The following is a 56093-nucleotide window of genomic DNA, read 5'->3' on the forward strand; positions in this document are numbered from 1 at the left end:
CGCTTACACCTTGCGAACCTTGGTTTTAGAACACCGAACAACCTTGCAACATTTACCGTACGACGCAGCTACCCGATTGCATTACCCTCCCCGCTTTTTTATCGCAGAAGGGACAACCCTATGCCATCCCAGCATCGCTGCCTGCGCGTTGCACTCCTAATCGCTGCCGCAATGCTCTCGCCTTGGGCCATCGCCAACGCCGTGCTGGAAAACCTGCTCTGGCGCGTTGAAATCGACCCCGCGACGCTGGCAATCCAGGTAACACCGACACAGAGCCCGACCATACAAGCCTCCGCCGGGGTCAACGCACACACCGTCAACGACCTCGTTCAAACGCCCAGCCGGATCGACTGGCAATGGGACAACGGCGCCTGGGTGCTGAGCGCCAGCCTCGATCAACGCGATCTGTCGCTATCCATCACCGCCCGCGATCCCGGTGAACTAGGTTTCCTCAATCAACCTGGTAGCGCCATGGGCAAAGGCTTGATCTGGCCATTGGCCGAGGGGCATTACGTGCCGGCGGGGGATGCGTTGTGGCAAGACTTTCTGCTCGATCAAGGTGAACTCAATACCACCCAGGATCTGAGCCTTCCGCTATGGGGCGTTGATCACGGCAGCCTCACCCTGAACTGGCTGCTGACCAACCCGTACAACAATCACCTGACCTTCAGCACCGATGGTAAGGCCCTGGGGTTGGCAGCCCGTCATGAATTCACTTCGCTTGCGCCAGGCACACCGCTGACCTTCAAGTTATCGTTGGGCGATGCTAATCCGCTGGCGGGTGCCAAGCGCTATCGGCAATGGCTGAGAGACAACGGGCAATACGAATCCCTTGAAGATAAATTTCTGAAAACCCCAGAGGCGAAAAAACTGCTGGGAGCCAGTCACGTGTATCTGTGGGGCAGCGACCTACTCGGACCGGATGATGTGCGCAGTTGGCCTGCGCTGTTGAAGCTGTTGCGGGGCAACGGTGCGTTGGTTAGCGAGTTGCGCGGCAGCTTTGATGCTGAAACTCGCAAGCTCCTGACCAAGGAGCAAGCAACGCTGGATCGCTATGAACAAACCACCTTGCTGCGCAACCTAAATAGCGCGCTTAACACCAAGGCGCGGAGCGGTTGGCAGATGGTCGCCGAACCGGACATGCAAAAACTCGCCGAGGGTTATGGCCGATTGCGCACGCAAGTGGCAACAGTCTTCGACAAGGCGCTGACGGCCTCCCCAGAACGCTGGGGCAGCACGTTGACGCCAAAAACGTTCGAGCAGTTGCAAACCGCGGGGTTGTCACGCTTGTGGCTAGGCCTCGGCGAGGGTTGGGAGGGCGGACTCTGGCATCCCGAAGCGGTACGCCAAGGTGTGGCGGCCGGGTATCTGGTGGCGCCTTACGACTCTTACGAAACCGCGTTGAGCGCCACTGAAAACCCGGACTGGAGCACCGCGCACCTCGGCTCACGGGCCAACACTGAGTGTGCGATTATCTTGAACGGCGGCGCGTTCAAAAGTGGTTTCCAGCAGTCCGGGCATTACACCGATCCACGTTGTGTGCGGCCATTACTTGAGGCCCGAATCAAAGCCGTGCAGGCCAAGGCCGGGTTCAATAGCTGGTTTCTCGACGCCTACGCCACAGGCATGGTATTTGACAGCTATCGTCTCAGCGCCTCCATGACCCAAGCCCAAAACGCCGAGGGCAACATCGACGCCTCGCGCTGGCTGAACGAGACGCTGCGGTTGCCTGCTGGATCCGAGGATGGCAATGCCACCACGGCCCGGGGCGTGCTGTTTGCCCATGGCATGCAGACACCGGTGATCGGCTGGGGGGATCCGGACATGAGCCAAAATCCCCAATCGCCCTATTACCTGGGGCGCTGGTTTCCCAACGAAAAACCTCAGGTGTTCTTCAAGACCGTGCCGCTCAAGGAACCCTATCGCACCGTGCACTTTGCCCCACAGACGCGGTTGCCGCTGTATCAGGCGGTGTTCCACGGCTCGGTGATCACCACGCATCACTGGTTGTTCGACAGCCTGAAACTGAGCAACGTGCGAACCGAGAGTGAGCTGACTCAGTTGCTCTATAACGTGCCGCCGCTGTATCACCTGAGCGCCGACACATTGCAACAACGGTTACCGGCGATGGTTCGCCAGGATGGGTTTTTCCGGCCACTGCATGAGCGTCTGGCAACACAGGCAATGACGGATTTTCGGTGGTTGAGCGAAGATCGGCTGCTCCAGCAAACCACGTTTGCCGATGGGACGCGGCTGGTGGCGAATTTTGATTCAGGTGAGCGTGAGGTGGAGGGACGGCGATTAGAAGGACAGAGCATCACGGCACTGGACGTTGGTGGAACTGCAGTGACTTATCAGATAAATACACAGCGCTGAATGCCTGTTTACCAGGCATGGATCAGCGTTTAGAAAGAATGCGCTTTAGCTGCTCTAGGTTAAGCCGTTGACACTCAACTTCATACACTTGATCCTTTGAGGCAGCACCACCCATGATATTAAAACAAATCTATCTCTACCCTGACCTCGTAGAGTTTCACAATCGTGCAAAAGACACTTCCATCATCAGGGATCAAACACGCCACATCTGCAACTATCTTGAACGACAACTCTCCTCATTAAAATTCAACTCTGAAAAATTCAATAAAATCTGCATCATAGGATATAGCAACCCACAAAACGAAATGTATGTAGCATCCACGAACGCTCTTGCTGTGCCGATCGGCTTTGACATAGACCACTGCCGATCAACCCCTAAAGAGCTACTTGCCAGATATTACATAGACCTACTGATTGATGGACTAAAAAAAGCCTCATCAGCGTTTGACATCCCGCTTGACCACCTACTTGAATGGCTTGACGACTTCAAAGCCGGTGGACTGCGCAACGAATGGGTATTTAAAGATAAAAATTTCCGCCACATTGGAATAAGATGCCGACTCGACTGTTCCATGACACTTGACGAATTCAAACTCAAGCTACATGCATCCAAGAAAGAAAGAACTGTATTCGAGCGCGTGATTCTCATCACACCTCCAGACGAAGTGGCCTTCCATTACAGATTTAAAGACATTCTCATTGAAGATGAAAAACTAGTCATCACAACAAGAATCAATACTGGAGGTGAGCGTATTTTATACTCGGCACCGCTATCAGAACTACAATCCATGGCTGATTAATCATCTATTCTTTGTTCCTGCCGAAAGTCTTGACGACAGGGTCACCCTCAGCGAAAAATCAGCGCGAGCGGCACAATGTAACGGTTCCACTACCACAGTTGAACCCGCCTTATCCACGCCCAATCCTGGCAAGGCCTGCGCCTGCTCCAGGAACAACACGTCGACCGTCGCAGCCTCTACATCTACGAACCCGGTAGCTAAGCCCCACAGGCCCGCGTCGAGAACAACCCTGAACACACGAAGCAGGGAGGTTCACCACGCAGGATGCATGAAGTTGATGGGTGAGGATAATCCCTATCGGCATGCGCCGAATGCGCTGGGTTAGATTGGTCGGTGGGGAGAGCTGTAGTTCTGCCTTGCAAGAAGTCTAGGTGGCGCATCAAGAGCTGTGCACAATGCTCAGCCTATTGTCATGTCTAACTCAATTGAATCCAAGACAGGGCCAGCCAAACCCCAAGAACAACGTAATAACGGAAAAACCCGTATTGCCGCGAAGCAAGGAATCGCAATGAAAGATACTTTACAGTCATTATTTGAAGACAACAGAAACAAGTATCCAGAATTTTTAAAACGAACAAAGCAAGAATCAACATCAACCCAATGGGGAACCGGAGTAATGCCAGCCTATGACTTACTCCCTTACAATGCAGAGTTACTTGGCCACAAAGCAGGAAGAATGTTAAAAAAGGAGTCAGAACCGGGGAACAACAAACAGTGTTACCACCTAGAAAAGCATGGGGAAATAATTAGCGAAACAGAATATGCAGAATACAACTCAAGAGAGGGGTACTGGCTGGTCTATCAACGGTTTTTTATTTATCAGCCAGATCACGCAATTGAATTTGCCTTTGGCAGTTCCCGAGACAGCGACACAGAAGCCAACCTGAATTTTGTGAAGTGGGCAAAGCTCGAAAATAGCACAACAACAAATTCATACCTTTTTAACCGCCGCGGCGAATACACAGAACTAGACTACAACTACCAAAACAACAAAATCACCACAATAAACCAAAGATCATGGCTAACAGATGAAATCATTGCACACCGATTCTATCAATTAAACCATGCCAGTAATGGAGTGATTATTACCGAGATCCTGCCGGACGGGAGCATACATAAAATTTTTCCAAAAAAATAACCCTGGATCAGCGCGACCTGGACCACTATTCAATTAATCACTCGTAGGGCGCGCCTCTCGGGCCCACCTATTGACCTGCACTTTTGCCATAGGAACCCTGAGCCGTGAGCAACTTAAATTTGTCGATCGTCAGTAAAATCGAGGTGGGCAACCTGCTAGAGAATCAAGGCAAGCCTCAGGAGGCACTAGAGATATACCTATCGACTTGGAAAGACATGGACGCATTGAAACCCGAAAAACACCAAACAGAAGAAGCACGACGGCTGATTAACTGCATTTACGAAATGCATATTCAATTAGGCGATTATCAAACTGCAAAAAAATGGGCAGAAGATATTTTCAAATGCAACATCCCTGACGCCGGAACCTCAGAACTAATAGATCTAGGAAAAATACACTTTGAGCTTGGCGAAGAAGATAAATCTTTGAATTTTTTCTAAAGGCATATGAAAAAGGCAAGGATAGAGCCTTCAAGGAATACGCCCCTAAGTACCTTGCGTTTTTTGAAGCACATCAAAAATAGCTTGGAAGGCGGTCTCAGCCCCCACAAAGATTACACGCATGAAAAACCCGGCCGGAGCCGGGTCTGTCATTGCCGGGGTCGCGCTTACTTCAGCGAAGCGCTGGCCGCCTGCAGCGCATGCTGGGCACTGCGCTTGTTCTTGATGACATAGCAGACCCACATGAACACCACCCACACCGGGATCGCGTACACCGAGATCTGGATGCCCGGAATCAGCAGCATGATGCCAAGGATGAACACCACGAACGCCAGGCAGATGTAGTTGCCGTAGGGGTACCACAGGGCCTTGAACAGCGAGGTCTGGCCGGTACGGTCCATGTGCTGGCGGAACTTGAAGTGCGAGTAGCTGATCATCGCCCAGTTGATCACCAGGGTTGCCACCACCAGGGACATCAGCAGCTCCAGGGCATGCTGAGGAATCAGGTAGTTGAGCACGACGGCGATAAAAGTCACCACCGCCGAGGCGAGGATCGACATCACCGGTACACCACGCTTGTCGATCTTGGCCAGGGCTTTGGGCGCATCGCCTTGCTCGGCCATGCCCAGCAGCATGCGGCTGTTGCAGTAGGTGCCGCTGTTGTACACCGACAGCGCCGCGGTCAGGACCACGAAGTTGAGAATATGCGCCGCGGTGTTGCTGCCGAGCATCGAGAACACCTGGACGAACGGGCTGCCGCTATAGGCATCGCCGGACGCGTTCAGGGACACCAGCAGGCTGTCCCACGGGGTCAGCGACAGCAGCACCACCAGGGCGCCGATGTAGAAAATCAGGATGCGGTAGATCACCTGATTGATCGCCTTGGGGATCACGGTTTTCGGCTTGTCGGCCTCAGCTGCGGTGAAACCGAGCATTTCCAGGCCACCAAACGAGAACATGATGATCGCCATCGCCATCACCAGGCCACTGACGCCATTAGGGAAAAAGCCGCCATGCTCCCAGAGGTTGCTCACTGAGGCCTGTGGGCCGCCGTTACCGCTGACCAGCAGGTAACTGCCCAGGGCAATCATGCCGACGATCGCCACCACCTTGATGATCGCGAACCAGAACTCGGCTTCGCCGAAGACCTTGACGTTGGCCAGGTTGATCGCATTGATCATCACGAAGAACACTGCAGCCGAAGCCCAGGTCGGTACTTCCGGCCACCAGTAGTGCACGTACTTGCCGACGGCAGTCAGCTCCGACATGCCCACCAGGATGTAGAGGATCCAGCAGTTCCAGCCGGAGAGGAAACCGGCAAAACCACCCCAGTACTTGTGCGCAAAGTGGCTGAAGGAACCGGCCACGGGCTCTTCGACGATCATTTCGCCCAGTTGGCGCATGATCATGAAGGCGATGAAACCGCAGATGGCGTAACCGAGGATCATCGACGGGCCGGCGGATTTGAGCACCCCGGCCGAGCCCAGGAACAAACCGGTTCCAATCGCACCGCCCAGGGCGATCAGTTGAATATGACGATTTTTCAGGCCGCGTTTCAGCTCGCCCGAATGCGAGTTTTGTCCACTCATGAAAAGGTTCTCACGCAAGGTTTGATGATGTATGCAAGACGTTGCCGCCCGGTCAAGGCTTAAGCGGCACGGATCAAATCCCAGCGCAGGCACCAGAAGTTCAGCGTTTCTTTAACGGTCATGCGTCACCTGTTTGTTTTTATCTGTGACGAAATCGAACCCACCACGCTCGTGACGCGGCGGAGTGAACAAGGTGGATAACCTTGAGTTTATTGGCCCGGCAGAGGTGTTTTCAGCAACGCGCAGACAAGCTGAAAACGGCTGCCCGGGCGCAAAATGCGCGGGTACGCAGTTGGGTCACAGTTAAAACGCCGCGCATTGTACACCCCTGACCCCCTGCCGCCAGACACCGCTGTTTCAGCGTGCCGGTAACCGGGATCTCATGGGGCCAGCTCGATGCTCGGCATCGACGGCGGAAAGTTGGACGGGCCGCGTGCGGCCGTCAATGAAGGTGCGATGACCATCGCCCTTCGAAGGGTGTCGGTGAAAGTCGGTTACGGCGTTCATTGCGCCTCCTTCTTGTTATGCACCTGTACGCAGGCAGGTGTGCATCACACCTGCCTTGGCGCCCCGGAACAAGCGGACCAGAGCCTCGCAGGCCGACTTATCCAGCGCGTGTCGGAAGCTTTTCCTTACAGCTCGCCAAGCACTACGCATTCAGTGCCCAGAACGCCCGATTCCGTAATGATTTCTTTACAGTGCGTAACATAAAATTGCCAAAACAGATCCACTCAACGACAGACTACAAATTGACGCCGACCACTCCAATGCGAGCGCAAAGCCTTAGCTTTTTGTTTTCCGGCAATAAATTTTCCAGCATCAAAATAGAAAATAAAGTTCAGTAGAAAATAATCTAATTATTTTTTTGCACTTCAAAATGCCCTGGACTAGGTTTCCAGCCACTTGCCGGATCCAATATCCGGCAAGCCCGAGGAACGGCTGACAGCACTCGCAACCATCCCGTTCGCCGCTGTTGATCTGTTCCGCCAATGGACTGCAATGCGCAATGTCATCTAGGAGAGTCACCATGCAAACACTGGAACAAGACCTGGAAACCGAGCTGCAACTGGACGATTGGTTCGAAGTGACAACCCATGATGCCGCAGTGGAAATGATGCAGGCTGACGCGGTGGTTCCGTTCGGCACGGCGATGTGGCCGATGTAAGGCGCCCGGACCGGAGCAGGCCCTGCGCCTGCCCCGGTCATTTTTGTCCTCCAGGGAGGTTTTATGGACCAGACCCGCGCCATCCGCCATTTCCTGTACTACCTCGAACGTCACCCGGCCCTGAGCAACACCCAGCCGTCGAAGGTAGTGATCGGCCATACCGCCGAGTATCAGGCCATGAGCCGCGCCATCATCGAACAATCCCGCCAGTCCACGCCACTGGCGGTCAGCGCCCTGCGCCTTGATCTGGAGCCTGCCGAGAGCCTGGCCCAGGCAATTATCGACTGTGACCTGTACATCTTTTTCTATGACTCCTCGACCCTGCCTCAGCCGCGCCCAGATGGCCCGGAATTTCTCCGACCGCTGCATGGGCTGATGGCCGAGCACTGGAAAAAATCCCTATTGTTCAAGGATTACGGCGAGTACTTCTACGATACCTTCAGCATCGAGCCGCAGCGGATCGCCGACCTCAATGCGACCCTGATCCGGCGCTTGTCCCAGGCCGGCACCCTGAGTTTCAGCGACCCTCAGGGCTCGTATTTCGAAGCACCACTCAATAGCGTGAAGAAGTGGACCGACATCAACGGCGTGGGCAATTACGACCTGGCGCCAGGTGAAATCGCCACCCACAGCGAGGCGATCAATGGCCATGTGCGATTTCTCGGCACCTTCCTCAGCACCATTCCGTTTGCCCGCAAGTACGGGGTGCTGCAAACGCCACTGGAGCTGTGGATCGAGAATTCGAGCATCCGCCAGGTGGCGACCGAAGTCCCTGGACTGGCCACTGATTTCAACAAGTACCTGGATGCCAACCCGTCGAATCGGCGCATCGAGGAGCTGGGGATCGGCACCAACGAGGGCATCAAGTCCTTGTATGGACGCAACTCCGGTTTTGAAGAGCGTCACTGCGGCCTGCACCTCGGCCTGGGCGGTGGAGCCAAGGGCAGCCATCATCTGGACCTGATCTTCAGCGCCGGGGTACTGGCGGTGGACAACAAGCCAGTGTTCGACGGCCAGTTCGCCTTCTAGCCTCCGCGGCAAGAGCCGGTCGCCGGCGAAAGCAGTCCGCAGTCCTGCTGACTATTCATCGGCAAGCCGGCTCCTACGAACCACCAGGCAAAAAAAACGCCAACCCGTGGGTTGGCGTTCTTGTGCACCGACCGGGATTTACTCCGGCTTGCGGCGACCAAAGCCAGGACGCTGGCCGCTACCGGCTGGAGCGCCGCGACGCTTGCCGGATGGCGCATCCTTGTCCAGCACCAGGCTTGGACGCTTGGACTTCGGCGCCGGCTTGGCCGGGCGCTTGGTGTCCGCCGGACGATCGGCCACTGGCGTGCCACGACCGGTTGCCGGCCGCGGTGCACGGGAACCGCGCTCGCCGTCCTGACGGGCCGCAGGCTTGCGCCCTGGGCGCTCGCCTTCGATCTGCGGCTCACGAGGTGCACGCGATGTAGTTGGGGTGCCGTTGGCCGGACGCAGGGTGCGCACGCGCTCGCTCTTGCCCACTGGACGCGAAGATTTACGCTGCATGCGCTCCAGCTTGTCCTTGGACTTGGCGTTGAGTTGCGGCATCGCCACAGGGGTCAAGCCAACCTCAGCACTGAGGATGTCGACTTCGTACTGGCTCATTTCGCGCCAGCGGCCCATGGGCAGGTCGGAGTTGAGGAATACCGGGCCGAAGCGCACGCGCTTCAGGCGGCTGACCACCAGGCCCTGGGACTCCCACAGGCGACGTACTTCACGGTTACGACCTTCCATCACCACGCAGTGGTACCAGTGGTTGAAACCTTCGCCACCGGGCGCCTGCTTGATGTCGGTGAACTTGGCCGGGCCGTCTTCGAGCATGACGCCAGCCTTGAGGCGCTCAATCATCTCGTCGTCGACTTCACCACGCACGCGCACGGCGTACTCACGGTCCATTTCATAGGACGGGTGCATCAGGCGGTTGGCCAACTCACCGTCGGTGGTGAACATCAGCAAACCGGTGGTGTTGATGTCCAGGCGGCCGATGTTGATCCAGCGGCCTTCTTTCGGGCGCGGCAGCTTGTCGAATACGGTCGGACGGCCTTCCGGGTCGTCACGGGTGCAGATCTCGCCGTCGGGCTTGTTGTACATGATCACGCGGCGTACCGATTCGGCAGCCTCTTCGCGCTTGATCACCTTGCCATCGATGGAAATGGCGTCATGCAGGTCGACGCGCAGGCCCAGGGTGGCCTCTTTGCCGTTGACCTTGATGCGGCCCTGGCTGATCCAGGACTCGACGTCGCGGCGCGAGCCGACGCCGATGCGGGCGAGGACTTTCTGCAGTTTCTCGCCGGCTGGACGGATTTCCTGGTCGTTCTGATCGGTATCGCTCATCTGGGCACCTCCCGGTGTGTCGCTTCAGGCTTGAGTAGCCTGAAGGGTAAAAAACAGAGTCTATGGCGAAGGGATCGCCAAAGGGTCGCGAATCATACGCTCATGGCGGCGGTTGCGCATCACAGACTAGTCGATAAGTCGCGACCCAGGCTTTTTTCCGCCAATCTGTGGCGTCATCCGTGGCGCCAATCCCTGTAGGAGCCGGCTTGCCGGCGAAGGGGGCGAAGGGGGGCTTGAGCCTTGTGGTGAGGCGGCTGGCGCCTTCGCTGGCAAGCCAGCTCCTACACAAGCTGGCCTCTTGCGGGTCAGTCGTCCAGCAGGCGGCGTTCACTCTCGATGGCCTCGGCCAGTGCCAGGGCTTCAGCCTCTTCTTCACTCAACTCGGCGGCTGCCGGCTCCAGCGCAGCCACGGCGGCCAACAACCTGGCCCGGGCCTCGGCCACCCCGAGCACATCGTCCTCAGCTTCCACCGGCGACTCATCCTCAGGCTCGATCGCAGCGTCGGCTACCTCATCCTGATCGTCTTCCGGCCACCGGCTTGCCTCGTACTCGTCCGACAGCGACGGCAAGGATACGGCGACGCCATCATCGACCATTGCCTGGGGCTGCAGCTGCGGCTCGACAGCGAGATCATCCACCGCATCCGGCGCGCCCTCACGGTGCAGGTCGTCGAAGTCGGTCTTGATCCCCTCCTCCATCGAGTCCAGCTCCAGCAGCAAGGTGTGGAAGCTGGTTTCCTCCTTGGGCTCTTCCGGTTCGGCGCTGGCGTCGGCCAGTTGCTGCAGGTGCTCGGGCACCGGAACGTCGTCGAACTCCAGTACCGGCTCGACCTCAATCTCGCGAAGCTCGGCCAGGGGTGGCAGGTCGTCGAGGTTCTTCAGGTTGAAGTGATCGAGAAAAGCCTTGGTGGTGGCGAACATCGCCGGCTTGCCCGGCACGTCGCGATAGCCCACCACACGAATCCACTCGCGTTCCAGCAGGGTCTTGACGATGTGGCTGTTGACCGCCACGCCGCGCACATCCTCGATCTCGCCCCGGGTAATGGGCTGGCGGTAGGCGATCAGGGCCATGGTCTCCAGCATGGCGCGGGAATAACGCTGGGGCCGTTCTTCCCACAAGCGCCCCACCCAAGGGGAGAATTTCTCGCGGATCTGCAGGCGATACCCCGAAGCCACTTCCTTGAGCTCAAAGGCGCGCCCCTCGCAGGACTTGCCGAGCAGGGTCAGGGCCTTCTTGAAAACCGCCGGATCCGGCCGTTCGGCTTCTTCGAAGAGCTCGAACAGGCGTTCCAGGGACTGGGGTTTTCCCGAGGCCAACAGAAAGGCTTCGAGCAGGGACGCCAGCTCGCGGGGTTCATTCAAATTCATGATTTAAGCTCGTTATTCGGCTCGCGCCCGTACATGGATGGCCGCAAAGGGCTCATTCTGCACCAGCTCGACCAGGGATTCCTTGACCAGTTCGAGGATCGCCATGAAAGTCACCACCACACCCAGGCGCCCTTCTTCAGCGGTGAACAACTCGACAAAGGGTACGAAACCGCCCCCCTTGAGCCGCTCCAGTACATCGCTCATGCGCTCGCGAGTGGACAGGGCCTCGCGGCTGACCTGATGGCTTTCGAACATGTCGCCTCGACGCAGAACTTCGGCCATGGACATCAGCAACTCTTCCAGGGCGACATCCGGCAACAGCTTGCGCGCCCGGGCCTCTGGCGCATCAAGCTTGGGCACCACCACGTCACGGCCAACCCGACTCAGGCCGTCGATGCCTTCGGCGGCAGCCTTGAAGCGCTCGTACTCTTGCAGACGGCGGATCAGTTCAGCCCGAGGATCATCCTCTTCCTGCTCGACCTCGGCGGAACGCGGCAAGAGCATCCGCGACTTGATCTCGGCCAGCATCGCCGCCATCACCAGGTACTCGGCGGCCAGCTCCAGGCGCACGGACTGCATCAACTCCACATAGCCCATATACTGGCGAGTGATTTCCGCCACCGGAATGTCGAGGATGTTGATGTTCTGCTTGCGGATCAGGTACAGCAACAGGTCCAGCGGGCCTTCGAAAGCTTCGAGGAAGACTTCCAGGGCATCCGGGGGGATGTACAGGTCCAGGGGCATTTCCATCACCGCCTGGCCGTAGACCATGGCGAATGGCAACTCCTGCTGGGCGCCGGCCTGCTCGTCGACGGTTTCTACTGCGGACATCTAGGCCTCGACCATGAACGGCGCAGGATCGCCGCAACCCGCACGGATCAGCTCAGGTTCACCGTCGGCAAGACTGATCACCGTGGAGGACTCGGTGCTGCCGAAGCCGCCGTCAATGATCAGGTCAACCTGATGCTCCAGCAGTTGGCGCATTTCATAGGGGTCGCTGAGGGCTTCGGTATCGCCAGGCATGATCAGACTGACACTCATCAGCGGCTCGCCGAGCTCGGCCAGCAGCGCCAGGGCGATTGGATTGCTCGGCACCCGCAGGCCGATGGTGCGGCGCTTGGGATGCAGCAGCAAACGCGGCACTTCGCGGGTGGCATTGAGGATGAAGGTGTACGGACCCGGCACATGCGCCTTGAGCAGGCGGAACGTACCGGTATCGATCTTGGCAAACAGGCCCAACTGCGAAAGGTCGCTGCAGATCAACGCGAAGTTGTGCTTGTCGTCCAACTGGCGCAAGCGCCGCACCCTCTCGATCGCACCCTTGTCGCCCATCTGGCAACCGACGGCGTATGAAGAGTCCGTGGGATAGATCACCACGCCACCGCCGCGAATAATCTCGACGGCCTGCTTGATCAGGCGCGGCTGCGGGTTTTCCGGGTGGATCTGGAAAAATTGACTCACTGTCTCTACCTGTTCAGGCGGCAATAATTGGGTCATGTTTGAACCGACACCATAGCGGCGGCAAGTCCTCCGGAACCGGGCGATATTCGCCGATCTCGGACCAGCCTCCTGGACCATGAAAGTCACTGCCGGCGCTGACCAGCAGTCCGAATTCACGAGCAAGGATAGCCAAACTGCCCACTTGCTCTGCAGGTTGGTGGCCATTGACCACTTCTATGGCATGACCACCGGCTTGAATATAGTCGGCAATCAGCCGGCGACGCTTGCTGCGGGTGAAATCGTAATGCCAGGGATGGGCCAGGCTGACCCAGGCACCCGCCTCGCGCAGCGTGGCCACGGTCTCTTCCAGGGTCGGCCAGTGCTGCTTGACGTCCCCCAGCTTGCCGGCGCCCAGCCATTTGCGGAACGCTTCGGCACGGTCCTTCACAAAACCGGCGCGCACCAGGTAGTCGGCAAAGTGCGGCCGCGCCGGTGCATTGCCGCTGTCGCCGAGTTCCTGCTGGATCGCCCGGGCACCTTCCAGCGCTCCCGGCATCCCCTTGAGGGCCAACTTGCGGCTTATTTCCTCGGAGCGCAGCCAGCGTCCGTCGTGCAATTTGGCAATGGCCTGCACCAGCGCCGGGGCCTGAGTGTCGAAACCGTAGCCCAGGACATGGATGGTCGCGCCGCCCCAGGTACAGGACAACTCAACGCCGTTGACCAACTGCATGCCCAGGGCGTTCGCCGCTTGGCGGGCCTCAGCCAGGCCTTCGAGGGTGTCATGATCGGTCAGGGCCAGGACTCGCACGCCTCGCTCAAACGCCCGCGCAACCAGAACCGCGGGCGCCAGGGCGCCGTCGGAAGCCGTGCTATGGCAGTGCAAATCAACATTCACAGGACGATAAAACCTCAAGTCAGCTGGCGCTTTCGCTACCAAGGATGTTTGTTATTATGCCGCCACATCCTGCTTCTGGCTGCCACTGTGAAACAATTCATCGACTTCATCCCGCTGTTCCTGTTTTTCATCGTCTACAAAATCGATCCCCGCGTCGTCGACCTTGCCGGTCACGAAGTCACTGTGGGCGGCATCTACAGTGCCACGGCGGTGCTGATCATCAGCTCCCTGGTGGTCTATGGCGCACTGTTCATTTCCCAGCGCAGGCTGGAAAAAAGCCAGTGGCTGACCCTGATCGCCTGCCTGGTCTTCGGCAGCCTGACCCTGGCCTTCCACAGCGAAACCTTCCTCAAGTGGAAGGCCCCGGTGGTCAACTGGCTATTCGCTCTGGCCTTCATCGGCAGCCATTTCATCGGTGACCGCCTGCTGATCAAGCGCATCATGGGCCACGCCCTGACCCTGCCGGATCCGGTGTGGACCCGCCTGAACATCGCCTGGATCGCCTTCTTCCTGTTTTGCGGTGCCGCCAACCTGTTCGTTGCCTTTACCTTCCAGAGCATCTGGGTCGACTTCAAGGTCTTCGGCAGCCTGGGCATGACCGTACTGTTCCTGGTGGGCCAGGGCATCTACCTGTCGCGCCACCTGCATGACACCGATCCCACTACCCCGAAAGCCGAGGACTGACATGCTTTACGCAATCATTGCCACAGACGTCGCCAACTCCCTGGAAAACCGCCTGGCCGCGCGCCCGGCGCACCTGGAGCGCCTGCAGCAACTCCAGGCCGAGGGGCGCGTGGTATTGGCCGGCCCACACCCGGCCGTGGACAGCAATGATCCTGGCGCAGCCGGTTTCAGTGGCAGCCTGATTGTCGCCCAGTTCGACTCCCTGAGCGCTGCCCAGGCCTGGGCCGACGCCGACCCTTATGTAGCTGCCGGCGTCTACGCCAGCGTGCTGGTCAAACCGTTCAAGCAAGTCCTGCCGTAAATCCTCCGAGACGTGATGAACCTTCACCGGTCATCACGTTCTCAATCGCTCATTATTCTCGTTTGACGGCCGACAACCTGCCCAACACTCGATTGGAATCAGGAGTTTCGATGCGCCAAGGTCCGCTGTGCCTGCTGTTGGTCATGTTGTCGATCGGGGCTCCGGCCCTTGCCGAGGAAACTCAGGAATCCGGTCATTCGACGCCGCTCTCCCTGAGCGCCGGCAGTCAGATCACCGAGTTGCAGCAACGCTTGAAAGAAAGCGAGCGCCTGCGTGATGAATTGAGCAAACAACTGCAAAGTGCCGATGCCGAACGGGAAAGCGCCCAGCTGACCCGCTTGCGCCAAGATAATCAGCGCCTCAAGCTACAACTCAAAGAGACCCAGGCCAACCCGGCGCCACCTCTGATGACCGACCAGCAACAATGGTTCGTGACCGGCGGCGGAGTGGCCCTCATCGCCCTGCTCTGCGGTATCTTTGCCAGTGGCGGACACCGCAAGCGTCGACAATGGCTAAATTGAGTGATTCATGAGCGACCTGTTACTGATTGATGATGACCAGGAGCTGTGCGAGCTCCTGAGCAGTTGGCTGAGCCAGGAAGGCTTTCTGGTGCGGGCCTGTCACGATGGACTGAGCGCACGCCGGGCGCTGGCCGAAACCGCGCCGGCAGCCGTGGTACTGGACGTGATGTTGCCCGACGGCAGTGGCCTGGAACTGCTCAAGCAATTGCGCAACGACCATCCCGACCTGCCGGTGCTGATGCTTTCAGCCCGTGGCGAACCGCTGGACCGCATCCTCGGCCTGGAACTGGGCGCTGACGACTACCTGGCCAAGCCGTGCGACCCTCGCGAGCTCACCGCCCGCTTGCGTGCCGTGCTGCGCCGCAGCCACCCGGTGGCAACCTCCAGCCAGATGGAGCTGGGCGACCTGTGCTTCAGCCCGATTCGTGGCGTAGCCACCATTGATGAGCAGGACATAACCCTGACGGTCTCCGAAAGTCGACTGCTCGAGGCCCTGCTCAAGCAACCGGGCGAACCCCTGGACAAGCAGGAGCTGGCGCAGATTGCCCTGGGCCGCAAGCTGACCCTGTATGACCGCAGCCTGGACATGCACGTCAGTAACCTGCGCAAAAAGATCGGCCCCCATCCTGACGGCCGCCCGCGGATCGTTGCCCTGCGCAGCCGCGGCTACTACTACAGCCTGTAAACAAACCCTGGGGCCTGCCTGCGTTGCCGCGACGGAAATTTGTCAGGTCCAGGGATTCTTGTCTTTACCCAAGCTTTACCCTCCGCTGACCGCCGCTGACCTTGATCTGCGTAACCTGAGCTCATCCGGAACTCACCGGGAACGAGACAAGGAGACACACCATGCGCAAGACCCTGATCGCTTTGATGTTCGCCGCCGCTCTGCCGACCGTGGCCATGGCCATGCCTGAAGGCAACGGCCCGATGGGCCCAATGGACGGCCCTCGGCACAGCGAACACATGCGCGGCAAAGGCCTCTTCAGCCAACTGGACCTGAGCCGCGAGCAGCGCCAGCAGATCGGCAAGCTGATGGGCGAGCAAATGCACGAACGCAAAGCGCTCGTAGAGAAATACCTGGAGAAACTCTCCCCGGCCGACCAGAAAGCCATGAAAGACGAACAGGCCGCCAAGCAGCAGAAAACCCAGGCCGACATCCGCGCCCTGCTCAAGCCTGACCAGCAGAAAGAGTTCGACGCCATGGTAAAGAAACAACAGGAACGTCGCGCCGAGTGGGCGCAGTTCAAAGAGTGGAAGGCGCAACAACCGCAAAAAGCGCAATAATGTTTTAGCTTTCACCCCTAGCCCAGTGGCCTCCCCCCACTGGGCTTTCTGCGTTCGAGGAGTTCCTGTGCGTTCATTGTTCTGGCGCATCCTGGCCAGCTTCTGGCTGGCCATCACCCTGGTTGCAGGGCTATCGATCCTGCTCGGGCACATGCTCAATCAGGACGCCTGGATTCTCAGTCGTCATCCAGGTCTCAACAGTCTTGCCGAAGAGTGGACGCAAACCTACGAGACCCAAGGCGAGGACGCCGCCCAGGACATCCTCCAGCAGCGCAAGCGTCAGTACCACATTGACGTGCAGGTACTCAATGAGAGCGGGGACCCGGTGGTCCGCGGGACTTTCCCACGCCGCGCCGCGGCGTTCGAGGCCCGGCAGAACAATGACGACCGGCACCTGCCCTGGCGCCGCCTGACAGCGGAATACACCAGTCCGAAAACCAGTGACACCTACCTGTTCATCTATCGCATCCCACACCCGGAACTGGATGCCTGGCATCGCGACAGCCTGACCTGGCCCCTCAGTGCCCTGGCCATTGCCCTGGTGGTGCTGACGCTGTTCAGCTTGTTGGTGACGCTGTCCATCACCCGTCCCCTGAGCCGTTTGCGCGGGGCCGTCCACGACCTGGGCCAGGCCATTTATCAGCAGAACAGCCTGGCGCGCCTGGCCAACCGCCGTGATGAATTCGGGGTCCTGGCTCGGGACTTCAATCGCATGGGGTCACGCCTGCAGAGCCTGATCGGTAGCCAACGCCAACTGCTCCGGGATGTTTCCCACGAATTGCGTTCACCCCTGGCACGCCTGCGCATCGCCTTGGCGCTGGCGGAGCGGGCCGCTCCCGAAGAGCGGGAAAAACTCTGGCCTCGGCTGACCCGTGAATGTGACCGCCTGGAAGCCCTGATCAGCGAAATCCTGGTACTGGCCCGCGTCGATGCGGACAATGCCAGTGCCGAAGAAGTCGACCTCAACGCCTTGCTGCTGACCCTGCAAAAAGACGCGCAACTGGCCTGCCCCGAACAGCCGGTGCAGATCGATGCCCAAGCGCAATTGAGCCTGCGCGGCTGGCCGACCATGCTCGAACGGGCCATGGACAACCTGTTGCGCAACGCTCAGCGCTTCAACCCTGCGGGACAACCCATCGAAGTCCTGGCTCAACGCCAGGGCGACAAAATCCTGATCAGCGTGCGTGATCACGGCCCAGGCGTGGATGCCGAACACCTGAACCAGTTGGGAGAACCCTTCTTCCGCGCGCCGGGACAAAACACATCAGGTCATGGACTGGGACTGGCCATCGCCCGCCGCGCAGCAGAACGCCATGGCGGCAGCCTGATACTGGCCAATCACAGTCAGAACGGTTTTATCGCGACCCTGGAACTCCCCCTGGTTCCTGGTGCCCTGGCCCCGGTATGAATGCAACATGGGCAAGCCGCCTCTGCCCCATTGAGCAGAAACGGGCTTGCCCACGGTGCAGCCCAAGACCGGGCCGGAATGATCAGGCCTTGGCGCTCCAGGCGCTGACGAACTCGGTGGTATCGACTTTCGCCGCGACCCTTGGCTCGTTCAACGGCGTCCCCAGATACAGGAAGGCGATGATCTCTTCACCTTCCGCCAACCCCAGCCCCTTGGCCACATGGGCCGAGTAGGACAACTCGCCGGTGCGCCACACCGCGCCGATGCCCTGGGCATAGGCCGCCAGCAGGATGCCATGGGCGGCACAGCCCGCAGCCAGCAACTGCTCGGACTTGGGAACCTTGAAGTGCTCCTGCAAGCGGGCCACCACCACAACCACCAGCGGCGCGCGCAAGGGCATCGCCCGGGCCTTGTCCAACGCGGCCGGAGTCACCTCGCCAGCCTCCTGCTGTACCGCTTCTGCCAGCAACTCGCCCAACTGCTGACGGGCCTCGCCTTCGACCGTCAGAAACCGCCAGGGGCGCAATTGACCATGATCCGGCGCACGCATGGCAGCGCTGAACAACACCTCACGCTGTGCGGCGGTAGGTGCAGGCTCTACCAGACGAGGCACGGAAACACGGTTGAGCAAAGCGTCGAGAGCCTCCATCGGCCACCTCCTGAAAAAAAGTCCGCCCATTCTAACCGGCGGAGTGCCGGTTTACATGCCCTGCACCGCAGGTAGAATGAGCGCCCTTCTTTTATCACCCCGAGCGGACCCCATGGCGTTGCCGACTTTACGGATCATTGGTTTCATCATCGGCATCTTCCTCATCACCCTGGCCATCGCCATGGTCGTGCCCATGGCGACACTGGTGATCTTCGAACGCACCGGTGATCTGCCGTCGTTCCTCTGGGCCAGCATGATCACCTTCATCGCCGGCCTGGCCCTGGTGATTCCCGGGCGCCCCGAACACATTCACTTGCGACCGCGGGACATGTACCTGCTGACAGTCTCAAGCTGGCTGGTGGTATGCATCTTTGCCGCCCTGCCGTTCCTGCTGACCCAGCACATCAGCTACACCGATTCATTCTTTGAAAGCATGTCCGGCATCACCGCCACCGGCGCCACCGTACTCAGCGGCCTGGACAGCATGTCCCCGGGCATCCTGATCTGGCGTTCGATGCTGCACTGGCTGGGGGGGATCGGCTTCATCGGCATGGCGGTGGCGATTCTGCCGCTGCTGCGCATCGGCGGCATGCGCCTGTTCCAGACCGAGTCTTCGGACCGCTCCGAGAAAGTCATGCCTCGCTCACACATGGTGGCGCGACTGATCGTCGCCACCTATGTCGGCATTACCATCTTCGGCAGCCTGGCGTTCTGGTGGGCCGGCATGACGGTATTCGACGCCATCAACCACGCCATGTCGGCAATTTCCACCGGCGGTTTCTCCACCTCCGACGACTCTCTGGCCCACTGGAAACAACCAGCAGTGCACTGGGTGGCGATCGTGGTGATGATCCTCGGCAGCCTGCCTTTCGCCCTGTACGTGGCGACCCTGCGCGGCAACCGCCGTGCGCTGATCAAGGACCAGCAGGTTCAAGGCTTGCTCGGACTGTTGCTAGTGACCTGGCTGGTACTCGGCACCTGGTACTGGTGGACCACCGACCTGCACTGGCTGGATGCCTTGCGCCACGTGGCACTGAACGTGACCTCGGTGGTCACCACCACCGGTTTTGCCCTGGGTGACTACAGCCTGTGGGGCAATTTCTCGCTGATGCTGTTCTTCTACCTGGGGTTCGTCGGTGGCTGTTCGGGATCGACTGCCGGCGGGATCAAGATCTTCCGTTTCCAGGTCGCCTACATCCTGCTCAAGGCCAACCTCAATCAACTGATCCACCCGCGCGCGGTGATCAAGCAGAAGTACAACGGTCATCGCCTGGATGAGGAAATCGTCCGTTCGATCCTGACCTTCTCGTTCTTCTTCGCCATCACCATCTGCATGATTGCCCTGGCCCTGTCGCTGCTGGGCCTGGACTGGATGACCGCCCTGACCGGCGCCGCCAGCACCGTGTCCGGGGTGGGCCCGGGTCTGGGAGAAACCATTGGCCCGGCCGGCAATTTCTCCACCCTGCCGGACGCTGCCAAGTGGATCCTGTCCCTGGGGATGCTGCTGGGCCGACTGGAAATCATCACGGTGTTTGTACTGTGTATTCCGGCGTTCTGGCGTCATTGATCGAGACTGGCATCTCCAGCAGCCGCGCCCGGTACTCACCGGGCGTGACATCGAACCAGCGACGGAATGCACGGAAGAAGTTGCTCGGATCGGCAAACCCCAGCAGATAGGCAATCTCCAGCAAGGTCATGTTCGGCTGCGCCAGGTACTGCTCGGCCAATTCACGGCGCGTATCGTCGAGCAGGGTCTGGAAACTGGTGCCCTCTTCCTGCAGGCGGCGTTGCAGAGTGCGCTGGGACAGGTGCAGGGTCTGCGCCACCCTCTCACGCTTGGGCTCGCCCTGGGGCAGCAAACGGCACAATACCTGCCGCGCCTTGTGAGTCACTCGGCTCTCGGAGAACCGTGCCAGGTATTCGCCGGCAAACCGATCATGCAGCAAGGCCATGGCTTCATTGGCAGTGGGCAGTGGCGCTTCCATGTCGGCGCGCAGAAAAATCAGCGCATCGTAGGGTGCGGCAAACACCAGGGGCGCATGGAACATCTCCTTGTAAGGCTGCACGTCCAATGGTTGCTCCCCTTGCAGCAACACCTTGCGGGGCTGCAATACCCGCCCCGTCAGCCAGCCACACAGGGCCAGGGCACAGGCCAGCGAGGCTTCGGCGCTTTGCCGGGTGGGCGGCAGATGATCGCCATGTACGGTAAGGATCAATGCATAACCCTCAGGTAGAAGGCGAAAGCTCAGATCAGCGCTTTCGGCAATGATCCGCTGATAGCGCACCAGCCGTTGAAAACCCTCTGCCAGCGTACGACTCGACATCAGTGCATAACCGGCCACATGAAAGGACGCGGGGCGCACCACCTTGCCCATGTTCAAACCGATCGCCGGATTGCCGGAAACCTCGACGGCCCGCTGCCAGAGCCGGGTCATCGAGTCCTGGGTAAAGCGCGCGTCCGGATCCTCCAAGGCGCCATAGTCGAGCCCGAGTTGCTTGAACAACGCCCGACAATCAAGGCCATCCATTTCCAGGGTTTTGACGATTCCCAGGGTCCAACTTGCAGAAGTCGTACGTTCGCTCATGAGGGTTACTTACATGATGAGCCGCATGCTACGGCCAATTTCCCAAGGATACTAAAGTGGCGCCTATTGTCACTGGCCAGTACCGCCAAGGACTCTAGACTCAAATAAGCTCCCCGCAGAACATCCCGCTCGCAGAACAACAAGCACAGAGATCGCGGCCATGGAAAACACTCGACAGTTCAACAGCTTCGCCGAGTTCTACCCCTACTACTTGAGCGAACACAGCGACAGCACTTGCCGGCGCCTGCACTTCATCGGCACCAGCCTGGTGATCTTCCTCCTGGCCTTCACCATCGGCAAAGGTGCCTGGCTGTTGCTGCTGGCCTTGCCCCTGGCCGGCTATGGTTTTGCCTGGGCCGGGCATTTCTTCTTCGAGAAAAACCGCCCTGCAACCTTTCAGCATCCGCTGTACAGCCTGCTGGGGGATTTCGTCATGTACCGCGACATGATCCTCGGCAAGGTGCCTTTCTAGGCCCGACTGGACAGCAAGCCGTCCCGCACAGCCACTGCGATGGCCAGGGCCGGGCATACACTCGAGTCCTCCAGCCCAAAACAACAAGAGGATGGCCGATGAGCACTCAAGCACGCTTCACCCATATGCAGGACGGCACCCCCGAGGACTGGGCGATCATCGCCGCGGACTTCAGTGCCTACGCCAAGCAATTACCCACACGCATCCTGCTTCACCTGCAACTGCTGAAAGGCGATTTCGGCGGTTTCCCGGTGGATCGCCTGACCCACTCGCTGCAGACCGCCAGCCGCGCCTGGCATGACGGGCGCGACGAGGAGTACGTGGTCTGCGCCCTCCTCCACGACATCGGCGACACCCTGGGTTCCTACAACCATCCGGACATCGCCGCGGCCATTCTCAAGCCCTTTGTCAGTGCCGAGAACCTGTGGATGGTTGAGAAGCACGGCATATTCCAGGGCTACTACTTCTTTCATCACCTGGGCATGGACCGCCATCTGCGGGAGCAATTCAAGGATCACCCGCTGTACCAGCGTACCGCCGAGTTCTGCGCCAACTACGACGCAGCGGCCTTCGATCCCGCCTATGAAAGCCTGCCCCTGAGCTTCTTCGAGCCAATGCTGCAGCGCCTGTTCGCCCAACCTCGGCAATCGCTGTACAAGGCGGCCATGGAACAATCCAGCCGCGCCTGAGGCGTGATCATCGACACACCGACGCGGTTCAGGCCGGCTCCGCCATCTTCACTTGCTCGGCCTTGAGCTGGGCTTCTCGGGCCTGCGCCTCGGCCAGGCGGTAGAGCTCGATAGTGCCGTCCCAGTGTTCGATCAAGGCTGTGCAGGACTCCACCCAATCACCGCAATTGAGGTAGTCCACCTCGCCGACTTTGCGGATCTCGGCATGGTGAATATGCCCGCACACCACCCCGTGCAACTCGCGCTTGACGCACTCATGGGCGATGGCCTCCTCAAAATCGCTGATAAAGCTCACGGCGGTCTTCACCTTGTGCTTGAGGTAGGCCGACAACGACCAGTAACCGTAGCCGTAGCGCGCCCGCCAGTGGTTGAGCCAGCGATTGAGGGTCAGGGTGAACTCATAGGCCGAGTCGCCGAGGAAGGCCAGCCAGCGATGATAACGGGTGATGACGTCGAACTGATCGCCATGGATCACCAGCAGATGGCGCCCGTCTGCGGTGACGTGCACCGCCTCGTCCACCAACTGGATATTGCCCAGGATCAGCTTGGAATAACGGCGCAGGAACTCATCATGGTTACCGGTGACGTAAATCACCTCGGTACCGCGCTTGCTCATGGTCAGCAAGCGGCGGATCACATTGGTATGGGCTTGAGGCCAGTACATGCCTCCGCGCAGCTTCCAGCCATCGATGATGTCGCCCACCAGGTAAATGCGATCGGCGTGATACCCCTTGAGAAACCGTGCAAGGTGCTCCGCCTGGCAATCCCGGGTGCCCAGGTGCACATCTGAAATCCATAAGGTCCGTACCCGTTGCTTGCGGCTGGGTCTGGCAAGTTCGGCATGAGTCATGGACGCTCTCCGGGATTTTTTGCGAGCTTGCGCCCCAGCGATTAATAGCCCATGACAAAAATGCGGCAGAGCGATGACAGCGCGAATCGCCCGACCGCCGGTGTAGAATGCCGGTCTGCCAAGGAGACCGTGATGGGTTCTATCCTCACCCTGCGCCACTACAGCCACGACCTGATCGCCCACAGCCATGAACACCCGCAATTGGTGTTCGGCCTCTCGGGCCAGCTCGACTTCGAAGTCGAAGGCCAGGGCAGCCAGGTGCAGCAGCAGAGCTTCGTGGTAGTGCCGGCCGGTGCCCGGCATGTCTGCGGCAGCCCCAGGGGCAGTCATTGCCTGGTGCTGGACGTGCCCGGCGAACACTGGCTGAAGCAGTCCCTGGGGGAACATGCCGAAGCCAGTCGACGCCTGCTCGACAGCCCCCTGCGCCGGGCCCTGGAGCCAAGCCAGAGCCGTCTGGTCAACTGGCTGGCAGACAGTCCCGTGGACGACCCATTGATTGCCCAACAAGGGGCCGTACTGCTGTTGGCCAGTCTCAATCATTCGGCGTGCAGCCACCCCGGCGAACGTCGACTGCCCTACGCCGCCCTGAAGGCCTATATCGATCGCCACGCCGCCCACCCATTGCAAGTGGCCGACCTGGCACGGATTGCCGATATTTCCGCTGCTCGCCTGCACGCACGGTTCATTGCCGAATACGGGCGCACGCCCATGGATTATGTTCGTCACCGACGCCTGGAGATGGCCTTGGAACTCTTGCGCGGTTCAACACTGCCCATTGGCGAAGTCGCTAGCCGCGTGGGTTACAACTCTCAAAGTGCGTTTGCCGCGGCAATACTGCGTGAGTTCGGCCATTCGCCGCGCCAGCTCAGGCAGAAGGCGAACGCTAATCTCTCGACAAAAAACACCAGGATCGCGACAGACGACGCTGCCGGCTCGCTCGTAGACTAAGACCTTTACCGTCTCGAGCCATCACTGGCCGTCTTGTTGTTAAGGATAAAAATGACTCCGCGTACCGCCCTTGGCGCTCTGCATATCGGCGCCCTGATGTTCGGCCTGACTGGCGTGCTCGGTAAGCTGGCCGCCGCCTCGCCCGCCGTTATCGTGTTCGGTCGCGCCGCCTTTGCCGTACTTGCCCTGGGCTTCTTCGCCCGTCTGGCGAGCAACACGCCCTGGAAGAAACTGGCCACCGGTGACTGGCAGCGCCTGCTGCTCAGCGGCCTGCTCCTGGCCGGTCACTGGGTGAGTTTTTTCATCGCCGTGAAAGTTGCCGGAGTAGCTATCGCCACCTTGGGTTTTGCCAGCTTCCCGGCCTTCACGGTGATTCTCGAAGGGTTGATCTTCCGCGAGCGGATTCGCTTCAACGAGATGCTGCTGGTGGTCCTGGTGAGCATCGGACTGGTATTGGTCACCCCGGATTTCGATCTGGCCAGCCAGGCCACTACCGGCCTGCTGTGGGCCGTGGGCTCGGGCCTGCTGTTCGCCTTGCTGTCATTGAACAATCGCGCCAGTTCCGGACGGATTCCAGCGGTGCAGGCCGCCTTCTGCCAGAACGTCGTGGTAGCCCTGTGCCTGTTGCCAGTGGCGGCGCCAGAGCTTGGGCAAGTGCGGGCCATGGATTGGCTGTGGATCAGTCTGCTGGGGATTTTCTGCACCGGCCTGGCCCATAGCCTGTTCGTCGCCAGCCTGGCGGTGATCAAGGCACGCACCGCCGCGGTAGTCTTTGCCCTGGAACCGGTCTACGGGATTACCGTGGCCTGGCTGCTGTTCGGCGAAAATCCGACCCTGCGCATGTTGCTGGGTGGAGCGCTGATCATTGTCGCGATCGTGGTATCGAGCCGACTGTCCGTGGGCTCAGGCAACAAGACGGCCAGCGTACAGGCCGAGACTCACTGACTCCGGTCGTTGTGACCGAGGTCTCGCTCTGGGTCGATCTGGTCGCGAACCCGCTGCTTCAGGACCTTGGCCTCGGGAAAGCCGCCGTCGGCCTTGCGTTCCCAGATCTGGACCCCGTTGCAGGTGATGCGAAAGGTGCCACCGGTAGCGGGCTCCAGGGATACCTTGCCAAGGTCATCGCTGAAGGTGCTCAACAGCTCCTGGGCCAACCAGGCCGCCCGCAGCAGCCACTGGCATTGAGTGCAATAGGTGATGACCACTTCGGGTTTACGTTCAGTCATGGTACATGCCGACTCCTGAGTTCAAGGGCGTCGCTATAATAGCCGGCTTTATCGCCCGCCCCGAGAACCATGATGCGCCGCCTGCTGTCCTGCCTGTTGCTCTGCCTGCTGCCTCTGATCGCTCAATCCGCAGAAACTCCACGACCGAAAATCGGCCTGGTGCTGTCGGGCGGTGCTGCCCGCGGCCTGGCGCATGTCGGTGTGCTCAAGGCCCTGGAAGAACAAGGCATCCGCATTGATGCGATTGCTGGCACCAGCATGGGCGCGGTGATTGGCGGGCTCTACGCCTCGGGCTACAGCATCGACGAGTTGGAAAAACTCGCCCTGGACATCGACTGGAGGCAGGCGCTATCCGACGCACCGCCTCGGGAAGATGTGCCCTTTCGACGCAAGCAGGATGATCGGGATTTTCTGGTCAAACAGAAGCTCAGCTTCCGTGACGATGGCAGCCTGGGCCTGCCCCTGGGGGTGATCCAGGGCCAGAACCTGGCACTGTTGCTGGAGAGCAAGCTCGCCCACGCCAGCGATACCCGGGATTTCGACAAGCTGCCGATTCCTTTTCGGGCCGTGGCCACCGATATCGCCAGCGGTGAAAAAGTAGTGTTTCGCAAGGGCCATCTGCCCCGGGTGATCCGCGCCAGCATGTCGATTCCTGCCGTATTTGCTCCGGTGGAGCTGGACGGCCGGCTGCTGGTGGATGGCGGCATGACCGACAACATTCCTCTGGACGTGGCCCGGGACATGGGCGTCGACATTGCCATCGTGGTGGATATCGGCACCCCACTGCGCTCGCGCAAACAATTGAACACCGTCGTCGACGTGCTGAATCAGTCGATCACCCTGATGACCCGGCGCAACTCAGAAGAGCAGTTGGCAGCACTGCACAAGGACGACGTGCTGGTCCAGCCGTCGCTATCGAGTTTCGGCGTCACCGACTTTGGCCGTGCCCAGGAGATAATCGATGCGGGCTATCGCGCCACACGCCTCCTCGATGCGCGCCTGGCACGCCTGCGTCCGGCCCATCCGCTGGACGCCGGACTGAGTGCCGCGCGCCAACCCAGCCAGCGCACGCCGATCATCAGCGCAATCAAGGTGGAGAACGACTCCAAGGTCAGTGATGACGTGATCCGCTACTACATTCGCCAGCGCATTGGCGAGCCCCTGGACCTCGGCCGCCTGGAAACCGACATGGGCACGCTGTACGGTCTGGATTTCTTCGAGCAGGTGCAGTATCGCGTCAGCCATAAAGGCCAGGACAACACCCTGGTAATCAGCGCCCGAGGCAAACGCAGCGGCACTGACTACCTGCGCCTGGGCCTGAACCTGTCCGATGACATGCGTGGCGACAGTGCTTTCAATATCGGCGCCAGCTACCGCATGAACGGCATCAACAGCCTCGGCGCGGAGTGGCTGACGCGGATGCAGATCGGTGACCGACAGGAGCTCTACAGCGAGTTCTACCAGCCATTGGATGCCGGCTCGCGCTACTTCATCGCACCGTTTATCGCAGCCGAGGCGCAGAATGTCGAGGCGGTGCTGGATAACGATCCGATCGCCGAGTACCGCGTGGAACGCTACGGCTTCGGCCTCAACCTGGGCCGGCAGATCGGCAACAGCGGTGAAGTGCGCCTCGGCGTCGGCGAAGCCTGGGGCAAAGCCGATGTGCGTATCGGCGACCACAGCCTGCCCAGTGAGAACTTCAACGAAGGCTACTACCAGTTGCAGTACTCCTTCGACTCCCTGGACAACGTCTACTTCCCCCACTCCGGCGAAGACATCGGCCTGACCCTGCGCCAGTTCGAACCGAGCATGGGTTCGGACAAGCGCTACCGGCAGTGGGAGTTCAAGCTGGACAAGGCACTGAGCAGCGGCCCCAACACCTTTGTCTTGGGCGGGCATTATGGGCGGACCCTGGACAATGCCGAAGTGGTCACCTCCAGTTTCCTGCTGGGCGGCGCCCGACAACTGTCCGGTTTCCGTCAGGATGCGCTGTCCGGGCAAAACATCAGCCTGGCCCGCGCCGTGTATTTCCGTCGACTGACGCCTCGCGCCTATCTGCCGCTGGATTTCCCGCTGTATCTGGGTGGATCACTGGAACGTGGGCGGGCATGGAACAACGATAATGCCTTTGACAGCGGCTATATCAACGCGGCGAGTATTTTCCTCGGCTTCGACACGCCGCTGGGGCCGTTGAACTTCAGCTACGGCTTCAACGACGACAACCAGAAAGCCTTGTCGCTGAACCTCGGCCAGACCTTCTGATCAACACCCGCGCGAAGACTCGGACAGCGCACAGCGCAATCCGCATCGGAGCCAGGGGAACGGGAGAACAGGACGAACCGGGGTCAGGCAACCCCGGCTGATGGCTTCAGGACTTTTCCAGGTTATCCAGGATGCGCCCGTGAACACGCATGCAAACCCGCAGGTCTTCTTCGTCGACGCCAATGAACAGCTCGTGGCGCAAGGCGGTGGCAATGGTCTCGATCTGCTCGATCAATGGTCGAGCGGAGGGACAGAGAACGATCTTCTTCGCCCGGCGATCTTCTAACACCGATTGGCGCTGGACCAGCCCCTGGGTTTCCAGGCTATCCAGCAAGCGGGCCAGGGTCGGGCCTTCTACACCGACGCTTTGCGCCAGCTCGCGCTGGGTCGGCGCCTCTTCGAAACGGGCCAGGTGCAGCAGCACCAGCCAGCGGGCCTGGGACAGGCCGAGTCCGGCCAGGCGGCGGTCCAGTTCGGCACGCCAGCCGCGGGACATATGCGCCAGCTGCATACCAAAACGGTGTTCATCGGTTAACGGCATAAAACACTCATGATCAGACTGAAAATAAAGAGAACCTAATTATTAGTCAGCTAAGCATGCCCCTTGCTCGGAGGCAAGGCCTGTAAGGGACTGAATCGTTACAACATTGATTCACCCCCTTACATTTCAAACTCCGACTGCAATGCCGCGCGTACGCAGTACAACACCCCTTCAGGCACCCGTCCGGCGAAGGCCTGGAGAACCTCGGCTACCGGCGGCAACTCACCCTCGCCGTCGAGGAAAGCGTCCTGGATTTCCCCCAGCAGGTCTTCCGGTAAATCCAGTGCCTGCTCCAGGGACAACTGCTGCTTGCCAATGGCCTCGGCCAGCAGGGTGTAGACGTTCTTTTCCGTGCACTGCAGTTGGCCGGCGATCTGCACCGGGGTCATTCCGGCACGGGCCAGGGTAATCAACTCGTGGCGAATATCGGCGACCACTTTCGGCGCCTCGCCACCGCCCCCCAGAACGTCGAGGAACGCCGCACCGTAACGCTCCAGCTTGCGTGCACCGACGCCACTGACCTCGGCCATCTCCGACATGGAGCAAGGCTGGCTGCGAAGCATCTCCAGCAACGTCGAATCGGGGAAAATGACATAAGGCGGTACCCCATGCTCTTCCGCCAGTTTGCGCCGCAGGGCTCGCAGCGCCTCCCACTGCTCGCGCTCCTCGCCCCGTACCAGCTGGCTGGCCTGGCTGGAGCCGCTCTTGGGAGTGCTTTGCGGCTTGAGGTCGCGGCGCAGCTCCAGGGTCACTTCCCCCTTGAGCAGCGGCCGGCAGCTGTCGCTCAGGCGTAGGCCGCCGTAGCCTTCCAGGTCGATATCCGCCAGCCCACGAGCCACCAACTGTCGGAATAGAGAGCGCCATTCACCTTCACTGCGAGCCTTGCCAACACCGAATACCGACAGGTGCTGATGGCCGAAACTGCGAACCTTCTCCGTATCCTTGCCCAGCAGTACATCCACCAGATGACCGACGCCGTAACGCTGGCCCGTGCGAAAGATCGCCGACAGTGCCTGGCGCGCCGGCTCAGTAGCGTCCCAAGTCTGCACCCCATCGACGCAGTTATCGCAGTGGCCACAAGGTTGCGGCATGTCTTCATCGAAATAGGCCAGCAGGGTCTGGCGGCGGCAGCGGGTTTCCTCGCACAGCGCCAACATTGCATCGAGCTTGTGCTGCTCGAGACGCTTGTGGCGCTCGTCGCCCTCGGAGTTCTGCAGCATCTGCTTGAGCATCAGCACATCCTGCAGCCCATAGGCCATCCAGGCATCCGCCGGCAGGCCATCACGGCCGGCACGACCGGTTTCCTGGTAATACGCCTCCAGGGACTTGGGCAAATCCATGTGGGCGACAAAACGCACGTTGGGTTTGTCGATACCCATGCCAAAGGCGATGGTGGCCACCATGATCAGGCCTTCCTCGTTGAGGAAGCGCTTCTGGTTATGGGCCCGCAGGTCGCTGGGCAGCCCGGCGTGATAAGACAGCGCGGTGAAACCCTGCTCACACAGGAAGGCCGTGACTTCATCGACCTTCTTGCGCGACAGGCAATAGACGATCCCGGCATCGCTGCGCCGCTCGTTGAGAAAAGCCTGCAACTGCTTGCGCGGCTGCTCCTTGGGCACGATGCGGTAGAAGATGTTCGGTCGGTCGAAGCTCGAGAGAAAACGCTCGGCGTCCTGCAGGTGCAGGCGATTGACGATCTCTTCGCGGGTGCGCTTGTCGGCGGTGGCAGTCAGGGCAATGCGCGGTACATTCGGGAACATTTCCGCCAGTTGCCCCAACTGCAGGTACTCGGGACGGAAGTCATGCCCCCACTGGGACACGCAGTGGGCTTCGTCAATGGCGAACAGGGCGATGTCGAGATTCTGCAGGAACGCCAACATACGTGGTTGAACCAGGCGCTCAGGCGCCAGGTAAAGCATTTTCACCTCGCCACGACGGATGCGCGCAGCCAGGTCACGCTGCTGCTCGGCGCTCAGGGTAGAGTTCAGGGCAGCGGCTGCAACCCCCAGCTCCTCCAGCGTTGCAACCTGGTCATCCATCAACGCGATCAGCGGCGACACCACCACCGCAAGACCGTCACGAAGCAAGCCCGGGACCTGGAAGCACAGCGACTTGCCGCCACCGGTGGGCATCAGTACCAAGGCATCGCCGCCACTGGCCACGCGCTCAATGATCGCACCTTGGCGGCCACGGAAACTGTCGTAGCCGAAGATGTCCTTGAGGACGCGTTGAGCCTGTTCGAGCATGAAAAACTCCAAAAATCGCTGAAATCCCTGAACGCAGACTGGCCGAAAAGCCGGCTCGTTTCACCGACATTTGCGTTAGCGGACTTGTCCGGGCTCGCCGCCATGCCTGCAGGGCATCACAAAACGCGCGAGTATACCCGAGCCCTTCCCGACACAGGGCGCCGACTATGGACCGCCGGTAACCTTTAGAACCGCTCAAATCTGCCCCGCGGCTGGCTTGAGCGCTCAAGAAAGCCTAGAATTCAGCATCGTTTATTCCCAAGGTAGCCCGTCAATGTCCTTCGCTGAGCAACTAACCCGCCTGCAAGTCTTCCTCGACGCAGATGATCTGCATGACGAGGCGCTGGACTACGTGGCCGCTCACGGCTACCTGACCGCCCTGTCGATCTGTTCGGAAAGCGTACCCGACCGTGAGTGGATCGATGCGCTGTTCGCCGAAGAGCCTCACTACCGCGACGACGCCGAGCGCGAAGTGATCGAATCGACCCTGCTGGCGCTCAAGGCGCACATCGCCCGCCAACTGGCTTCCGACGAAGAGTTCGAGCTGCCCTGCGACCTCGACTTGGGCGACGTCCCGGACGACTCCGACCTGCGCGGCTGGTGCATCGGTTTCATGGAGGGCGTGTTCCTGCGCGAAGAGGCCTGGTTCGAAACCGCCGAAGATGAAGTCAGCGAAATGCTCCTGCCGATCATGGTGGGGTCCGGCCTGTTCGATGAACAGCCAGAGTTCTCCGATATCGCCAGCGATGCCAACCTGATGGACGACATGATCGTGCAGATTCCAGAAGCACTGACCGCGTTGTACCTGCTGTGCAACGCTCCCGACGAAAAGCCGGCGCTGCTCAAGCCTCGCCACCACTGAGTCGCCGCCTATGGCCAAGCCCATAGGCCAACGCCCCCTGCTATTGCGTTACGTTCTACTGGCCTGCGGCTGGCTGAGCGTAGCGCTGGGGGTACTCGGCATCTTCCTTCCGGTATTGCCCACCACGCCTTTCCTGTTGCTGGCAGCCGCCTGTTTCGCTCGCAGTTCGCCGCGTTTCTATCACTGGCTGGTGCAGCACCCGCGCCTGGGTCCCTGGATCCGCGACTATCTCGACGGCAATGGCATTCCGCTCAAGGGCAAAGTGTATGCCATCGGCCTGATGTGGCTGAGCATCGGTTTCTCCTGCTATCTGGTACCACTGCCCTGGGCACGGGGGTTCATGCTGACCAGTGCCGTGCTGGTGACGGTGTACATCCTGCGGCAGAAAACCTTGCGGCCTGCTTGAAGACAAGGGGCGATAGCGGAAATTCAGAGCCGCTGCGCACCCCATCACAGTCTGCGGCAACGGCTACAGATTGCGGGACAGGATCTGGATCAAGGCTTGAGGTGATTGCGCTGGTAAGTGTGTTCACCCATCGCCGCAATCTGCCCTTCGATCAGGGCTTCGAACGGCCGCAACAAAGGCTCGAACGACGCCGGAGCTTCCAATACCTGCAAGGCCTGGACTATGGCTTCCAGGGTGGACAAGGCTCCAGGCCCCGGAGCCTTGCGCAACCGGTAGCGCGACTCCAGCACGGTCGCCAGGGTCACTCGCGGCAAGGCCGCCAGCAGCGGATTGAGGTGCAACAATTTGCGCGCCTTGCGCCAAGTGCCGTCTGGCACCACCAACAGCAGCGGTTCATCCGACGCCGCATAAGCCTGCAACGGCTGGGCATCATCTGCCGGGAACAACAGGCGCGCCTGGTAACCCGGACGGTTGAGCAACGCGGGTAAATCCTCGAACACTTCGCCGACGACCAACTCCGCATTGCTCAGGCCCAAAGCCGCCAGCCGCGCCGTATTCAGCGCGTGGTTGACCTCACTGGGATGCTGCAACAACAGCACTCGGGTACGACTGGACAACTCCGGGATCAACAGGCAAAGGCAGTGTTTTTCGGGGCGCAGGCAGCGCTCACAGCGAATTCTCGACATAGCGCCTCCTCAGGCCTGATTGAGCTGGGCTTTCAGCAGATCGCGAAAGGTCTGGATCAGCGGCTCACGACTGCGTCCGCGACGCACAATCATCGAGAACGGCGCTTGATAGCCGAAGGTTGCCGGCAACAATACCCGCAAGTCGCCCTTATCGGCCCAGGCCTGGGCGTAATGCTCCGGCAAGTAGCCAATGTAGGCGCCGGAAAGCACCAGAATCAGCTGTGCCTCCATACTTTCCACCGTTGCCGCGCTGTGCTTGAAGCCATGCCGAGCCAATTCGGCCTGGCTCCAGTAGCCCCGGCCGACCATGCGCTGCTGGGTGATGACCTGCTCGGGAATGCGCCGCTCGTTGTACAACGAATGCCGATTGCTGCAATACAGCCAGTGCTGCTCGCGGTACAGCGGCATGTACACCAGGCCGCTCATGCGCGTGGAGAAAGCGCCGATGGCCAGATCCAGGCGGTTGTCCTGCACCCCCAGTTGCAGTTCGTGGGGGCTCATCACCGACAGGTGCAAGTGTACCGCCGGATGTTCCTGGCTGTAGGCACCGATAGCTTCGGCGAACGGCAGGGCCTTGTCGCTGACGGTAGAGTCGATCACTCCGAGATTCAGGGTCCCGCGCAACTCGCCCTTGAGGGCTGCGGCGTACTGCTCGAAGCCTTCCAGCTCAGCCAACAGGCGCAGGGTTTCCTGGTGAAACAGCTCGCCCTTGCTGGTCAGGCTGAAACCGCCACGACCACGATGACAGAGCACCAGGCCCAGGGAGGCTTCCAACTGGCTCATGTAGGTGCTGATGGCCGAAGTCGAGAGATTGAGCTCGCGCTGGGCATTGGCGAATCCCTGATGTCGCACCACGCTGACGAAGATGCGTAATAGTTTCAGATCAGGTAAAGCGTTGGCCATGACAGGCTCCGGTAACAGGTGAAAAGACACCATCCCTGTGGCAAGAGCACTGGCTGCAACAGGGCAGCAATACCGTCCTGAGACACCCCAGCATTTTTCCAGCTCGAGCCCACAACCCTGATTACGCGGGCTGCGCCACCGAGCGGGAGCACGCCCCCCGACCATAAAGGCTTTGGGGAACAGCGCGGGAGTCTAACGCGCCCACGGCCAATAGTTTAGAAAAAACTGAACTAAGTATTTGTTCGTAGCGATTCTTTCCCCGCACTACATTTCGCAGAATCAGCCCCACTCGGTTGGCCGGGCAGGACCTGCTGCGCCGTCGACCCCATAAATATAAAACAACGATGAGGCCTATCCCGTGGACAAGATTCTCCACCAACCACTGGGCGGCAATGAAATGCCGCGCTTCGGCGGCATCGCCACCATGATGCGTCTTCCCCACTTGCAATCCGCTGCCGGCCTGGACGCTGCGTTCATCGGCATTCCCCTGGACATCGGTACCTCGCTGCGCGCCGGCACCCGTTTCGGCCCGCGGGAAATCCGCGCCGAATCGGTGATGATCCGTCCTTACAACATGGCGACCGGCGCGGCACCGTTCGACTCGTTGTCGGTGGCCGACATCGGCGACGTGGCAATCAACACCTTCAACCTGTTGGACGCGGTCCGCATCATCGAAGAAGCCTACGATGGCATTCTCGAACACAACGTGATTCCCCTGACCCTGGGCGGCGACCACACCATCACCTTGCCGATCCTGCGGGCCATCCACAAGAAACACGGCAAGGTCGGCCTGGTGCACATTGATGCCCACGCAGACGTCAACGACCACATGTTCGGCGAGAAGATCGCCCACGGCACCACCTTCCGCCGCGCAGTGGAAGAAGGCCTGCTGGATTGCGATCGCGTGGTCCAGATCGGCCTGCGTGCACAGGGTTACACCGCCGAAGACTTCAACTGGAGCCGCAAGCAGGGCTTTCGTGTAGTCCAGGCCGAAGAGTGCTGGCACAAATCCCTGGCCCCCTTGATGGCCGAAGTCCGCGAGAAAGTCGGCGATGGCCCGGTGTACCTGAGCTTCGACATCGACGGCATCGACCCGGCCTGGGCCCCTGGCACCGGCACCCCGGAAATCGGTGGCCTGACCACGATTCAAGCCATCGAGATCGTCCGTGGCTGCCAGGGCCTGGATCTGGTGGGCTGCGACCTGGTGGAGGTCTCGCCGCCTTACGACACCACCGGCAACACCTCGCTGCTGGGCGCCAACCTGCTGTATGAAATGCTCTGCGTACTGCCCGGCGTGGCCCATCGCTGAGTCTCGGCCATGAGCGAGCACGAGCATATGCCTCGCGCCGCCAGGCCGTTTTCGGCACTCAGTGCCGCTGCCAGCTTCATCTTTACCCCGTCCTCGGTTGCTGTTGCGCAATGCCCACAAGGCATTAGCCGGCCCGATGACGGGCCACGGAGGGTTCCGAGGTGCTGTGGTGCACCTCGAACAACGCCGTCGTCCGCCCACAAGGGGACGTCGTCGGGTTGACTCATGACACAGCCACGAAGCTGCGCATGCAAGGGGAGCAAGACTTCAGCCAGGAACGCGAGCCCCTTGGGTCTTGCACAAAACAACAAGGCCTCTGGCTGGCCAGTCACAACCATTTGTCCGCTATGCCGGAAGGGCTGCCACCCCCTTAGCCAATGTGATCGGAGCAGATCATGAATAACAACAAAGAAAAAAGCCTCAGCCACATCGCAACCAGCGGGATCGGACCGATCCTCGAGCACAAGCGCGGCACCAGGCCTTGCGACCTGTTTTGCCTGACCTTCGGCCTGCCCAGCCCGGCCATCGACACCCTCAAAACGACGCACTCCAGCATCGCCAGCCGCAGGCTCAGCGGGCTGCTGGCAGGGCGCGCACTGCTGCCCGGATAACCTCCTGGAGCCGCCGGCCCCGCGATAGAGCCCTTGAGTCCTGCAGAGGATTCAACCCCGCCTCCGCTGAGTAGCCAGCCCCTGCATGAACCGTTTGTTTCACATAAAAAAGATAATCGGAGACACGCCACCATGGCTTTAGATCTATTCGTCGTACTCATCTATGCCGCCGGCATGCTCGTGCTCGGCTACTACGGCATGCGCAAGGCCAAGACCCACGAGGACTACCTGGTGGCCGGCCGCAATCTGGGCCCGACCCTGTACATGGGCACCATGGCCGCCACCGTACTGGGTGGTGCGTCCACCGTCGGCACCGTACGCTTGGGCTACGTCCACGGCATCTCCGGGTTCTGGCTCTGCGCCGCGCTGGGCGCGGGGATCATTGCCCTGAACCTGCTGCTGGCCAAGCCGCTGCTCAAGCTGCGCATCTTCACCGTCACCCAGGTCCTGGAAAAGCGCTACAACCCCATGGCTCGCCAGGCCAGTGCGGTGATCATGCTGGCCTACGCACTGATGATCGGAGTGACCTCGATCCTCGCCATCGGCACTGTGCTGCAAGTACTGTTCGGCCTGCCATTCTGGATCTCGGTGTTGCTGGGCGGCGGCGTGGTCGTGGTCTATTCGGCAATCGGCGGCATGTGGTCGCTGACCCTGACCGACATCGTCCAGTTCGTGATCAAGACCGTCGGCCTGATGTTCATCCTGCTGCCGATCTGCCTGTACCGCGTAGGTGGCTGGGATCAACTGGTAGCCAAGCTGCCGGCGTCCAACTTCAGCTTCACCACCATCGGCTGGGACACCATCATCACCTACTTCATGATCTACTTCTTCGGCATCCTGATCGGCCAGGACATCTGGCAGCGGGTGTTCACCGCCAAGACCGAGAAAGTCGCGAAGTATGCCGGCACCCTGGCGGGCGTCTACTGCATCCTCTATGGCCTGGTTTGCGCACTGATCGGCATGGCCGCCCACGTCCTGCTGCCGGACCTGGACAACGTCAACAACGCCTTCGCCGCCATCGTCAAAGCCTCGCTGCCAGACGGCATCCGAGGCCTGGTGATTGCTGCCGCCCTGGCCGCCATGATGTCCACCGCCAGCGCCGGCCTGCTGGCAGCCTCCACCACCCTGACCGAAGACCTGCTGCCAAGACTGCGCGGCGGCAAACAATCGAGCCTGGGAATCAACCGCCTGTTCACCTTTCTCACCGGCATCGTGGTCCTGGCCATCGCCCTGGTAGTCAACGACGTGATCAGTGCCCTGACCCTAGCCTACAACCTGCTAGTGGGCGGCATGCTGATTCCGCTGATCGGCGCGATCTTCTGGAAGCGCGCCACCACCGCCGGCGCCATCACCAGCATGGGCCTGGGCTTCGTTACCGCTCTGGTGTTCATGTTCAAGGACGGCCTGGACGCCAACACGCCGATCTACTACAGCCTGGCCGTGGGCCTGGTGAGTTTTGTGGTGGTCAGCCTGCTGTCTCGGCGCCCGGCGCCTCTGGCCAATGCGATCTGACCTGAGGTCGGACGCCTGAAGCTTTTCTTCGACGGTTGCGGCGTCGGTGGCCGCAGCCGTTTTTTTTCGTCGGTAGAAAAGTCTCACGGCGCAGTTGACGGGGCCTCCAGCCCCAACCCTGCCACCCTTGAAGGGACGAATGGTCACCGCATGGGGAAAAAACCTGTGCTGTACTCTGTTTCAGCGACGACTGTTCCTGCAGGAGAACAGTACAAGGATCGCTGGCAGCCTCAATGCGCGCTATCGCTTCACCCTTGGACGGGGTCATAAAACAACAAGAACCTCTACCCTGCCCTGAGGTGTTTATGGACCGTTTCGACATCCAGCAAAGCATCCGCCACGCCATCGAGGCGCAGATGGCCTTGAAATGGTCGATTCCATCCTGCCAGGCCCTCAGCAACGATACTTACTCACTGGACTTGAAGGCCCTGCTGCATAGCCTTGAATGCGAGTTCAACGTCAGGCTCGACCCCGAGCACGACTTGTACTGGATCAGCTCCATCAACGACCTCAGTCAATTCATCCTGGAAAAAACCCGCCGCCACGAGCCACACCCCTCCCGCCAGACATGACTGCCTGAGCCTGCGGGGCTGGCTGATGAAGCGCACCGAAGCGCGTCAAGCCGTGTACTCACTCATCCGCCAATGGCTGGGTGAGCGCACTTGCCTGGACGACTGCAGCCGCCTGCAAGCGCTAGGACTGGACAAGGGTGATATCGAAGAGATGCTTTGGCGCCTGGAGGACAGGTTTGATCTATGCGTCCCGGCCCTTGAAGAACAACGAGGAATCAGCACCGCGGAGAGTGTCCACGACCTGATCGAATGGCTGCTGGAAATGTCCCGGCAAAACGAGGATTGACCCGATAACCTCGGACCTATGGTCCAGCACCTCGTTGTCAGGAAAGCCAAGCGAGAGCCGGAGTCTGGACTCCGCTCTCGCGTCAGCTCAACGACGGCGTTGCCGACGGCGCCGCAGCTCTTCGTCGGTAGGAATCGGCACCGGTTGCAGCGGTGGCTCGATCAGGCCCAGTGCGACGCCAAGGTCGTGTAGCCAGCTTTGCAGTTTGTCTTTCATAGTGCCCCCTCAGGGTCGTGCCGAGCAGCGATACTATGCCGCCTTCAGCAGATGATAGCCCTAACTTTTCCACCGCGCAGCCCTGCAATAGCAATGAACTGTTACTGGATTTAGGCAAATCGGCCATGGGTATTCAACCCATGGCATGCAGCGGCTGCGCGCCGTTCCCGCCAGCGCCCTGCTGCAGCTCGATCCAGGCATTGAGATTGGCCCCGAGCATGCCCTTGCGCCACATCAGCCAGGTAGTGGCATGGGCGAACGGCTCGGCCAGCGCATGCACCGCTACACTCTCGCGACCCGGCAGGCTGTCGAGCATCGACTGGGCCATCAACGCCACCCCGGAGCCGGCGATCACGCAGGCCAGCATGCCCTGATAGGACTCGATCTCCATCGCCCGCCCCATGACCGCATGGTAATGGGCAAACCACGACTCCAGGCGCATGCGATAGGAACAGCCTTGGCGAAAAGTGAACACCGAGCGCCCCTCAACATCCCGGGCGGTGCGCACCGGAGGGTGATCGGCCTCGCTGATCAGCACCAGGGTTTCATCACACAAAGGCACGCCATCCAGCCCCGCCAACTGCAGCGGCCCATCCACCAGGGCCGCGTCCAGGCGACCGGTGAGCAACCCTTCCAACAGCTCGCCACTGGGCCCGGACTGCACCTGCAGGTTCACCGCTGGATAGGTCCGGTGGTAGCGCGCCAACAGTTCCGGCAAATGAATCGCCGCGGTGCTATACATGGTCCCCAAGACAAAATCCCCCGCTGGCTGACCGCCCTGCACCGCGGCATGGGCCTCGTCGTGCAGGGCAAACAGGCGCCCGGCGTAATCCAGCAACACCTTGCCCGCCGGCGACAACTGCAGGCGCTGGCGCTCGCGCAGGAAAAGCTCGACCCCCAGTTGCTCTTCGAGCTGCTTGAGCCGTGTCGAGAGATTCGACGGCACCCGATGCAGCCGCTCAGCAGCCCGGGTGATAGAGCCTTCTTCGGCTACGGCCTGGAAAATGCGCAGTTGGCTGAACTCCATACCATTCTCCAAAACTGAACAAGTTACTCAGTATTATTCATTTTTAAAGAATTTCAATCAGCCCTAGCCTGGCGGTCACTGTCCTTGCCGATGGAAAACCGAGCATGTCTCCCCTACTGCGCTTACTCGCCAGTTTCATTGCCCTGATGATGGCCATGGGTATTGGTCGTTTCGCCCTGACGCCACAACTGCCGCACTTGATCAGCGAAGGCCAGGTCGACCTGACCGCAGCCGGACTGATCGCCGCGGCCAACTACCTGGGCTACTTCATCGGGGCGCTGGACGCCATGTTCGCCCGGCGCCCGGCTCAGATGCGTGGGCGCCTGCTAGGAGGCCTGTGGCTATGCGTACTGCTGACCCTGGCCTCGTTCTGGGCCCAGGGTTTCTGGGCACATCTGCTGCTGCGTTTCGGCACTGGGGTGGCCAGTGCCTGGGTGCTGGTGATGATCACTGCCCTGAGCCAGCCCCTGGCCCTGGCTGCTGGCCGGCCACGCCTGGGGGCCCTGGTGTTTGCCGGTCCGGGGCTGGGCATCATGCTCACTGGCCTGCTGGCCTTGGGGGCCAACGCGCTGGGGCAGAGCTCCGCCAACCTGTGGTTGCTGTATGCCGGTGTCGCCTTGCTGATGTTGCTGGTGATCCTGCCGATACTGCCGCAGGCCCAGACAACGCTCAGTCCAACCCGGCAAAACGCCTCACCAAATGAGCAGAGCGTGTGGCGCCTCGGGCTGGTCTATGGCCTGTATGGCGTGGGTTACATCATCCCCGCGACCTTCCTCTCGCAGATGGCCAACGTACGCTTTCAGGGCCAGTGGCAAGCCGACCTGTTCTGGCCTGCCTTCGGCCTGGCCGCTACCCTGGGTGTCGCCCTGGTCAGCCTGCGCCGAAATACCCCAGGCAGTACCCGCCAATGGTTGATCGCAACCTTGTGGCTACAGGCCCTCGGGGTTTTCGCCTGCCTGCTGGGCAGTGGCCTGGGGCTGGTGCTGGGTGTATTGCTCTGTGGCACGCCATTTCTGGCCTGCATGCAACTGGTCATGCAGCGCTCCCGGGAACTGGCGCCACAATCAGCCCAACGCAATGCCGGCCTGCTCACTGCCTGCTTCGCCGTGGGCCAGTTGAGCGGTCCATTGCTGGCAGCCCTGAGTAGCCACATCAGCGGCAACCTGCAACTGGCCCTGATGCTGGCAGGATGTGGTTTGTTGATCAGTGGCGGATTGCTGTGGCAACAACGGCCAGTGCCGCAGCACTGCGCAGCGCTGCCATGAGTGCATCGGTCGCAGCCCCCCGCCGAGGAGAACCGCGGCTCGCTACAACCAGCGCTGGATCCGCCGGCGCAGCCATTGCTCGGCGCTGACAAAGGTAATGCCCAACAGCACCAGCATCGCGCCAAACACAAAGTTGAGGCTCAAGGGCTCACCCAGCAATACGACGCCGAAGGTTACGCCGAACATCGGCGTCATGAAGGAAAACACCGCCAGGTTCGCCGCCAGATAACGACGCAGCAGCCAGAACCAGGTCAGGTAGCTGAAAAACGATACCACCAGGCCCTGGAACAACACACTGGCCACGGCCACCGGGGTCAGGCTGACCTGGGTCACCTGGCCGCTGAGCACGGCAATCAGCAACAAGCCGACAAAGCCGACAATCAATTGATAGAACAGGGTCAGGGTTGCCGGCGCCTCGGACAATCGCGAAGCACGTACCACCACCGTGGTAGCGCCCCAGGCCAACCCCGCCAACACCCCCAGCGCGTCGCCCAGGAGCATGCGCCGATCCAGGTTGTCTAGTGAGATCCCCCCGGCAAAAGCAATGCTAATGCCGACAAAGGCAAGGACAATCCCCAGCCACTGCAAAGGGCGCAAGCGCTCACTGGGCAGCAGCCAATTGACCCCGAGTGCGGTAAAGATCGGCGCGGTATAAAGAAACACCGACATGTGCGCCGCACTGGTCAGTTTCAGGCCCTCGGCAATGCACAAGAACTCCAGGCCGAACAGAGCGCCGGCCAACAAGCCACCGCGCCAGGTACTGGAAACCTGGGACCATCCGCCTTTCCAGCACATCAGCAGGGCCACCAGCAGCGCCGAGATCCCGGAACGGGCGGCAGCCTGCATCACCGGCGCAATATCTGCCGCCGCCCATTTGATCATCACCTGCTGCACGCCCCAAATCAGGCACAGCCCCACCATCACCTTCAGGGCAAATCCATCGACGTTGCGTCGCTCGATACTCACCGCCCCTCCTCACATTGATGCAACAACATGCTACTTACCCGATATATAAAGACAGCTCCCCGAGAACCGCCGGGGGCGAATGATGATGAAAAACCGTCAAGCAAGACCGCTTAGCCCCGTGGCCCAGAACCTGCAACGGGCGCCCAACGGCCAGCACAATAGACACCGAAACTGCAGGCCAGGGCACTGACCACCAAGCCCCAGGCCATGTCCATTACGGCCAGCGACGCCGACCAGCCCTTCAAGGTCGCCCAGTTGCTCAGGTCATAAGTGCCGTAGGCCACCAGCCCGAGCAGCGCCCCCAGGCGTGCCGCACGCTGCCAGCCGCCCTGAAGCAGGGCAGGCCGCACCGCGAACAACACACAACCCGAGACGTAGAGGAGATAGAACAGCGCCGCTGGCAGCAGCCGCGGCTGTTCAAGCAGCAGTGAACCCAGTTGGGCCCGGTAGGTGGGGCCCATCATCAGCCCCAGCCACAGTGCGTCGAGCAGCAAAAAAGCCAGTAAGGTGGCGAACCAGGCAACCAGCGTGGTTTTCATGAGCGTCGACCGCAGGATGAAATGCGTTTCAGCTTAGCTCGATGCGATCTGCATGAATGACAATCTGGCCCTGTTTGTAGAGCGTGCCGATAGCCTTCTTGAAGTTACCCTTGCTGACCCCGAACAAACTGCTGATCAATGCAGGATCGCTCTTGTCACTGACCGCCAGGGTGCCATTGCTTTCCCGCAACTTGGCGAGGATCTTCGAGTTCAGGCTGGTGGCCGCCTGTTCACCCACCGGTTGCAGGCTGAGGCTGATCTTGCCATCGGTTCGTACTTCCTTGATGAAGCCCTTCTCTTGCATACCGGAACGCAGGAACTTGAACACTTCGTTCTTGTGAATCAGACCCCAGTGCTTGTTGTTGATAATCGCCTTGAAGCCCATGTCGGTGGATTCTGCCACCAACAGGTCGACTTCCTCGCCCGCCTTGTAAGTGGCCGCAGTCTTGTCCAAGTAGCGGTCCAGGCGGGCCGTGGCGGTGATACGGCGGGTGTGCTTGTCCAGGTAGACATGCACCACGCAGTACTCGCCGGCCGTCATCTGGCGCTTTTCCTCGGAGTACGGCAGCAGCAGATCCTTGGGCAGCCCCCAATCCAGGAACACCCCGATGCTGTTAACTTCGACAACTTTAAGACTGGCGAACTCGCCGACTTGAACTTTCGGCTTCTCGGTAGTTGCGATTAACTTGTCAGCACTGTCCAGATAAACAAAAACATTCAACCAGTCTTCATCTTCACTGGGAATATCCTTGGGAATATAACGATTGGGCAGCAATATTTCGCCATCCGCACCACCGTCCAGATACAAACCGAAGTTAGTGTGTTTAACCACTTGCAAACTGTTGTAGCGCCCGACTAAAGCCATTTCCAATACCCTCATTGCGTGGGCGACATTCTACCTGTTTTCCGCGCCGGCGTTGACGCTCCTGAAACGCCAATGGGGAAAATCCATGAGGAGCCTTGATTTTTCTGGCCCTCTTGACGAGCCGCTACCCATTCGTCCGGCGGACAAGGGGCTATCATGCCCGTACAAACGCGTTGCAACGCGTACTCCTGGCAAAAGGTCCTTATTTAAAACAGCCACTTAGGAAGATTTCAGCGAGATAAACTTAGGGAAAAAGCATAAAAGCACGCCATCATTCCCAATAATATTTGCCAAGCAATTGTCAAGCATTTCTGATAGGATGCCTGGCCAAATTAATTTTCCCGACAGGTTAAATGGCCGCCATGCGAGTAAAAGCCTCCAACAGCAAAGCAAAACCAGCTCCCGCCGTTGAAACCAGCGAATCGATCAACGAACAAATCGCGGCCTTCCTGAAATCGGGCGGCGAAATCCAGCAAATTGACAAAGGTGTCAGTGGCCAGACTTTCGGCCCATCCAAACAGATCAGCCTCGGCAAAAAGTAACCCCCCGCACTATTCTGGTCCCTTAGCGCTTTGCCCTCAAAGCGCTAGGACTGGCACCTTCATCCCCCCTCCTATCTGTGAACAAATCGACGAACGGCCCTCATCCCCAGGCATTCGCCGGTATTCTTGCGACCTTCTAGATCAATCGTTTCAGCCGACTTTCAGGTTGTCACTCCGCGCAGTCCTGGGAGTGCTGCATGCTCAAACCCTCAGTTCTGGTCGTCAGTCTGCTGCTGGCCTCCCCCCTCGCCCAAGGGCAGATTTTCCAGCGTGAACTGGGCGACTTCGACCTCAAGCTGGGCACCAGCCCAAGCCGCAGCATGGCCCAGGGACTGGTCAAACCCTCATCCAGTGGCTCCTTCCATGGCGGCCTCGACCTGAGCCACGACAGCGGCTGGTACTTTGGACAATGGTCCCCGAGCATGGGCCTGAGCCCTTCGAGCAATCTAGAAGTGGACTCCTACCTGGGCTTCAAGCAGCCCTTCGATCAGACCCTGGGCTACGAGTGGGGGATGATCCACTACAACTACCCGCAACTGCACACCCAGGACAGCCAGGAGTTCTACGGCGGCCTGACCCTGCTGGGCAGCCGCTTCGGCGCGGCCTTCAGCAATGATCCAGACAAACGCAACAGCACCCTGTTCGCCGACCTGGGCGGCAACCCGCCGTTCGGCATAGGCGTCAGCGTCAAATACACCACTCACCAGTTGAACAATGGCGTGTCTGTAGCCAACGGCGGTTATGTCGCCGGCTTCAGCGACTGGTCGATCAAACTCTCGCGGCCCTGGCTGGGGATCGACCTGAACCTGATCTACAGTGACTCTAGCCTCAACGGTACGGACTGCTCCGCCTACTCCGGACACAACGCCGAATGCGACGGCCTGCTCACCTTCAAGGCCGAGCGGGCGTTCTATTAAGCGGCTGAACTGCCAGAGGTCTTCCGGGTTCAGATGAAAGACCCCGCACTCGCCAGGACTCGAACATGTCGCGCCGGTGGCACCTGCTTATCCCGCTCCTGATCCTCAGCCTGCTGCTCAGTGCCTGCAGCCGGTTCGGCCTGGCCTATCGCAACCTGGATGTGATCATCCCCTGGTCCCTCAACGACTACCTGGACATGCGCAGCGAACAGAAGAGCTGGTTCGACCAGCGTCTGCAGCAGCACCTGAACTGGCATTGCACCACCCAGTTGCCGGGCTACCTGGACTGGCTCGATCGCCTGCAACTGATGGTGCAAGACAACCAGGTCAATGAACAGGCGCTACAGGCCCGTACCCAGGAAGCGAAACAAGCCATCGCCGCAACCGCACGACAAATCACTCCGTCAGCAGTGGAACTGCTGCAGGGCCTGGACGACCAGCAGGTCAAGGACATGAATGCAGCCTTCGCCAAGGACCTGCAAAAGCACCAGGAGCAATACCTCAAGCCGCCCCTGACCCGACAGATCGAGCAACGCAGCCAACGCATGAGCAAGCGTCTGAATGCCTGGATGGGCCCCTTGAGTCCAAGCCAGCAGCAGCGAATCGAGCAGTGGTCCGCGTCACTGGGGGAGCAGAACCAACAATGGATCGCCAACCGCGCGCGCTGGCAGGCGCAGTTCAGCGCGGCCGTGGAACAGCGCCAGAACAACGATTTCCCTCAACGCATCGAGCAGTTGCTGGTCAACCGCGAAAGCTTATGGACAGCCGACTACCGCCAGGCCTACGCCCACACCGAACAGGCCGCACGCAGCCTGTTGGTGGACCTGATGGCCGCAAGCAGCCCGGGCCAACGCCAGCGCCTGCTGCAAAAGATCGACGGCGTACGCAAGGACTTCACCGCCTTGAAATGCCTGCAGAACGCCCACCAGGGCTAGCTAGCCCTCTCATCGCCTAGGCGATCTGGGCCTTGGACGCCACCTCCTCAAAGGTTTCCGGGGCCAGCCCGTCCACCTGCTCATCCAGCACCTGACGCGGGTGATCATGACCCGGAATACTGCTGTCGATCAGGCACAGCAGACTGGAGCCACGGGGCGTCAGCACGAAGTTCTCGCCATTGCCCCCTTCGGCCTCCGGCCTGGCCTGAATAAAGCCCCTGTCCAGCAGCAACTTTTCGTATCCGCTGGCCATGCCTTTCAGGTCATCCAGATTGCCAGAGGGCTCCCCCTCCACCGCCTTCGCGGCGGCATGCTGCTCGGCATAGGCGCGCGGGGTGAAACTGTGGCCGGCGCCGTTCTGCACCTCGTGCAGCAGTCGTTCGATCAGATCCCAGTTATACGTCGTCATCCTGATTCAACCTCCAGACAAGAGAATGAACTGCCTTTCACAGGGTGTGACCGGCAGGGCTTTGTGCCGTTCAGCAAATACCCCGCTCCGAGGTGACCCCTGATCGGAAAACCACTGGGCAGCTTGTCGACCCACGACCGCGCCAAACGACTAGCGTGTGTAAGACCTATCGCCCCTGCCGTGAGGAGAGACGCCATGAGTATCACCGATCACCCCGTGATCTCCCGGGAACAATGGCTGCAAGCGCGCAAGCAACACCTGATCCACGAAAAGGCCTTTACCCGCCAACGCGACCAACTCAGTGCCGAACGTCGGGCTCTGCCCTGGGTAAAGATCGACCAGCCCTATCGCTTTCAGGGCCCCAAGGGGCAGCTGAGCCTGGCGGAGCTGTTCGGCGGTCGCAGCCAGTTGCTGGTCTATCACTTCATGTTCGGTGCCGGCTGGGAGGATGGCTGCAAAGGCTGTTCATTCCTCGCCGACCATTTCGATGGCGCCAACCAGCACCTGGCCCATCACGACGTGGCCCTGGTGGCGGTGTCCCATGCGCCCTATGCCGAATTCCAGGCCTTCCGCCAGCGCATGGGCTGGCGCTTCGACTGGTATTCCAGTGCCGGTGACAACTTCAACCGGGACTTCGGGGTCAGCCTCAGTGCCGAGCAACTGACCGAGGGCAGCGCGACCTACAACTATGAAAGGGCCAGTGGCGGCGAAGAGGAATTGCCGGGGCTGAGCGTGTTCTATCGCAACGACCAGGGTGAGATCTTTCATACCTACTCCACCTACGCCCGTGGCCTGGATCTGTTGGTGGGGGCCTACAACTTCCTGGACCTGACCCCCAAGGGGCGAAATGAGCAGCAGATCATGGGTTGGGTTCGCCATCATGATCGGTATGAGGAAGCATCGAAGAACAAGGGCAGCTCCGGTTGCGGCTGTGAGGATTGAGAGCGCTTTCGCCGATAAACTGGCCCCTACCCCCGTAGGAAGCGGATTGTCGGCGAATGCCCAGCACAAACCTGTCGCAGACTGCGACGGCGATCCTGCCCAGCCAACTAAACTTCAATCATGACCGCCGCCTATCACAGCCTCCACGAATACACCCTGCGCATGAGCCGTGTTCTGGAGCATATCGACCAACACCTGGACCAGCCCCTGGAGCTGGCGGATCTGGCGCGGGTGGCGCATTTCTCGCCCTACCATTTCCATCGCCTGTTCAGTGCCTGGGTCGGCGAACCGCTGGGCGCCTATCTACGGCGCCGGCGCCTGGCCTGTGGCGCCTACCTCATGGCCAGCCGCCCCGAGGCCTCGATCCTGGAAATCGCCCTGGAGGTCGGCTTCGGCTCGGGAGAGGCATTCTCCCGCGCCTTCAAACAACACTTCTCAGTCTCCCCCAGCACCTGGCGCGACACCGAACCAAAACGCTGGCACCGTCGCCTCGACGACATCCGCGAACGCCGTTTGCGGGAATTGAGCAATCCTGATCAGACCCACATCCCCGCCTTCGACGATCCTGACGCCTTCATGCACCTGAAGGACACCACCATGAACGTCACCCTGCAGCAACTGCCCACCAGCCGCGTGGCCTACCTGCGCTACATCGGCGCCTACGGCCCGGGCATCGGCCTGTTCTGGCGCGAAACCGCCGCGCCCTGGATGCTTGCGCACAACCTGTTCAACCGCGTGCGCTACGGTATCGGTCACGATGACCCGGACGTCACCCCGGCCGACAAATGCCGCTACGACGCCTGCGTGGAAGTCCCTGAAGACTTCAATGCCCGAGCCCCCGCCGTAGTCACCACCCTGCCCGGTGGCCTGTATGCCGTGGCCTCCTACCGAGGGCTTGGCCCGGCCATCGGCGAGGCCTGGATCGAACTGTGCCGCGACTGGCTGCCCAAGAGCGGCTTGCAATTCGACCCGCGCCCGGCCTTCGAGCGCTATCCGGTGGATGCCTATTACGACGTCAAGACGGGGGAGCTGGAGTGTGAGATCTGCATTCCGGTGAAGGCGCTTTAGCGCAGAACCCACCCGGAAACGACACGGGGGAGCCAATGCTCCCCCGTATTTTTTCCGCTTGAACCCTGCGCGCCCTAGAGGCTGTCGCTGGTGGAGAACCCGCCGCTATCGCGGGAACGGGTGTTGCTGGACGAACTGCTGGGAGTGGAACTGCCCCACGAACCACCGGAGCTCGAAGATCCGGAGCTGCGGCTGCTGCTCACCTGACTGGTTGCCTGGGCGGCCGACAACGCGCCCTTCATTAACCCGAGCATCAGCGAGTCGACATTGCCGCGGCTGGCGGCGCTCTGGCTGGCACGACCAGCCTCGCTGGCCAACAGGCTGCGCTCCAGCTGCTTGGCGCGCTCGTATTCGTTCTGGGCCTCCTCGCACTTGCCCTGCAGGAACGGCACACGTACCTGCAACTCATCCAGCTCTGCACGCAAGTCACGCACTTCCCGGACCAGCGCATCGTCCTCCTTGCCAGCGGTTTGCGCCGCCAGAAGCTCCAGCTTCTTGTCGCTCATCTCGGCCAGTTGTTCGGCCAGTAACGCCGAAGCCTGGGCCAGATACTCGTCACGCTTGGAACTGAAGGCATCCAGGCTGGCGTGCACCTCATTGGCCTCGATCTTGGCCACCTCCACCGCCTGCAACGCAGTCTGCAAGCGCTGCTGAAGCACTACAAAGTCACCACCGGTCGAGGCTTCCTGGTAGAGCTGTGACAGCTTGGCCTGCTGCGCCGCCTCTTCCTCCTCCAGACGGCTGGCGGCACTCTCGTTGGCCTGCTGAATGGCCAACAGGGTCTGCTCGGTGCGCCAGTTTTCGGTGAAGTTGCACAGCTTGGCCGCCCAGCGGTCCAATTGCCGCCATGGCGTCCAGCGCGGATAGCCCTCGGTGCCGAACTTGCGGCCTTTCAGATACAGGTACAACCGGTCCACCTGGAAACCCTTCAGCTTGGTCCGGCACTCATCACGCAGTTCCTCATAGGACTCGGACGCCGCCACCCGCGCCGCCTCGGCCTCGCGTAGCGCCTGCACCTGGCGCTGGTAGGCCGGGTCATCGGCGAGTTGCCGATCGATCCCCGCCACCCGGGTCTGCAACTCTGCGGACACGCCCATCGCCGCCTGCAATTGCTGCGCTACCGCGGCCTCGGCCGTGGCCAGGCGCTCGCGCAATTGCGCTTCGCCCTGGTTGCGCTGGTCAAGCAAGCGCTTGACCTCGACCGACTGCTGACCGCCGCCCTTGAGCTGGTGACCGGCAATCCGCGCCAGTGCGTCGCTGATGTCCTGCTCCAGGCGCAATTCCCGCTCATGGGCGTTGGACAACTCCTGCTGCAACTTGCGCAGTTCATACTCGTAGCGCCGGGAGTTTTCACTCAGGGTCGCCATCATGCTGTTCGCGCTCATCACCACTCCAGGATGTAGGCAGGCTTGGCGGTGGTCCGCCCTTTGAGGAACTTGAAGCTCAAGGAATTGGCATCCTTGCTGCCCAGGCGCCGGTTATCCACATGGCCGTCGGCCAGCTTGTCGTTCTTGACCTCTTGATAGGTGGCCTGATCGACCCGCACACCGAACATCTTGGCGTAGCGCTTCTCCCCGGTCTCGATGCTAGTGATCGGCACCGGCAGCACATTGCCGGCAGCATCGGTGGCCTCGGTCAGCAGGTACCAGCTCTTGCCTCCGGAGGGGTCGAAGTTGCGCTCGACCATGGATTTCTCCCCAGTACGGCTCACGATGTCCAGGGTCAAGGGCGTCTTGGCAAACGCCAGCAACTGCTCGATCTCCTTGAGCCCACTGGTGGTAGTCGCCACATCCAGGGCCTGAATCGCCTGCTCCACCTTACTCAAAAGCGGCTGGAACTGCGCCGCATCCGCCTGGCTCAAGTTCATCTGGCGCACACTGGCCCGAGCCGCCTCAAGAGAGGCGAGGTAGTTGGGATTCAAGCTTTGCTGATCGGTCAACCTGACCGCCTGGTCGACCTTGGCCATAGCCACCGCCACGCCCCTGGTGTCAGCATCATCCAAGGCCCCTTGAGCGTCTTTGGCAGCCGCCGCTACCTCGGGCACGACCTTGCTGGCCACCAGAAACTCGCGACTGGTGGTCAGGGTCTTGAGCTTCTGCGCCGCCATTAACAGACTGCCGATGTCGTCCAGTTGAGCCCGCATCGCCTCCAGCGATGTGGCGCTTTTTCTCAAGTCGCTCGTGGCATTGGAGACCATAACCCCGTCGTTGAAACTGCGCTGCTCTTCAGGCAGGGCAAATTGCGGCAACTTGATCGACGCCTGCTCACGGGCTCTCGCCAGCTGGGTCTTGGCCTTATCCAGCAAACGCCCGGCTGCCGCCACTTGGGCGCTCGCTACTTGAGGCTCCAGCTTGGCCAATTTCTCCTGTAACAAGAACACCTGCTGCGTCCGGGTGTGCGCCTCGTTCTGCAGGCTGACCAGATCGGCCTGGGTATAGCGACCTTGCTGTTTGAAGTCGCTGATCACCTGGGTCCAGGCATACAGCGAATACAGGATGATAGGCGTCCAGATCGCCACCCATTTCAACCGTTGGCCACGACGTATGAAAGTATCCGCCAGTCGTGTCTCCCACCAACGCAGCGTCGGCGCTTCGTAGGTCAGCCGCGTGGCAAAGTAATTGCGCACCCCCTGCTCCACCAGGGCATCCTCGACCTCGACCCCCTTGGCCTTGTAGAACTCACGAATACGCTCGGCCACAGCCTTGCGATGCTGCGGCAGGTCCAGGTGCTTCTGGATCTCGGTCTGGCTGTGGCGCAACTCATCGACCAGCGCCATGGCGCCCATCTGTTCGCTGAGAGAAACCCCGCTCACCTCACACCCCCTTCTGCAGGAGCGCGGTGAAGCGACGCTTGCTGTCCTCGGTCACCGACTCGATCTCGGCGGCGGCCGATGCCGACTCCTTGCGCAACTCCTGGATCAGATTCAGGCTGCTGGCCTGGAACTCCACCACCGCATCCGCCAGGGCCTTCACCGAACTGGCCTTGAGGCTGGCACCGTAACCGGCCTTGAGCGCCGCGTTGAGCTGATCGCCACCAACACGGGCCTGCACTTCAAGGCTGGTGTTGATGCCATCGCTCATGGCATTCAGGGTCTGGGTGGTTTCCGCCAGACCGCCGGACGAGGTGAAGCCCGCCGCCAGCCCAGTGAGCACGATCTCGTTGGTGGCGAAGAAACTCACCGCCCGCTGATACAGGCGCTCCTTCACCGCGTGGTACTGATTGAGCCGGGCAAACACCAGCTCCGCCGCGCCATAGGCGGCCTTCAACTGATCGGCGATGTCGGTGATGATCTGGAAGCGCTTGTCCTCGTCCTGCAGATTGCGCAAGGCCACATCCCGCTCAAGCTCCAGCTTGGCCTGATCCGCCGCCACCAACCCCGCCACTTCCAGGGCGGCACTGGCATCGGCCAGAGCCTTGCGCCCGGCGTCCATCTGCGCCTGGGCAATCTTCTGCACCTCACAGGCATCCACCTCGGCCGACTTCATGGCCAGGCGATAATCCTGATACGCCTCAAGGATCAGGGTTTCCAGCTGGATCTGCTCATTGGCCGACTTGGCCACCGCCAGGTAGTTCTCGCGGATGCTCTCGAAACGATCCGGGATCGAGCCACGACGCATGTTCAGCCACGCCAGCTGAATGCGCTCGGAGAACTGCAACTTGCCGTCGGCCATCCACTCCATCATCTGCTGGGCGTCATTGCGGATCGAATCAAAGCTGGTGGCGATATCCGCATAGCGGGTGCTGATGTCCATGCCCTGCAACTTGTCGCGCACTGCGGCGTTGAACACCGTGGACTGCTGCAGGGTGGCGGCGATATTGGTCACCCGCTCGACGTCATACACCGCCACCTTGTCCAGCAGCGCCAGTACTGGCATCTCCTGCTTGGGAAAGGTGATACCGATGGAGCGCAAGGCCGACATGGAGCGTTCGAGGTAATTCATGAGCATGGGCGTATTCCCAGGGTGGAGCCCCGCAGCCGGAGCGCCATCATCCATTGACAGGTGAATAGGCGAAGGGGGCTTCCACCCCCCACTTGAAAATTCAGTGCAGTGTTGCCAGCACCACAGAATCAGCAACCGAAGTTACCCGGCGGCCATCATCAAGCGAGGCCTTGTGCATCCGTGGCAGATAGCCAGCAACCTGGCGTGCGTGAGCATACCACCCGAGTTGAACTGAGAGAATTCATCGCCGCGCCCCCCTTCTCAACGAGAAGGAATGGCCGTGATATCGCGGACAATGAACTTCGGCAGCGTGCGAATGTAGAAACTCTCCACATCCGAATTGCCGCTGTTGGTGATCGCCCCCAGCATGGTCTTCATATTGCGCAACTGGCCCATGGCCCCGGCAGGCTGCAAACCATCGCGCTCCTGGGCGAAATGCAAAACATCGGCACCGTCGCGCTTGACCTGGACCTTGTAGCCGAAATCGACACTGGCGAGGATCGTGTTGTCATCGACGATCATCGACACCAGCCCGCCCTTGGAATCACTGAGGCGGCGCTTGTATACCGCGTTCACATCCAGCAGGTAGTCGGCGCTTTCCTTGGTGGCAGCGTAGCGATTGGCGTTGCCCAGTTGCCGGATCAGTTCCATGCCCAACTGCTGGCGCAGCTTGTCCTGCGGCAGAAACCGCTCGCTCTCCCCTACCAACTGCAGGTTGAAAGTGTCGATCCAGTAAGTGGCGGTGGCGGGAATCTGTACCGGTTTGGGCGAGATGTAATAGTCCGGGGTTGAAGCGCAACCGGCGAGCAGAGCGAGGGTGAAGAGCAGAGACAACAGACGCATGACGGATCTTCCTTGAGAAGGTTTTCAACAACGCACCGCCACCTGAAAACCACCTGTGGCATGGCGATAAGCGGTGGCATTGTAAGCCAGGAAAATCGCGGAGGGCCGACTCGAAAAGATACTCTCGGCAAATTAGGAATTACCTTACGGCAGAAGCAGACGATCCAGTAGGAATAGGGCTTTAAGGACAGGGGGAGCGCTGGATATAGTCGAGGGGGCGTTGAAAGGACGACCGGGTTTGGCGACCTGATCTACAGAGTCCTCAGTCAAACTAAAGAGGCTCATTAAATGATGCGTTATCAAGCTATAACCGGCCACGACTGCAACATTCCCTCGCTGCTGATCGATACCCAAGCCCCCATTGACGTCCTGCACGATGCAGCGGGGTATCGCATTCGCGCTGTGACTCAACTGCTGGAGAACTTCGCGATTCCTGACGAAGCGCCCAAAGGCGCAGTGGTGCTGCAGGAACTGTCGCTGGTGTGCAGCATTTTGCTGCGCGATGGGTGTGATTTGATGGATGTGGCAGGGCGACGGATGCAAGGTCAGCTAGCAGCATAGACAAAAAGGGGCGGTATTAGAGTCGCCCCTTTAGCCTTGATACATAGTGGGGAAATATTCATTTATACATTCATTATCCAACAACCGATCAACTGTAAAGTCCAAGCGATCCGAAACAGCGATGCCTCTTCGCAACGGTTCAGGAAAATCCTCGATCGACGCGAAAACTGTCGGGACCAGATATCTAAAATAGTCACCCATTCTGGTGGTCCCATCGTACCCTACTGGATAGTCTTCACCCTCATAGCTGCCTTCAATAGCGTGGTAGACACAAAAGCCCTTATTAACAGGCAAATTGGCTTCACTGTGATTACCCATTTCCGCCAGATCACTTTCAAGATCATCTACGATAGACCTTTTACACAAGTTCCTTCGATGACGACAAGCAGAATACAGGTCCACATCAAAACTGCCACCTTTCACTATTGGATACTCACAAAACTCTTTTGACTCCCGCCACATATATTCATTCATTCGATCGAGCAGTAACTCAACCTCGACAACTCTGAGCAACTCTTGGGGAAAATCACCGAAGCCGTTATTCACCATCATTGCAACCCGTCTAAATTTATCCATTGCAAACCAAGTGAATATCGAACCAAACCCAGGTTACCAATCAGTATCTAGAACAGTCACATTCACTCTAACCACCCTACTCTACCGCGACTTCTATAGTAACCTTGATCTGACCACGAGCTGCCTTGCTAAGGAAATTATTTAGCTCCTCAATAGCCGAACATGTTCTTTTCACCTGTATCAACACAGCTTCTGTAACAACATCAATTCCCCTACCATTAATAACCTGAGACGTTCCTCCTGCTCGACCTATAACAAAATCTTTATAGTGAATTTCCAAGGCCTCACGCTATTTTCCTTTTGAGTACAGTCCCTTACATTATCTGACATTTTAATGGAAGGACGCTCAGGCATAGTTCCTCCCTTACTATACATCGCCCTCCGGATTCAGTTTGTGCTCCGGAGCCACAGATGAAAAAATTTAATGCCGTGTACGAAACCAATTAATCCACTACAAAAATAACTTAAGAAAACAACCATCTCAAGAGTAAACCCAACCCCAAACACGCCAACCCTGAAGACCATTTAACACATAAAAACAACAAAACCAGAGCCAACAACAAAGCCCCCAAAGCATTCGTTTCAATTAACCATAAACACCAAAGCTAAAGCCCCGCAAAAAAACTAGCTGGATCCACACAAAAAGCAAAAGCGTTAGACTCTTTTATCTTTTCCACAACCAAGGGTAATTCAGGCTCAACAACCTCACCACTACCAAACAACACCAAGCTACAATCCGAGGAAGCAGCAAGATATATAATTCCTTCTAGCAGCGATAAAGATAACTTCCTCAAATCAAGATAGCATAAAACATCGTCCTCCCAAACTTCTATTCGATCACCATCCTTACAACCAAACATTCTTGCCTCACTAGTCCACGACTCAATTTCCGGAAGTAAACGAGAAGCCCTATCCAACAACAACTCAATACTTTTTCCTCCTAGCCAATAGTTAGGAAAGCCGTCTAAAACCTCATCCCCGCGCCCCTCCCCACTATATTCAGGCAGCCGCTTCACCATTCCACCACAAACACTTACTATTACCTCTTTAGGAACCAAAGCAAATTTAAAGTGCCAAACAGCCATCACACCCCTCCTCTATTTAGGCTACAGATATCTCCTATTGTATTCAGCACGTCACTTCCTTTAGACCTTTACGCAGCAGCCATAACAAAAATAGTTATTTTAGAAAAATCCACCAATCAAGTTCCCCCCTCCAAAAAGTCGTCCCCTTCAACATAGTCGTACAACTGGATCTGCGAAAAGTCGTCATCATTAACGAATAGTAAATCATGCCCTTCATGCTGTTGAAAAAAGGCCTGAATAATATCCCACGCACGCTTATCATTAAGCCAAGCCCTTTCCTTGTCAGAGTAAACCCCCTGAACAACTAATCGCCCTCCCTCCTTCGCCAGCTTCTTTCCTAAGTTCAATGAAATCCGGCAAGTCTTGCAGCACAAATAATAATACGTACCCATTTACTTCCCTCTCACAATCGGAATTTGAATAACCCCATGCTGTGTGATTGCAAAAACCTGCTCCAACTCAGGACGCTTCGGCACCACGTTATTTAAAGCTCTATCCATATAGCCAGCAACCTGCTCAGATGACAAACTCAATGCACGCGCATCAATTACCACCGCACTTGGAAAACCATTAAGCTGCGAACTCCCGGTACTAATATTTCGCTCAAATATTCTCTTTATACGATTATCTGTCAGCTCTGACACCGGAACATCTGGAGTTTCAAAAGTTTTAAACTCTGCACGAAGCCTTGTACCATCTGGCAAACGAATAGTCGCGTCACCACTTGGTGTATTAGAGCCTCTCAACAGAACACTCACTCCTCGCTCTTCGGCAAGAATATTAGCAATATCAATTTCTTTTTGTAGAGGTAATCTACTATCAGGGAGGTTCTGTGCAATGGTCACAGTTCCTTTTTCTGATACCTTTTCACTATACACAATTCCCGGACTTAGCTTGTGCTCCGGAGTCACATAGGCGCCATCCTTCTGCACTCCATCCAGCTGAGTACCGCCAGTATGAGGCGTAGTGATTATTCCACCACCTTCAGCGTAGCCCCCACTGGCAGGATTCCATCCTGATGCATCAACAATCGGATTGACCAGCTTTCGGTTTTCGTCATCAAGAAGATGAATTGGAAACGGCATGTGGGTTAGCAACTCCCAAAGCCCCATCGAAACCCTCAGCCGACTCTGCAATTGCTCCTTTGTTTCAGAGAGGCCCCGGCTGGCACTTTCAATCATGGAGTTGGCAGCGTTACGCATCCGCGCTTGACTTTCAGGTGTGGACGCTTGATAAACCAGTGCGCCGACCAGGGCAATCTTAATCCCCGAACTAGCGAACCCCTGAGCATAGTTATTTGCGCCTGCGGGAGAATCGCTGAGGCGACCGATGAGCGCTGTCAGTTCAACTGACTTCTCAGGACTCTGACGGGCAATTTCTTGCATTCGAGCGAGAAGAAGCTTTTCCCCGTCAGTTTTTGGGTCTCCGAACTTCTGCTTGAGTCGAAACTCAATAGCCTCCGCACGTCTGCTCTCATCCTTACTAAAGGCTTTTAGATAGTTTTCGGTTTCTACCAGGACTCTATTAATGTCTTCGGATGTGCCCTGAAGATTGTCTGGCGACGTGATTAGAACGCCCATGCTGGCCAAGAGGAGGGTTAGCTTTACCATCGTCTCCCGGCTTTTTTCCCCATACAACTCAACACTCTTCTTCCACTGCTCATACGCCTTCTTCGGGCTCGCCACAGCGCCAAGGGAAGAACTACTCGCATACAAATCCGTACGCGATTCTTCATCCTTGGTGATCTCATACGCCTTGCTCACATCCCGGTTCAGCCCGGCCGTTGAATCGGCTCCGGTCTCGGCATCCTTGCGCACCACGATCTCGCCCGCCCCGACGGTCGCGCGCACGATCTGCTCGCGGTCCTTCTGGTAATCCCAGCCGCTGACGCTCCAGCCGGTTTCACCTTCCTTGCCTTTACCTACCTGGCTGCTGTCTTGTGTGGTGCCACTACCGGAGCTGTAGGTGCCGCCAACGTTCAGGTAATAACCGTGCTCCTTGTCCTTGCCGGCGAT

At 59.4% G+C, this 56093-nt stretch carries 61 protein-coding genes and 1 pseudogene (1 of these 62 only partly in view); 33 read left to right on the forward strand and 29 right to left on the reverse strand.

The features are described 5' to 3' along the window. The first annotated feature begins 120 nt into the window (after positions 1-120). The 4 genes from GV819_RS04215 to GV819_RS04230 all read left to right on the forward strand — a co-directional run bounded on the left by GV819_RS04215 (position 121) and on the right by GV819_RS04230 (position 4754). Positions 121-2376: a glycoside hydrolase gene (locus GV819_RS04215; protein WP_161753785.1), complete on the forward strand. Its 2256-nt coding sequence runs from the start codon at positions 121-123 to the stop codon at positions 2374-2376. A gap of 113 nt (positions 2377-2489) precedes the next feature. Further along, on the forward strand, positions 2490-3176 hold the full coding sequence (locus GV819_RS04220; RefSeq protein ID WP_161753786.1) for a hypothetical protein: 687 nt from the start codon (positions 2490-2492) through the stop codon (positions 3174-3176). A gap of 412 nt (positions 3177-3588) precedes the next feature. After that, complete coding sequence (locus GV819_RS04225; protein WP_161753787.1) at positions 3589-4314, forward strand: hypothetical protein; 726 nt, start codon at positions 3589-3591, stop codon at positions 4312-4314. A gap of 104 nt (positions 4315-4418) precedes the next feature. After that, on the forward strand, positions 4419-4754 hold the full coding sequence (locus GV819_RS04230; RefSeq protein ID WP_218579745.1) for a hypothetical protein: 336 nt from the start codon (positions 4419-4421) through the stop codon (positions 4752-4754). 167 nt (positions 4755-4921) lie between these two features. Here GV819_RS04230 and GV819_RS04235 read toward each other — a convergent pair whose 3' ends face one another. Beyond that, positions 4922-6343 (reverse strand): amino acid permease, encoded by a 1422-nt coding sequence (locus GV819_RS04235; protein ID WP_161753788.1) that lies wholly within the window; start codon positions 6341-6343, stop codon positions 4922-4924. 1027 nt (positions 6344-7370) lie between these two features. Between GV819_RS04235 and GV819_RS32910 the strand changes: the two genes are divergently transcribed. Continuing rightward, positions 7371-7508, forward strand: coding sequence for a hypothetical protein (locus GV819_RS32910; protein ID WP_178124747.1), 138 nt, complete (start codon positions 7371-7373; stop codon positions 7506-7508). Positions 7509-7571: 63 nt separating this feature from the next. Continuing rightward, complete coding sequence (locus GV819_RS04240; RefSeq protein WP_161753789.1) at positions 7572-8537, forward strand: leucyl aminopeptidase; 966 nt, start codon at positions 7572-7574, stop codon at positions 8535-8537. 138 nt (positions 8538-8675) lie between these two features. Here GV819_RS04240 and rluB read toward each other — a convergent pair whose 3' ends face one another. The 5 genes from rluB to GV819_RS04265 form a co-directional block, all read right to left on the reverse strand. Then, complete coding sequence (rluB, locus tag GV819_RS04245) at positions 8676-9866, reverse strand: 23S rRNA pseudouridine(2605) synthase RluB (protein ID WP_161753790.1); 1191 nt, start codon at positions 9864-9866, stop codon at positions 8676-8678. 305 nt (positions 9867-10171) lie between these two features. Next, positions 10172-11233: an SMC-Scp complex subunit ScpB gene (gene scpB / locus GV819_RS04250; RefSeq protein ID WP_161753791.1), complete on the reverse strand. Its 1062-nt coding sequence runs from the start codon at positions 11231-11233 to the stop codon at positions 10172-10174. 12 nt (positions 11234-11245) lie between these two features. Continuing rightward, entirely contained in the window at positions 11246-11944 is a 699-nt protein-coding gene (locus GV819_RS04255; protein ID WP_178124775.1) for a segregation and condensation protein A, read from the reverse strand. 120 nt (positions 11945-12064) lie between these two features. Continuing rightward, positions 12065-12694 carry an L-threonylcarbamoyladenylate synthase gene (locus GV819_RS04260; protein WP_161753795.1) on the reverse strand — a complete coding sequence of 210 codons (630 nt, stop codon included), beginning with the start codon at positions 12692-12694 and terminating at the stop codon, positions 12065-12067. Between the two features lie 13 nt (positions 12695-12707). Beyond that, the gene (locus tag GV819_RS04265; RefSeq protein WP_161753797.1) at positions 12708-13568 is read right to left on the reverse strand and encodes a PHP domain-containing protein; all 861 of its coding nucleotides are present in this window, start codon (positions 13566-13568) and stop codon (positions 12708-12710) included. 87 nt (positions 13569-13655) lie between these two features. Between GV819_RS04265 and GV819_RS04270 the strand changes: the two genes are divergently transcribed. From GV819_RS04270 to GV819_RS04295, 6 genes are all read left to right on the forward strand, one after another. Further along, positions 13656-14252 carry a septation protein A gene (locus GV819_RS04270; protein ID WP_161753799.1) on the forward strand — a complete coding sequence of 199 codons (597 nt, stop codon included), beginning with the start codon at positions 13656-13658 and terminating at the stop codon, positions 14250-14252. 1 nt (position 14253) lies between these two features. After that, positions 14254-14553 (forward strand): YciI family protein, encoded by a 300-nt coding sequence (locus GV819_RS04275; RefSeq protein ID WP_161753801.1) that lies wholly within the window; start codon positions 14254-14256, stop codon positions 14551-14553. 110 nt (positions 14554-14663) lie between these two features. Then, entirely contained in the window at positions 14664-15074 is a 411-nt protein-coding gene (locus GV819_RS04280) for a translation initiation factor 2 (RefSeq protein ID WP_161753802.1), read from the forward strand. 7 nt (positions 15075-15081) lie between these two features. Continuing rightward, positions 15082-15759: a response regulator transcription factor gene (locus GV819_RS04285; RefSeq protein ID WP_161753804.1), complete on the forward strand. Its 678-nt coding sequence runs from the start codon at positions 15082-15084 to the stop codon at positions 15757-15759. A 161-nt stretch (positions 15760-15920) separates the two neighbouring features. Further along, on the forward strand, positions 15921-16358 hold the full coding sequence (locus GV819_RS04290; RefSeq protein ID WP_161753806.1) for an LTXXQ domain protein: 438 nt from the start codon (positions 15921-15923) through the stop codon (positions 16356-16358). A gap of 67 nt (positions 16359-16425) precedes the next feature. Continuing rightward, the gene (locus tag GV819_RS04295; RefSeq protein ID WP_161753808.1) at positions 16426-17766 is read left to right on the forward strand and encodes a sensor histidine kinase; all 1341 of its coding nucleotides are present in this window, start codon (positions 16426-16428) and stop codon (positions 17764-17766) included. Positions 17767-17848: 82 nt separating this feature from the next. Here GV819_RS04295 and GV819_RS04300 read toward each other — a convergent pair whose 3' ends face one another. After that, on the reverse strand, positions 17849-18415 hold the full coding sequence (locus GV819_RS04300) for an NAD(P)H nitroreductase (protein ID WP_161753810.1): 567 nt from the start codon (positions 18413-18415) through the stop codon (positions 17849-17851). A gap of 112 nt (positions 18416-18527) precedes the next feature. Here GV819_RS04300 and GV819_RS04305 point away from each other — a divergent pair, with 112 nt between their 5' ends. Continuing rightward, positions 18528-19982 carry a TrkH family potassium uptake protein gene (locus GV819_RS04305; RefSeq protein WP_161753812.1) on the forward strand — a complete coding sequence of 485 codons (1455 nt, stop codon included), beginning with the start codon at positions 18528-18530 and terminating at the stop codon, positions 19980-19982. Here GV819_RS04305 and GV819_RS04310 read toward each other — a convergent pair. Beyond that, the gene (locus tag GV819_RS04310) at positions 19939-21000 is read right to left on the reverse strand and encodes an AraC family transcriptional regulator (RefSeq protein WP_161753814.1); all 1062 of its coding nucleotides are present in this window, start codon (positions 20998-21000) and stop codon (positions 19939-19941) included. The genes GV819_RS04305 and GV819_RS04310 overlap by 44 nt on opposite strands. Positions 21001-21160: 160 nt before the next feature. Between GV819_RS04310 and GV819_RS04315 the strand changes: the two genes are divergently transcribed. Together GV819_RS04315 and GV819_RS04320 are read left to right on the forward strand one after the other, a co-directional pair. Next, on the forward strand, positions 21161-21472 hold the full coding sequence (locus GV819_RS04315) for a DUF962 domain-containing protein (RefSeq protein ID WP_161753816.1): 312 nt from the start codon (positions 21161-21163) through the stop codon (positions 21470-21472). 98 nt (positions 21473-21570) lie between these two features. After that, positions 21571-22161: an HD domain-containing protein gene (locus GV819_RS04320; protein ID WP_161753818.1), complete on the forward strand. Its 591-nt coding sequence runs from the start codon at positions 21571-21573 to the stop codon at positions 22159-22161. 28 nt (positions 22162-22189) lie between these two features. Here the strand turns inward: GV819_RS04320 and GV819_RS04325 are convergent, their stop codons facing one another. Then, complete coding sequence (locus GV819_RS04325; protein ID WP_161753820.1) at positions 22190-23011, reverse strand: UDP-2,3-diacylglucosamine diphosphatase; 822 nt, start codon at positions 23009-23011, stop codon at positions 22190-22192. A gap of 132 nt (positions 23012-23143) precedes the next feature. Here GV819_RS04325 and GV819_RS04330 point away from each other — a divergent pair, with 132 nt between their 5' ends. Continuing rightward, positions 23144-23959 (forward strand): helix-turn-helix transcriptional regulator, encoded by an 816-nt coding sequence (locus GV819_RS04330; protein WP_161753822.1) that lies wholly within the window; start codon positions 23144-23146, stop codon positions 23957-23959. Positions 23960-24010: 51 nt separating this feature from the next. Beyond that, positions 24011-24904: a DMT family transporter gene (locus tag GV819_RS04335; protein ID WP_161753824.1), complete on the forward strand. Its 894-nt coding sequence runs from the start codon at positions 24011-24013 to the stop codon at positions 24902-24904. Here GV819_RS04335 and GV819_RS04340 read toward each other — a convergent pair. Beyond that, complete coding sequence (locus GV819_RS04340; RefSeq protein WP_161753826.1) at positions 24898-25185, reverse strand: SelT/SelW/SelH family protein; 288 nt, start codon at positions 25183-25185, stop codon at positions 24898-24900. The two genes, GV819_RS04335 and GV819_RS04340, sit on opposite strands and share 7 nt — an antisense overlap. 72 nt (positions 25186-25257) lie before the next feature. Here GV819_RS04340 and GV819_RS04345 point away from each other — a divergent pair, with 72 nt between their 5' ends. Continuing rightward, positions 25258-27447, forward strand: a complete 2190-nt coding sequence (locus tag GV819_RS04345; RefSeq protein ID WP_161753902.1) for a patatin-like phospholipase family protein — start codon at positions 25258-25260, stop codon at positions 27445-27447. Between the two features lie 106 nt (positions 27448-27553). Here the strand turns inward: GV819_RS04345 and GV819_RS04350 are convergent, their stop codons facing one another. Together GV819_RS04350 and recQ are read right to left on the reverse strand one after the other, a co-directional pair. Next, positions 27554-27988, reverse strand: a complete 435-nt coding sequence (locus GV819_RS04350; protein ID WP_161753828.1) for a MarR family transcriptional regulator — start codon at positions 27986-27988, stop codon at positions 27554-27556. A 119-nt stretch (positions 27989-28107) separates the two neighbouring features. Then, positions 28108-30234, reverse strand: coding sequence for a DNA helicase RecQ (recQ, locus tag GV819_RS04355; protein WP_161753829.1), 2127 nt, complete (start codon positions 30232-30234; stop codon positions 28108-28110). A 274-nt stretch (positions 30235-30508) separates the two neighbouring features. Between recQ and GV819_RS04360 the strand changes: the two genes are divergently transcribed. Together GV819_RS04360 and GV819_RS04365 are read left to right on the forward strand one after the other, a co-directional pair. Beyond that, positions 30509-31096, forward strand: coding sequence for a YecA family protein (locus GV819_RS04360; protein ID WP_161753831.1), 588 nt, complete (start codon positions 30509-30511; stop codon positions 31094-31096). Positions 31097-31106: 10 nt separating this feature from the next. Next, positions 31107-31502, forward strand: coding sequence for a YbaN family protein (locus GV819_RS04365; RefSeq protein ID WP_161753833.1), 396 nt, complete (start codon positions 31107-31109; stop codon positions 31500-31502). An 89-nt stretch (positions 31503-31591) separates the two neighbouring features. Here the strand turns inward: GV819_RS04365 and GV819_RS04370 are convergent, their stop codons facing one another. Together GV819_RS04370 and GV819_RS04375 are read right to left on the reverse strand one after the other, a co-directional pair. Beyond that, positions 31592-32188, reverse strand: a complete 597-nt coding sequence (locus GV819_RS04370) for a tRNA-uridine aminocarboxypropyltransferase (protein WP_161753835.1) — start codon at positions 32186-32188, stop codon at positions 31592-31594. A 9-nt stretch (positions 32189-32197) separates the two neighbouring features. Then, positions 32198-33091 carry a LysR family transcriptional regulator gene (locus GV819_RS04375; RefSeq protein WP_161753837.1) on the reverse strand — a complete coding sequence of 298 codons (894 nt, stop codon included), beginning with the start codon at positions 33089-33091 and terminating at the stop codon, positions 32198-32200. A 358-nt stretch (positions 33092-33449) separates the two neighbouring features. Between GV819_RS04375 and speB the strand changes: the two genes are divergently transcribed. The 6 genes and pseudogenes from speB to GV819_RS04400 all read left to right on the forward strand — a co-directional run bounded on the left by speB (position 33450) and on the right by GV819_RS04400 (position 37381). Beyond that, positions 33450-34400 carry an agmatinase gene (speB, locus tag GV819_RS04380; protein WP_161753839.1) on the forward strand — a complete coding sequence of 317 codons (951 nt, stop codon included), beginning with the start codon at positions 33450-33452 and terminating at the stop codon, positions 34398-34400. Between the two features lie 9 nt (positions 34401-34409). Beyond that, a pseudogene (locus GV819_RS33095) lies at positions 34410-34774 on the forward strand (DUF4440 domain-containing protein). 21 nt (positions 34775-34795) lie between these two features. Next, positions 34796-35011 (forward strand): hypothetical protein, encoded by a 216-nt coding sequence (locus tag GV819_RS04385; protein ID WP_161753841.1) that lies wholly within the window; start codon positions 34796-34798, stop codon positions 35009-35011. A 132-nt stretch (positions 35012-35143) separates the two neighbouring features. Beyond that, positions 35144-36523 (forward strand): sodium:solute symporter, encoded by a 1380-nt coding sequence (locus GV819_RS04390; RefSeq protein WP_161753843.1) that lies wholly within the window; start codon positions 35144-35146, stop codon positions 36521-36523. 305 nt (positions 36524-36828) lie between these two features. Then, positions 36829-37095, forward strand: coding sequence for an acyl carrier protein (locus tag GV819_RS04395; protein WP_161753845.1), 267 nt, complete (start codon positions 36829-36831; stop codon positions 37093-37095). A gap of 25 nt (positions 37096-37120) precedes the next feature. Continuing rightward, positions 37121-37381 (forward strand): hypothetical protein, encoded by a 261-nt coding sequence (locus GV819_RS04400; RefSeq protein ID WP_161753847.1) that lies wholly within the window; start codon positions 37121-37123, stop codon positions 37379-37381. Positions 37382-37468: 87 nt separating this feature from the next. On the opposite strand, the gene GV819_RS33100 is transcribed toward GV819_RS04400, so the two are convergent. Both GV819_RS33100 and ptrR read right to left on the reverse strand, forming a co-directional pair. Beyond that, the gene (locus GV819_RS33100; protein WP_256667336.1) at positions 37469-37597 is read right to left on the reverse strand and encodes a PA1414 family protein; all 129 of its coding nucleotides are present in this window, start codon (positions 37595-37597) and stop codon (positions 37469-37471) included. 133 nt (positions 37598-37730) lie between these two features. Next, positions 37731-38624, reverse strand: a complete 894-nt coding sequence (gene ptrR / locus GV819_RS04405; protein WP_161753850.1) for a putrescine utilization regulator PtrR — start codon at positions 38622-38624, stop codon at positions 37731-37733. 104 nt (positions 38625-38728) lie between these two features. Here ptrR and GV819_RS04410 point away from each other — a divergent pair, with 104 nt between their 5' ends. Continuing rightward, positions 38729-39889 carry an MFS transporter gene (locus GV819_RS04410; RefSeq protein WP_161753852.1) on the forward strand — a complete coding sequence of 387 codons (1161 nt, stop codon included), beginning with the start codon at positions 38729-38731 and terminating at the stop codon, positions 39887-39889. A gap of 42 nt (positions 39890-39931) precedes the next feature. Here the strand turns inward: GV819_RS04410 and GV819_RS04415 are convergent, their stop codons facing one another. The 3 genes from GV819_RS04415 to GV819_RS04425 form a co-directional block, all read right to left on the reverse strand. Beyond that, complete coding sequence (locus tag GV819_RS04415; protein WP_161753854.1) at positions 39932-40855, reverse strand: DMT family transporter; 924 nt, start codon at positions 40853-40855, stop codon at positions 39932-39934. Between the two features lie 110 nt (positions 40856-40965). Then, entirely contained in the window at positions 40966-41394 is a 429-nt protein-coding gene (locus GV819_RS04420) for a DUF2177 family protein (protein WP_161753856.1), read from the reverse strand. 28 nt (positions 41395-41422) lie between these two features. Then, positions 41423-42259 carry a CvfB family protein gene (locus tag GV819_RS04425; RefSeq protein WP_161753857.1) on the reverse strand — a complete coding sequence of 279 codons (837 nt, stop codon included), beginning with the start codon at positions 42257-42259 and terminating at the stop codon, positions 41423-41425. A 353-nt stretch (positions 42260-42612) separates the two neighbouring features. Between GV819_RS04425 and GV819_RS04430 the strand changes: the two genes are divergently transcribed. The 3 genes from GV819_RS04430 (at position 42613) to GV819_RS04440 (ending at position 44653) form a co-directional block, all read left to right on the forward strand. Beyond that, complete coding sequence (locus tag GV819_RS04430; RefSeq protein ID WP_178124751.1) at positions 42613-42801, forward strand: hypothetical protein; 189 nt, start codon at positions 42613-42615, stop codon at positions 42799-42801. Between the two features lie 197 nt (positions 42802-42998). Next, entirely contained in the window at positions 42999-43718 is a 720-nt protein-coding gene (locus tag GV819_RS04435; RefSeq protein ID WP_161753859.1) for a TorF family putative porin, read from the forward strand. A gap of 65 nt (positions 43719-43783) precedes the next feature. Beyond that, positions 43784-44653, forward strand: coding sequence for a DUF6279 family lipoprotein (locus tag GV819_RS04440; RefSeq protein ID WP_161753862.1), 870 nt, complete (start codon positions 43784-43786; stop codon positions 44651-44653). Between the two features lie 16 nt (positions 44654-44669). Here GV819_RS04440 and GV819_RS04445 read toward each other — a convergent pair whose 3' ends face one another. Further along, positions 44670-45062: a transcriptional regulator gene (locus GV819_RS04445; RefSeq protein ID WP_161753864.1), complete on the reverse strand. Its 393-nt coding sequence runs from the start codon at positions 45060-45062 to the stop codon at positions 44670-44672. A 195-nt stretch (positions 45063-45257) separates the two neighbouring features. Here GV819_RS04445 and GV819_RS04450 point away from each other — a divergent pair, with 195 nt between their 5' ends. Together GV819_RS04450 and GV819_RS04455 are read left to right on the forward strand one after the other, a co-directional pair. Then, positions 45258-46004: a DUF899 domain-containing protein gene (locus GV819_RS04450; RefSeq protein ID WP_161753866.1), complete on the forward strand. Its 747-nt coding sequence runs from the start codon at positions 45258-45260 to the stop codon at positions 46002-46004. A 120-nt stretch (positions 46005-46124) separates the two neighbouring features. Beyond that, positions 46125-47072 (forward strand): AraC family transcriptional regulator, encoded by a 948-nt coding sequence (locus tag GV819_RS04455; protein ID WP_161753868.1) that lies wholly within the window; start codon positions 46125-46127, stop codon positions 47070-47072. A 74-nt stretch (positions 47073-47146) separates the two neighbouring features. Here the strand turns inward: GV819_RS04455 and GV819_RS04460 are convergent, their stop codons facing one another. The 4 genes from GV819_RS04460 to GV819_RS04475 all read right to left on the reverse strand — a co-directional run bounded on the left by GV819_RS04460 (position 47147) and on the right by GV819_RS04475 (position 51856). Continuing rightward, positions 47147-48457 (reverse strand): hypothetical protein, encoded by a 1311-nt coding sequence (locus GV819_RS04460; protein ID WP_161753870.1) that lies wholly within the window; start codon positions 48455-48457, stop codon positions 47147-47149. Further along, positions 48457-49884 carry a DUF6384 family protein gene (locus GV819_RS33520; protein WP_178125926.1) on the reverse strand — a complete coding sequence of 476 codons (1428 nt, stop codon included), beginning with the start codon at positions 49882-49884 and terminating at the stop codon, positions 48457-48459. The genes GV819_RS04460 and GV819_RS33520 overlap by 1 nt, the downstream gene beginning before the upstream one ends. 1 nt (position 49885) lies before the next feature. Next, complete coding sequence (locus GV819_RS04470; protein WP_161753908.1) at positions 49886-51013, reverse strand: merozoite surface protein 3b; 1128 nt, start codon at positions 51011-51013, stop codon at positions 49886-49888. A 261-nt stretch (positions 51014-51274) separates the two neighbouring features. Next, positions 51275-51856 (reverse strand): hypothetical protein, encoded by a 582-nt coding sequence (locus tag GV819_RS04475; RefSeq protein ID WP_161753872.1) that lies wholly within the window; start codon positions 51854-51856, stop codon positions 51275-51277. A gap of 288 nt (positions 51857-52144) precedes the next feature. On the opposite strand from GV819_RS04475, the gene GV819_RS04480 reads away from it, so the two are divergent. Next, entirely contained in the window at positions 52145-52417 is a 273-nt protein-coding gene (locus tag GV819_RS04480; protein ID WP_161753874.1) for a hypothetical protein, read from the forward strand. 30 nt (positions 52418-52447) lie between these two features. Here GV819_RS04480 and GV819_RS04485 read toward each other — a convergent pair whose 3' ends face one another. From GV819_RS04485 to GV819_RS04505, 5 genes are all read right to left on the reverse strand, one after another. Next, the gene (locus GV819_RS04485) at positions 52448-52969 is read right to left on the reverse strand and encodes a hypothetical protein (protein ID WP_256667337.1); all 522 of its coding nucleotides are present in this window, start codon (positions 52967-52969) and stop codon (positions 52448-52450) included. A 100-nt stretch (positions 52970-53069) separates the two neighbouring features. Beyond that, positions 53070-53273 carry a restriction endonuclease fold toxin gene (locus GV819_RS33525; protein ID WP_161753876.1) on the reverse strand — a complete coding sequence of 68 codons (204 nt, stop codon included), beginning with the start codon at positions 53271-53273 and terminating at the stop codon, positions 53070-53072. Positions 53274-53598: 325 nt separating this feature from the next. Next, positions 53599-54078, reverse strand: coding sequence for a hypothetical protein (locus GV819_RS04495; protein WP_161753878.1), 480 nt, complete (start codon positions 54076-54078; stop codon positions 53599-53601). A 116-nt stretch (positions 54079-54194) separates the two neighbouring features. Then, a complete protein-coding gene (locus tag GV819_RS04500) occupies positions 54195-54470 on the reverse strand; it encodes a hypothetical protein (protein ID WP_108544737.1) in 276 nt (91 codons plus the stop codon). Further along, positions 54471-56093: the 3' portion of a hemagglutinin repeat-containing protein gene (locus tag GV819_RS04505; RefSeq protein ID WP_161753880.1), read on the reverse strand. The gene runs 7833 nt beyond the window's last position; only the last 1623 of its 9456 coding nucleotides appear in the window; its start codon lies off the right edge, out of view; the stop codon is at positions 54471-54473. It lies immediately after the preceding gene.

It is taken from the genome of Pseudomonas sp. Fl5BN2 (assembly GCF_009908205.1).
In the GTDB taxonomy this organism is placed as follows: domain Bacteria; phylum Pseudomonadota; class Gammaproteobacteria; order Pseudomonadales; family Pseudomonadaceae; genus Aquipseudomonas.

Coding starts and splice junctions, on each gene's coding strand:
- GV819_RS04215 (WP_161753785.1), top strand. CDS start 121: ATGCCATCCCAGCATCGCTGCCTGCGCGTTGCACTCCTAATCGCTGCC.
- GV819_RS04220 (WP_161753786.1), top strand. CDS start 2,490: ATGATATTAAAACAAATCTATCTCTACCCTGACCTCGTAGAGTTTCAC.
- GV819_RS04225 (WP_161753787.1), top strand. CDS start 3,589: ATGTCTAACTCAATTGAATCCAAGACAGGGCCAGCCAAACCCCAAGAA.
- GV819_RS04235 (WP_161753788.1), bottom strand. CDS start 6,343: ATGAGTGGACAAAACTCGCATTCGGGCGAGCTGAAACGCGGCCTGAAA.
- GV819_RS32910 (WP_178124747.1), top strand. CDS start 7,371: ATGCAAACACTGGAACAAGACCTGGAAACCGAGCTGCAACTGGACGAT.
- GV819_RS04240 (WP_161753789.1), top strand. CDS start 7,572: ATGGACCAGACCCGCGCCATCCGCCATTTCCTGTACTACCTCGAACGT.
- rluB (WP_161753790.1), bottom strand. CDS start 9,866: ATGAGCGATACCGATCAGAACGACCAGGAAATCCGTCCAGCCGGCGAG.
- scpB (WP_161753791.1), bottom strand. CDS start 11,233: ATGAATTTGAATGAACCCCGCGAGCTGGCGTCCCTGCTCGAAGCCTTT.
- GV819_RS04275 (WP_161753801.1), top strand. CDS start 14,254: ATGCTTTACGCAATCATTGCCACAGACGTCGCCAACTCCCTGGAAAAC.
- GV819_RS04280 (WP_161753802.1), top strand. CDS start 14,664: ATGCGCCAAGGTCCGCTGTGCCTGCTGTTGGTCATGTTGTCGATCGGG.
- GV819_RS04285 (WP_161753804.1), top strand. CDS start 15,082: ATGAGCGACCTGTTACTGATTGATGATGACCAGGAGCTGTGCGAGCTC.
- GV819_RS04290 (WP_161753806.1), top strand. CDS start 15,921: ATGCGCAAGACCCTGATCGCTTTGATGTTCGCCGCCGCTCTGCCGACC.
- GV819_RS04300 (WP_161753810.1), bottom strand. CDS start 18,415: ATGGAGGCTCTCGACGCTTTGCTCAACCGTGTTTCCGTGCCTCGTCTG.
- GV819_RS04305 (WP_161753812.1), top strand. CDS start 18,528: ATGGCGTTGCCGACTTTACGGATCATTGGTTTCATCATCGGCATCTTC.
- GV819_RS04310 (WP_161753814.1), bottom strand. CDS start 21,000: ATGAGCGAACGTACGACTTCTGCAAGTTGGACCCTGGGAATCGTCAAA.
- GV819_RS04315 (WP_161753816.1), top strand. CDS start 21,161: ATGGAAAACACTCGACAGTTCAACAGCTTCGCCGAGTTCTACCCCTAC.
- GV819_RS04320 (WP_161753818.1), top strand. CDS start 21,571: ATGAGCACTCAAGCACGCTTCACCCATATGCAGGACGGCACCCCCGAG.
- GV819_RS04325 (WP_161753820.1), bottom strand. CDS start 23,011: ATGACTCATGCCGAACTTGCCAGACCCAGCCGCAAGCAACGGGTACGG.
- GV819_RS04330 (WP_161753822.1), top strand. CDS start 23,144: ATGGGTTCTATCCTCACCCTGCGCCACTACAGCCACGACCTGATCGCC.
- GV819_RS04335 (WP_161753824.1), top strand. CDS start 24,011: ATGACTCCGCGTACCGCCCTTGGCGCTCTGCATATCGGCGCCCTGATG.
- GV819_RS04340 (WP_161753826.1), bottom strand. CDS start 25,185: ATGACTGAACGTAAACCCGAAGTGGTCATCACCTATTGCACTCAATGC.
- GV819_RS04345 (WP_161753902.1), top strand. CDS start 25,258: ATGCGCCGCCTGCTGTCCTGCCTGTTGCTCTGCCTGCTGCCTCTGATC.
- GV819_RS04350 (WP_161753828.1), bottom strand. CDS start 27,988: ATGCCGTTAACCGATGAACACCGTTTTGGTATGCAGCTGGCGCATATG.
- recQ (WP_161753829.1), bottom strand. CDS start 30,234: ATGCTCGAACAGGCTCAACGCGTCCTCAAGGACATCTTCGGCTACGAC.
- GV819_RS04360 (WP_161753831.1), top strand. CDS start 30,509: ATGTCCTTCGCTGAGCAACTAACCCGCCTGCAAGTCTTCCTCGACGCA.
- GV819_RS04365 (WP_161753833.1), top strand. CDS start 31,107: ATGGCCAAGCCCATAGGCCAACGCCCCCTGCTATTGCGTTACGTTCTA.
- GV819_RS04370 (WP_161753835.1), bottom strand. CDS start 32,188: ATGTCGAGAATTCGCTGTGAGCGCTGCCTGCGCCCCGAAAAACACTGC.
- GV819_RS04375 (WP_161753837.1), bottom strand. CDS start 33,091: ATGGCCAACGCTTTACCTGATCTGAAACTATTACGCATCTTCGTCAGC.
- GV819_RS04385 (WP_161753841.1), top strand. CDS start 34,796: ATGAATAACAACAAAGAAAAAAGCCTCAGCCACATCGCAACCAGCGGG.
- GV819_RS04390 (WP_161753843.1), top strand. CDS start 35,144: ATGGCTTTAGATCTATTCGTCGTACTCATCTATGCCGCCGGCATGCTC.
- GV819_RS04395 (WP_161753845.1), top strand. CDS start 36,829: ATGGACCGTTTCGACATCCAGCAAAGCATCCGCCACGCCATCGAGGCG.
- GV819_RS04400 (WP_161753847.1), top strand. CDS start 37,121: ATGAAGCGCACCGAAGCGCGTCAAGCCGTGTACTCACTCATCCGCCAA.
- GV819_RS33100 (WP_256667336.1), bottom strand. CDS start 37,597: ATGAAAGACAAACTGCAAAGCTGGCTACACGACCTTGGCGTCGCACTG.
- ptrR (WP_161753850.1), bottom strand. CDS start 38,624: ATGGAGTTCAGCCAACTGCGCATTTTCCAGGCCGTAGCCGAAGAAGGC.
- GV819_RS04410 (WP_161753852.1), top strand. CDS start 38,729: ATGTCTCCCCTACTGCGCTTACTCGCCAGTTTCATTGCCCTGATGATG.
- GV819_RS04420 (WP_161753856.1), bottom strand. CDS start 41,394: ATGAAAACCACGCTGGTTGCCTGGTTCGCCACCTTACTGGCTTTTTTG.
- GV819_RS04425 (WP_161753857.1), bottom strand. CDS start 42,259: ATGGCTTTAGTCGGGCGCTACAACAGTTTGCAAGTGGTTAAACACACT.
- GV819_RS04430 (WP_178124751.1), top strand. CDS start 42,613: ATGGCCGCCATGCGAGTAAAAGCCTCCAACAGCAAAGCAAAACCAGCT.
- GV819_RS04435 (WP_161753859.1), top strand. CDS start 42,999: ATGCTCAAACCCTCAGTTCTGGTCGTCAGTCTGCTGCTGGCCTCCCCC.
- GV819_RS04440 (WP_161753862.1), top strand. CDS start 43,784: ATGTCGCGCCGGTGGCACCTGCTTATCCCGCTCCTGATCCTCAGCCTG.
- GV819_RS04445 (WP_161753864.1), bottom strand. CDS start 45,062: ATGACGACGTATAACTGGGATCTGATCGAACGACTGCTGCACGAGGTG.
- GV819_RS04450 (WP_161753866.1), top strand. CDS start 45,258: ATGAGTATCACCGATCACCCCGTGATCTCCCGGGAACAATGGCTGCAA.
- GV819_RS04455 (WP_161753868.1), top strand. CDS start 46,125: ATGACCGCCGCCTATCACAGCCTCCACGAATACACCCTGCGCATGAGC.
- GV819_RS04460 (WP_161753870.1), bottom strand. CDS start 48,457: ATGAGCGCGAACAGCATGATGGCGACCCTGAGTGAAAACTCCCGGCGC.
- GV819_RS04470 (WP_161753908.1), bottom strand. CDS start 51,013: ATGAATTACCTCGAACGCTCCATGTCGGCCTTGCGCTCCATCGGTATC.
- GV819_RS04475 (WP_161753872.1), bottom strand. CDS start 51,856: ATGCGTCTGTTGTCTCTGCTCTTCACCCTCGCTCTGCTCGCCGGTTGC.
- GV819_RS04480 (WP_161753874.1), top strand. CDS start 52,145: ATGATGCGTTATCAAGCTATAACCGGCCACGACTGCAACATTCCCTCG.
- GV819_RS04485 (WP_256667337.1), bottom strand. CDS start 52,969: ATGATGGTGAATAACGGCTTCGGTGATTTTCCCCAAGAGTTGCTCAGA.
- GV819_RS04495 (WP_161753878.1), bottom strand. CDS start 54,078: ATGGCTGTTTGGCACTTTAAATTTGCTTTGGTTCCTAAAGAGGTAATA.
- GV819_RS04500 (WP_108544737.1), bottom strand. CDS start 54,470: ATGGGTACGTATTATTATTTGTGCTGCAAGACTTGCCGGATTTCATTG.